50 protein-coding genes and 1 riboswitch (1 of these 51 running past the window's edge) are annotated in these 57,671 nt (G+C 30.9%); of the genes, 8 read left to right on the top strand and 42 right to left on the bottom strand.

Translation table 11 applies throughout. From position 1 onward, the window contains the following. Positions 1-174 precede the first annotated feature (174 nt). From ACJDT4_RS00770 to ftsH, 13 genes are all read right to left on the bottom strand, one after another. Positions 175-1,854 carry a peptide ABC transporter substrate-binding protein gene (locus ACJDT4_RS00770; protein WP_406785617.1) on the bottom strand — a complete coding sequence of 560 codons (1,680 nt, stop codon included), beginning with the start codon at positions 1,852-1,854 and terminating at the stop codon, positions 175-177. A 26-nt stretch (positions 1,855-1,880) separates the two neighbouring features. After that, positions 1,881-2,858 (bottom strand): ABC transporter ATP-binding protein, encoded by a 978-nt coding sequence (locus ACJDT4_RS00775; RefSeq protein WP_406785618.1) that lies wholly within the window; start codon positions 2,856-2,858, stop codon positions 1,881-1,883. Next, the gene (locus tag ACJDT4_RS00780; RefSeq protein WP_406785619.1) at positions 2,858-3,868 is read right to left on the bottom strand and encodes an ABC transporter ATP-binding protein; all 1,011 of its coding nucleotides are present in this window, start codon (positions 3,866-3,868) and stop codon (positions 2,858-2,860) included. Before ACJDT4_RS00780 ends, ACJDT4_RS00775 begins: the two co-directional genes overlap by 1 nt. A gap of 11 nt (positions 3,869-3,879) precedes the next feature. Then, positions 3,880-4,794 carry an ABC transporter permease gene (locus ACJDT4_RS00785; protein ID WP_406785620.1) on the bottom strand — a complete coding sequence of 305 codons (915 nt, stop codon included), beginning with the start codon at positions 4,792-4,794 and terminating at the stop codon, positions 3,880-3,882. 11 nt (positions 4,795-4,805) lie between these two features. Next, complete coding sequence (locus tag ACJDT4_RS00790; protein ID WP_406785621.1) at positions 4,806-5,726, bottom strand: ABC transporter permease; 921 nt, start codon at positions 5,724-5,726, stop codon at positions 4,806-4,808. Positions 5,727-6,486: 760 nt separating this feature from the next. Continuing rightward, positions 6,487-7,275 (bottom strand): multinuclear nonheme iron-dependent oxidase, encoded by a 789-nt coding sequence (locus tag ACJDT4_RS00795; RefSeq protein WP_406785622.1) that lies wholly within the window; start codon positions 7,273-7,275, stop codon positions 6,487-6,489. A 153-nt stretch (positions 7,276-7,428) separates the two neighbouring features. Next, positions 7,429-7,920 (bottom strand): hypothetical protein, encoded by a 492-nt coding sequence (locus ACJDT4_RS00800; protein WP_406785623.1) that lies wholly within the window; start codon positions 7,918-7,920, stop codon positions 7,429-7,431. A 252-nt stretch (positions 7,921-8,172) separates the two neighbouring features. Continuing rightward, positions 8,173-9,030, bottom strand: coding sequence for an SDR family oxidoreductase (locus tag ACJDT4_RS00805; protein WP_406785624.1), 858 nt, complete (start codon positions 9,028-9,030; stop codon positions 8,173-8,175). Between the two features lie 173 nt (positions 9,031-9,203). Next, the gene (locus ACJDT4_RS00810) at positions 9,204-10,073 is read right to left on the bottom strand and encodes a PhzF family phenazine biosynthesis protein (RefSeq protein WP_406785625.1); all 870 of its coding nucleotides are present in this window, start codon (positions 10,071-10,073) and stop codon (positions 9,204-9,206) included. Positions 10,074-10,298: 225 nt separating this feature from the next. Further along, positions 10,299-11,243 carry an alpha/beta hydrolase gene (locus tag ACJDT4_RS00815; RefSeq protein WP_406785626.1) on the bottom strand — a complete coding sequence of 315 codons (945 nt, stop codon included), beginning with the start codon at positions 11,241-11,243 and terminating at the stop codon, positions 10,299-10,301. Between the two features lie 171 nt (positions 11,244-11,414). After that, complete coding sequence (locus tag ACJDT4_RS00820) at positions 11,415-12,062, bottom strand: GTP pyrophosphokinase (protein ID WP_406785627.1); 648 nt, start codon at positions 12,060-12,062, stop codon at positions 11,415-11,417. A gap of 18 nt (positions 12,063-12,080) precedes the next feature. Further along, positions 12,081-14,258 (bottom strand): HelD family protein, encoded by a 2,178-nt coding sequence (locus tag ACJDT4_RS00825; protein WP_406785628.1) that lies wholly within the window; start codon positions 14,256-14,258, stop codon positions 12,081-12,083. Further along, the gene (gene ftsH / locus ACJDT4_RS00830; protein WP_406785629.1) at positions 14,222-16,078 is read right to left on the bottom strand and encodes an ATP-dependent zinc metalloprotease FtsH; all 1,857 of its coding nucleotides are present in this window, start codon (positions 16,076-16,078) and stop codon (positions 14,222-14,224) included. The genes ACJDT4_RS00825 and ftsH overlap by 37 nt, the downstream gene beginning before the upstream one ends. Before the next feature lie 230 nt (positions 16,079-16,308). Here ftsH and ACJDT4_RS00835 point away from each other — a divergent pair, with 230 nt between their 5' ends. Both ACJDT4_RS00835 and ACJDT4_RS00840 read left to right on the top strand, forming a co-directional pair. Further along, complete coding sequence (locus ACJDT4_RS00835) at positions 16,309-17,583, top strand: 2-hydroxyacyl-CoA dehydratase subunit D (protein ID WP_406785630.1); 1,275 nt, start codon at positions 16,309-16,311, stop codon at positions 17,581-17,583. Next, entirely contained in the window at positions 17,580-19,256 is a 1,677-nt protein-coding gene (locus tag ACJDT4_RS00840) for an acyl-CoA dehydratase activase (RefSeq protein ID WP_406785631.1), read from the top strand. The genes ACJDT4_RS00835 and ACJDT4_RS00840 overlap by 4 nt, the downstream gene beginning before the upstream one ends. Positions 19,257-19,453: 197 nt before the next feature. Here ACJDT4_RS00840 and ACJDT4_RS00845 read toward each other — a convergent pair whose 3' ends face one another. The 3 genes from ACJDT4_RS00845 to ACJDT4_RS00855 form a co-directional block, all read right to left on the bottom strand. Continuing rightward, positions 19,454-21,007 (bottom strand): WG repeat-containing protein, encoded by a 1,554-nt coding sequence (locus ACJDT4_RS00845; protein ID WP_406785632.1) that lies wholly within the window; start codon positions 21,005-21,007, stop codon positions 19,454-19,456. Between the two features lie 650 nt (positions 21,008-21,657). Continuing rightward, on the bottom strand, positions 21,658-22,788 hold the full coding sequence (locus ACJDT4_RS00850) for a DUF1648 domain-containing protein (protein WP_406785633.1): 1,131 nt from the start codon (positions 22,786-22,788) through the stop codon (positions 21,658-21,660). A 36-nt stretch (positions 22,789-22,824) separates the two neighbouring features. After that, a complete protein-coding gene (locus tag ACJDT4_RS00855) occupies positions 22,825-23,202 on the bottom strand; it encodes a GntR family transcriptional regulator (RefSeq protein ID WP_406785634.1) in 378 nt (125 codons plus the stop codon). 135 nt (positions 23,203-23,337) lie between these two features. On the opposite strand from ACJDT4_RS00855, the gene ACJDT4_RS00860 reads away from it, so the two are divergent. Further along, on the top strand, positions 23,338-25,371 hold the full coding sequence (locus tag ACJDT4_RS00860; protein ID WP_406785635.1) for a methyl-accepting chemotaxis protein: 2,034 nt from the start codon (positions 23,338-23,340) through the stop codon (positions 25,369-25,371). 27 nt (positions 25,372-25,398) lie between these two features. Here the strand turns inward: ACJDT4_RS00860 and pdxT are convergent, their stop codons facing one another. From pdxT to ACJDT4_RS00905, 9 genes are all read right to left on the bottom strand, one after another. After that, positions 25,399-25,962 carry a pyridoxal 5'-phosphate synthase glutaminase subunit PdxT gene (gene pdxT, locus ACJDT4_RS00865; protein ID WP_406785636.1) on the bottom strand — a complete coding sequence of 188 codons (564 nt, stop codon included), beginning with the start codon at positions 25,960-25,962 and terminating at the stop codon, positions 25,399-25,401. 1 nt (position 25,963) lies between these two features. Beyond that, positions 25,964-26,833, bottom strand: coding sequence for a pyridoxal 5'-phosphate synthase lyase subunit PdxS (gene pdxS / locus ACJDT4_RS00870; RefSeq protein ID WP_406785637.1), 870 nt, complete (start codon positions 26,831-26,833; stop codon positions 25,964-25,966). 829 nt (positions 26,834-27,662) lie between these two features. Further along, entirely contained in the window at positions 27,663-28,130 is a 468-nt protein-coding gene (ribH, locus tag ACJDT4_RS00875; RefSeq protein ID WP_406785638.1) for a 6,7-dimethyl-8-ribityllumazine synthase, read from the bottom strand. 28 nt (positions 28,131-28,158) lie between these two features. Then, entirely contained in the window at positions 28,159-29,364 is a 1,206-nt protein-coding gene (locus tag ACJDT4_RS00880) for a bifunctional 3,4-dihydroxy-2-butanone-4-phosphate synthase/GTP cyclohydrolase II (protein ID WP_406785639.1), read from the bottom strand. 11 nt (positions 29,365-29,375) lie between these two features. Further along, a complete protein-coding gene (locus tag ACJDT4_RS00885) occupies positions 29,376-30,017 on the bottom strand; it encodes a riboflavin synthase (RefSeq protein ID WP_406785640.1) in 642 nt (213 codons plus the stop codon). Positions 30,018-30,021: 4 nt separating this feature from the next. Continuing rightward, the gene (ribD, locus tag ACJDT4_RS00890; RefSeq protein ID WP_406785913.1) at positions 30,022-31,104 is read right to left on the bottom strand and encodes a bifunctional diaminohydroxyphosphoribosylaminopyrimidine deaminase/5-amino-6-(5-phosphoribosylamino)uracil reductase RibD; all 1,083 of its coding nucleotides are present in this window, start codon (positions 31,102-31,104) and stop codon (positions 30,022-30,024) included. A 196-nt stretch (positions 31,105-31,300) separates the two neighbouring features. After that, positions 31,301-31,416, bottom strand: a riboswitch (FMN riboswitch). 55 nt (positions 31,417-31,471) lie between these two features. Beyond that, on the bottom strand, positions 31,472-32,899 hold the full coding sequence (locus ACJDT4_RS00895) for a hypothetical protein (RefSeq protein ID WP_406785641.1): 1,428 nt from the start codon (positions 32,897-32,899) through the stop codon (positions 31,472-31,474). A gap of 15 nt (positions 32,900-32,914) precedes the next feature. Continuing rightward, on the bottom strand, positions 32,915-34,306 hold the full coding sequence (locus ACJDT4_RS00900; protein WP_406785914.1) for a sensor histidine kinase: 1,392 nt from the start codon (positions 34,304-34,306) through the stop codon (positions 32,915-32,917). Continuing rightward, positions 34,303-34,995, bottom strand: coding sequence for a response regulator transcription factor (locus tag ACJDT4_RS00905; protein WP_406785642.1), 693 nt, complete (start codon positions 34,993-34,995; stop codon positions 34,303-34,305). Before ACJDT4_RS00905 ends, ACJDT4_RS00900 begins: the two co-directional genes overlap by 4 nt. Before the next feature lie 300 nt (positions 34,996-35,295). Between ACJDT4_RS00905 and ACJDT4_RS00910 the strand changes: the two genes are divergently transcribed. Continuing rightward, positions 35,296-35,670, top strand: a complete 375-nt coding sequence (locus ACJDT4_RS00910) for a hypothetical protein (protein WP_406785643.1) — start codon at positions 35,296-35,298, stop codon at positions 35,668-35,670. 19 nt (positions 35,671-35,689) lie between these two features. Here ACJDT4_RS00910 and ACJDT4_RS00915 read toward each other — a convergent pair whose 3' ends face one another. The 12 genes from ACJDT4_RS00915 to ACJDT4_RS00970 form a co-directional block, all read right to left on the bottom strand. Then, positions 35,690-36,646 (bottom strand): leucine-rich repeat domain-containing protein, encoded by a 957-nt coding sequence (locus ACJDT4_RS00915; protein WP_406785644.1) that lies wholly within the window; start codon positions 36,644-36,646, stop codon positions 35,690-35,692. Positions 36,647-36,735: 89 nt separating this feature from the next. Continuing rightward, entirely contained in the window at positions 36,736-37,419 is a 684-nt protein-coding gene (locus ACJDT4_RS00920) for a cysteine hydrolase family protein (RefSeq protein ID WP_406785645.1), read from the bottom strand. Between the two features lie 3 nt (positions 37,420-37,422). Beyond that, positions 37,423-38,217 (bottom strand): energy-coupling factor ABC transporter ATP-binding protein, encoded by a 795-nt coding sequence (locus ACJDT4_RS00925; protein WP_406785646.1) that lies wholly within the window; start codon positions 38,215-38,217, stop codon positions 37,423-37,425. Then, positions 38,210-39,055 (bottom strand): energy-coupling factor ABC transporter ATP-binding protein, encoded by an 846-nt coding sequence (locus ACJDT4_RS00930; protein WP_406785647.1) that lies wholly within the window; start codon positions 39,053-39,055, stop codon positions 38,210-38,212. The genes ACJDT4_RS00925 and ACJDT4_RS00930 overlap by 8 nt, the downstream gene beginning before the upstream one ends. Next, positions 39,043-39,819, bottom strand: a complete 777-nt coding sequence (locus ACJDT4_RS00935; RefSeq protein WP_406785648.1) for an energy-coupling factor transporter transmembrane component T family protein — start codon at positions 39,817-39,819, stop codon at positions 39,043-39,045. The genes ACJDT4_RS00930 and ACJDT4_RS00935 overlap by 13 nt, the downstream gene beginning before the upstream one ends. A 201-nt stretch (positions 39,820-40,020) precedes the next feature. Next, positions 40,021-40,623, bottom strand: coding sequence for an ECF transporter S component (locus ACJDT4_RS00940; RefSeq protein WP_406785649.1), 603 nt, complete (start codon positions 40,621-40,623; stop codon positions 40,021-40,023). A gap of 309 nt (positions 40,624-40,932) precedes the next feature. Beyond that, the gene (locus ACJDT4_RS00945; protein ID WP_406785650.1) at positions 40,933-41,571 is read right to left on the bottom strand and encodes a hypothetical protein; all 639 of its coding nucleotides are present in this window, start codon (positions 41,569-41,571) and stop codon (positions 40,933-40,935) included. After that, positions 41,568-42,254, bottom strand: a complete 687-nt coding sequence (locus ACJDT4_RS00950; RefSeq protein ID WP_406785651.1) for a hypothetical protein — start codon at positions 42,252-42,254, stop codon at positions 41,568-41,570. The genes ACJDT4_RS00945 and ACJDT4_RS00950 overlap by 4 nt, the downstream gene beginning before the upstream one ends. A 21-nt stretch (positions 42,255-42,275) precedes the next feature. Continuing rightward, the gene (locus ACJDT4_RS00955; RefSeq protein WP_406785652.1) at positions 42,276-43,142 is read right to left on the bottom strand and encodes an ABC transporter ATP-binding protein; all 867 of its coding nucleotides are present in this window, start codon (positions 43,140-43,142) and stop codon (positions 42,276-42,278) included. 2 nt (positions 43,143-43,144) lie between these two features. Beyond that, complete coding sequence (locus tag ACJDT4_RS00960; RefSeq protein WP_406785653.1) at positions 43,145-43,513, bottom strand: GntR family transcriptional regulator; 369 nt, start codon at positions 43,511-43,513, stop codon at positions 43,145-43,147. 168 nt (positions 43,514-43,681) lie between these two features. Then, a complete protein-coding gene (locus ACJDT4_RS00965; protein WP_406785654.1) occupies positions 43,682-44,545 on the bottom strand; it encodes an MBL fold metallo-hydrolase in 864 nt (287 codons plus the stop codon). Between the two features lie 12 nt (positions 44,546-44,557). After that, positions 44,558-45,391 carry a methyl-accepting chemotaxis protein gene (locus tag ACJDT4_RS00970; RefSeq protein WP_406785655.1) on the bottom strand — a complete coding sequence of 278 codons (834 nt, stop codon included), beginning with the start codon at positions 45,389-45,391 and terminating at the stop codon, positions 44,558-44,560. A gap of 237 nt (positions 45,392-45,628) precedes the next feature. Here ACJDT4_RS00970 and ACJDT4_RS00975 point away from each other — a divergent pair, with 237 nt between their 5' ends. From ACJDT4_RS00975 to ACJDT4_RS00990, 4 genes are all read left to right on the top strand, one after another. After that, positions 45,629-47,059 carry an anion permease gene (locus tag ACJDT4_RS00975; protein ID WP_406785656.1) on the top strand — a complete coding sequence of 477 codons (1,431 nt, stop codon included), beginning with the start codon at positions 45,629-45,631 and terminating at the stop codon, positions 47,057-47,059. A 21-nt stretch (positions 47,060-47,080) separates the two neighbouring features. Further along, positions 47,081-48,718: an NAD-dependent malic enzyme gene (locus ACJDT4_RS00980; RefSeq protein ID WP_406785657.1), complete on the top strand. Its 1,638-nt coding sequence runs from the start codon at positions 47,081-47,083 to the stop codon at positions 48,716-48,718. 501 nt (positions 48,719-49,219) lie between these two features. Next, positions 49,220-52,186 (top strand): diguanylate cyclase, encoded by a 2,967-nt coding sequence (locus ACJDT4_RS00985; RefSeq protein ID WP_406785658.1) that lies wholly within the window; start codon positions 49,220-49,222, stop codon positions 52,184-52,186. 67 nt (positions 52,187-52,253) lie between these two features. Beyond that, the gene (locus ACJDT4_RS00990) at positions 52,254-53,129 is read left to right on the top strand and encodes a LysR family transcriptional regulator (RefSeq protein ID WP_406785659.1); all 876 of its coding nucleotides are present in this window, start codon (positions 52,254-52,256) and stop codon (positions 53,127-53,129) included. A 329-nt stretch (positions 53,130-53,458) separates the two neighbouring features. Here the strand turns inward: ACJDT4_RS00990 and ACJDT4_RS00995 are convergent, their stop codons facing one another. The 5 genes from ACJDT4_RS00995 to ACJDT4_RS01015 all read right to left on the bottom strand — a co-directional run. Continuing rightward, entirely contained in the window at positions 53,459-54,337 is an 879-nt protein-coding gene (locus tag ACJDT4_RS00995; RefSeq protein WP_406785660.1) for a metallophosphoesterase, read from the bottom strand. 75 nt (positions 54,338-54,412) lie between these two features. Then, the gene (locus tag ACJDT4_RS01000; RefSeq protein ID WP_406785661.1) at positions 54,413-55,186 is read right to left on the bottom strand and encodes an alpha/beta hydrolase; all 774 of its coding nucleotides are present in this window, start codon (positions 55,184-55,186) and stop codon (positions 54,413-54,415) included. 274 nt (positions 55,187-55,460) lie between these two features. Continuing rightward, positions 55,461-56,567: a butyrate kinase gene (gene buk, locus ACJDT4_RS01005; protein ID WP_406785662.1), complete on the bottom strand. Its 1,107-nt coding sequence runs from the start codon at positions 56,565-56,567 to the stop codon at positions 55,461-55,463. Positions 56,568-56,808: 241 nt separating this feature from the next. Beyond that, positions 56,809-57,396 carry a rubrerythrin gene (gene rbr, locus ACJDT4_RS01010; RefSeq protein ID WP_406785663.1) on the bottom strand — a complete coding sequence of 196 codons (588 nt, stop codon included), beginning with the start codon at positions 57,394-57,396 and terminating at the stop codon, positions 56,809-56,811. 70 nt (positions 57,397-57,466) lie between these two features. Beyond that, positions 57,467-57,671, bottom strand: partial view of a radical SAM/SPASM domain-containing protein gene (locus ACJDT4_RS01015; RefSeq protein ID WP_406785664.1) — the 3' portion only. 1,178 nt of this gene lie beyond the right edge of the window; only the last 205 of its 1,383 coding nucleotides appear in the window; its start codon lies beyond the right edge, outside the window; it ends in the stop codon at positions 57,467-57,469.

Genomic DNA, 57,671 nt, shown 5'->3' on the forward strand with positions numbered 1-57,671 from the left:
TTTATTAGTTTTACTGCTATTTTTGAGAGGACTAATTTATTGTTCTCAAATCACATGGGCTGACGCCCAAACCCCCAGCCTAATTTGACTAATTTATTAGTTTTACTGCTATTTTTGAGAGGACTAATTTATTGTTCTCAAATCACATGGGCTGACGCCCAAACCCCCAGATGTTTACTTTTCTACATATGCTTTGGTGAAATATAGAACATCCATTGGTGTTCTGTAAGTGCCTTTAACATAACTCTTCATGCAGCAAACAACATTATATTCATACAAAGGTATAATAGGCATATCATTCATTAAAATATCTTCTGCTTGATGCATTTCATCAAATCTCTTTGCAGGATCAGCTTCAGATTTAGCTTCTTTAACAAGTTTATCATATGCTGGATTGCTATAGCCTGTAGTATTATTTCCTCCGTTAGTTACCCACATATCTATAAAGGTCATTGGATCAGCATAATCTGCAGACCAACCATTTCTCGATATACCAGCATATGTGTGTTTAGTTGTTTCATCAAGCTGAATTTTTCTTTCAACTGCTCTAAGATTTACATTTATATTTAAATTGGTTTTAAGCATTTGTTGTATAGCTTGTGCTATATCTGGATTATTTCCATCAGAATTATACATAAGCTCAATAGTTGGCAAGCCCTTTCCATCGGGATATCCTGCTTTAGCTAATAGCTGCTTTGCTTGAGCTACATCTCCCTTTGCTGGAAAGTATTTTTTACCCTTGAATTGCTTTCCGTCAGGTCCTAACATACCAGTAGGTACAAAACTTGTAGCTGGAACTTCACCGCCTTTTACTACATTTTTAACTAAAGCTTCTCTATCAATTGCCAAATTAACTGCTTTTCTAAAATCAGCATTATTCATTGCCTTAGCAACTACTGGATCAAGCTTAGCTTTTGGATCTAGATTAAAACCATAGTAATAGTTTCCTATATTAACATAAGTTTTTGCCTTCCCCTGTTTTAGAAGATTAGGAGTTTGTTCTGCTGGTGGTGAATCGATTATATCAACCTGTCCCGATTGAAAAGCTGACATATAGCTTGTTGCATCATTTAAAACTGTATAGTTTAATTTATCAAGTTTAACAGATGACTTATTCCAGTAATAATCATTTTTAACAAATTCTAATTTGCTGTTTTGTTTCCAGGTTTGCAATTTAAATGCTCCATCAGAAACATAACTTGAAGGCTTTAGTGCCCAACCACTTGGATCCTTACTTACAATATCTTTTCTTTCAGGCATATAAGTTTGAAATGCCATAAGTGATAAGAAATATGGTGTTGGATTTTCCAGTTCAACATCAAGAGTATAATCATCTGTGGCTTTTACTCCAACTTGATCAGCTGTAGCTGATGCAACTCCTGGTGTTTTTTTATCCGCTGGAAGAGTGCTTTCATTATAACCTTGAGCATTTTTCAAATAATACAATTGATATGCATACTCAGAAGCTGTATCTGGTGCCAAAGCTCTCTTCCAGCCATACTCAAAGTCATGAGCAGTTACAGGCTTTCCATCTGACCATTTTGCATTTTTTCTTAAATGAAAAACATAGTGTTTTCCACCATCAGTTATATCCCAGCTTTTTGCAATTCCAGGATGTGGCTGATTTTTTGCATCTACCTCTGTAAGACCTTCAAAAGCATTCGCTATTACTATTCCACCTTCTACAGAAGTATTTAATCCTGGGTCTATAGTTTTAGGATTAGCACCTAAATTATACGTTATAACCTGATTTGAATTTTTTCCCGCTGTACTTCCACAGCCACTTAATAATGATCCTACTAACAAAGTAGATAGAGTTAAAGCAACTATTCTACTTTTTCTGCTTTTTAACATTTAATTCCCCCCTAAATATATTTAATTTAATATAAATTACATGCAACCTTATGTCCTCCGCCTACATCTTTAAGTTCAAAATCGGCTTCTTCACAATTAGGTTTAGCATATTTACATCTTCCTTTAAACCTACAACCCTTTGGAGGATCTATTGGTGATGGTATTTCTCCCTCCAATATTATTCTTTTGTTTTTCTCCGCCATATCTGGATCTGGAATTGGTATTGCTGAAATAAGAGCTTTTGTATATGGATGAAGTGGATTTTTATAAAGCTCACTGCTATCTGCTAATTCAACCAATTTTCCCAAATACATTACGCCTATTTTATCTGATATATGTCTTACCATTGACAAATCATGGGCTATAAATAAATAAGTAAGACCTAAATCATCCTGTAAATCTTCAAGCATGTTTACTACCTGTGCTTGTATTGATACATCAAGAGCAGAAATAGGTTCATCACAAACAATAAATTCTGGCTGTACCGCAAGTGCCCTAGCGATTCCAATTCTCTGCCTTTGTCCTCCTGAAAACTCATGTGGGTATCTACTTGCATGATCTGGATTTAATCCAACTCTATTTAATAAATATTGGATTCTATCGTGCTTTTCTTTCTTACCCATTAACTTATGAATTTGTATTGGTTCACCTATGATATCTTCAACTGTCATTCTTGAATTTAAGGATGCATATGGATCTTGAAATATCATTTGAAGCTTTCTTCTATATGGAAGCATAGCCTTATTTTTTAACTTTGCTATATCCTTGCCGTCGTAAATAATTTGGCCACTTGTTGGCTCATAAAGCTTTAATATAGTTCTTCCAGTTGTTGTTTTCCCACAACCCGATTCTCCAACAAGCCCTAAAGTTTCACCCTTTTTTATCTCAAAAGAAACATCATCTACAGCCTTTATATAACTTTTTGTAGCTCTAAATATTCCTCTATTAATACTAAAAAACTTAGTTAAGTTTTTTACCTCTATAAGATTATCTTTTTTCTCCATTAGCCTACACTCCTTTTAATATCTTGCATAATTTCTAATGCATAAGGATGATTAAGCCAACAGCTAGAATAATGTCCTTCATTAATTTTGTAATTTTCAGCTCTCCCCTCAAAACATACCTTCATAGCATACTCGCATCTTTCAGCAAAAGGGCACCCCTTAGGAGGAGCTAGTAAATCTGGAGGTGTTCCTTCAATTGGTTTAAGCCTTTCCTTTACTTCTAATTTAGGATTTGGAATACTCCTTAAAAGTCCCCAGGTATATGGATGATTTGCATTATAAAAAATATCTCTTGAGGTTCCACTTTCAACCACAACCCCACCGTACATGACATTTATTCTTGAGCACACATCTGCCACAACTCCCAAATCATGTGTTATAAGTATAATTGACATATTTAATTTTTGTTTAAGCTCCTTCATAAGCTCTAGTATCTGAGCTTGAATTGTAACATCAAGTGCTGTAGTTGGTTCATCAGCAATTAAAAGCTTAGGCTCACAAATTAATGCCATTGCTATCATTACCCTCTGCCTCATTCCACCAGAGAACTCATACGGATATTGCTTTATTCTCTTCTCTGGACTAGGTATACCAACTAAGTTAAGCATTTCTATTACCTTTTTTCTAGCTTCACTTTTACTCATACTTTTATGCCTGATTAAAGGTTCACTTAATTGATCGCCTATTGTAATTACTGGATTTAAAGATGTCATAGGATCTTGAAATATCATACCTATTTCATTTCCTCTTATATTTTCCATTTCTTTTTCAGAAAGCTTGGTCAAATCTTTTCCATCAAACAAGACTTCGCCCTTTTTTATAACACCATTACTATCTAAAAGCCTCATAACCGTCATCATCGTTATACTTTTTCCACTTCCAGATTCACCTACAATTCCTATTGCCTCTCCTTTATATAAATCAATTGTAACTCCTCTTACAGCTTGAACCTCACCAACATGAGTATTAAATGAGGTGTATATATCATTAATTTCAAGCAACTTCTCCATAAATATTCCACCTACCTTCTCATTTTTGGATCTAATGCATAAGTTAGTCCATCTCCTAATAAGTTAAATGCCAACATAGTAAGACTTATTGCCAGTGCTGGAAATATTAATTGATATGGGTATAATTGATATCCACCTAATGCATCCGAAGCAAGGCTACCCCATGATGCAAGAGGTGCTGGTATTCCAAGACCAATGAAGCTTAAAAATGCTTCTTGAAATATTGCATCTGGTACTGAAAGAGTTAATGTAACAATTATTTGACCTAAACAATTTGGGATTAAATGCTTTAAAATTATTCTCATATTAGATGCACCTATAGTTTTTGCTGCAAGAACAAATTCCTGCTGCTTTAAAGACATGATTTGTCCTCTAACAATTCTTGCCATAGTAACCCAAAAGGAAATTGTGAGTGCTAGTATTATGCTGATTAAACCGGGTTTTAAAACAATCATTATTAGTATTACATATATTGTCATTGGTATAGCATATATGGCTTCAACAACTCTCATCATGATATTATCTACAATTCCACCAAAATACCCTGATATGCCTCCATATATTACTCCAATAAAAATACTAAGTATGCTTGCTACAAGACCTATTGTTAATGATATCCTAGCCCCCTCAAGAACTCTTACAAATAAATCTCTTCCAAATTTATCTGTACCAAACCAATGTGAAGCACTTGGCCCAATATTACCATTACTTAAATTTTGAGCTGTATAGCTATATCTTGATAGCATAGGTCCAAATATTGCAGCTAAAGCTATAAATATAACAAATCCTAAACCAAACATAGCTAATTTATCTTTTCTAAGCCTTCTAATTACATCTTGCCAATAACTTAAACTTTCCCTTTCTATTTTTTGAGAATTTTTTTTCTCTTTAGGTACAACTTTAAACATATCCTTAGAAACTTCCACTTATATTCCTCCTAACTATCTAGCTTAATTCTTGGATCAATTACAACATACAGTAAATCAACGATTAAATTACAAATTATTAACAAACTGCAAAAAAACACGGTTACTCCCATAATTACGGTATAATCTCTATTAGATATACTTTGTACAAATTGTCTTCCAAGTCCAGGAATTCCAAATACACTTTCTATTACAAAGCTTCCCGTAAGAACTCCTGCTGTAATTGGTCCTAAATATGTCACTACCGGAATCAATGAATTCTTAAGTATGTGCTTAAAAATAATTTTATATTTTGATAATCCCTTAGCTCTAGCAACTTTTATGTAATCTGTCCTTATAACTTCAACTATACTAGATCGAATGAGCCTTGCAATAAAAGCCATATAATATAATCCTAGTGCCACAGCAGGCATTATATAATTTAAAGGACTGTCAAGCCCAACTGCAGGTAGAATATTAAATTTCACCGCAAAAATATATATCATAACCGGAGCTAGTATCATGCTTGGAACTGCAACTCCAAAAGTAGATATAAGCATACATATGTTATCTAAAAGTTTCCCCTGCCGAAGCGCTGCAATTATTCCAAGAAGCATACCAAATACAACTGCAAAAATAATTGCACAAATGCCGACTTTTAATGATGCTGGAAATAAATTTTTTATAAATTGGTTTACTGTCATTCCTTGTGTGTACATAGAAAGTCCTAAATCTCCATGAACTAAATCTATTAAATAATTTTTATATTGAATTCCAAGTGATTTATTCAATCCAAACTTTTCATTTAAATTGTCCATAACCGCTGCTGGTAATTTTCTATCTCCAGTAAATGGCCCCCCTGGAATAGCATGCATTAAAAAAAATGTAATAGTGATTACAAACCAGAGTGTAATTATACTTGAAACTAACCTTTTTAAAATATATTTAAACATCTTCTCCCCCCAAATACTTATTAGTTTACATTTCACATATAAATTCCTGTCTTCAAATCCAGACCAGGCATTGTGGCATTTTAAAACTTTTATCGCCACATTGTTATTAATATATTAATATTACTTAATATTTATTAGTTATTTGTTAAGCATATTTATATATTACCATTATTTTTTTACTTTTTCAATATATTTGAATATTATTAATTATATTGTTTTTATATATTTATATTACAAAAGTGTTTTTTATGTCTAAATAGTAAAAAATAAGGATGTCATGAAATTTCATAACATCCTTATTCTATGAGTACAGAGGACAATAAAAGATAATTTTTTCCCGATACGCTTGGAAAAATCTTAAACTTAATGCTTGGGCATGATTTAAATATAGTATTCAGCACAGCTTACACTATTAAATTATAATATTTACCTTAGAGTAGTGAAAGGTAAATCTACCTTAGCTTTTTGTCATAGGTAAAAACCTTCACCTTTCGCATAGCGAAACCCTTAACTATAGTTTTCTGCAAATTAATTTTATAAATTTAAATATTATCTTGGCATTATAAAAAAATTTGCATATATAGATTATAGGAATTTAAAGATAAACAACTTGGAATATTAAAATTAGCTGAATTCTGTTTTGGAACATGTTGGTTATATGAACATATATCAGTTGACAATTGTCAACTGATTAAGGCATGGAAAATATTACTTGTCAAATTATAACATCAGCTATTTTAAGCTTTCAGCTTATTCATATTTACCTGCATATTTCGTTTATTTTGTTTAGCTGCTCTTCTAAATTTCTTATGATTAATTCTTCATTTTCGCCTTCTACTCCATTATATTCTAGCGTTACTATATCAGGCTTTGAGTAATTAAGCACCCAAGCTAATAATTCATATTCTTCATCTTGCATAGCTTGATGAGTATCTTTTGGAAAACCATTCTTGTCATATCCAGAACCATTTACATGTATTTCCTTAATGCGATCAAGTGGAAGTCTTTTGAGATAATCACGAATATCCCATTCATTATATTTGGCTGTAATTTTAGTATGAGAGATATCAAGTAAAAAACAAACATCATTATCTATATATATTTTACTTATCTTTGATGCATCAGTATACGGATATAAATCAAATAACGTCCTATCAGTAGGAGAATCAGGAGAATTTTCTAAAAGAAGTGGAACTTCCAACTTATCCTTAAAAATTCTAATGTGATTTGACATAAGCGAATATATTTCTTCATCTGTCATGCCTTCATGCATATCAGCATTTCTAATTGCAAGGTGAACTCCATAATGAGGTGAATTACATTTTTTAATTAGTTTATTTGCACGATTAAAGTCTATAACTTCTATATTTTTCATTCCTGTATTTTCAAAGTAACCTAAACCATGCAGTAAAACCGGACGCATGGAACGCATAGTTTCAAATTCCTTATCAAAGTTTCCAAATGCACCAGACTTAACATAATCAACCTTAACAGCATTATTTTCCAGAAGACTTTTTAAAGCTTTTGACCAATTACATCCTATATACATAACCTAGTTCTCCTATCTCTTTAAAATATCTATACTTTTTTAAACATATTTAATATATTTTTCCCAATCTTGTACAAGTATGAAAATACGCTATCATTATACTATTCTATATATAAAAAATACAAGGCATAAAGCATACCTTGCATTTAGAATCTACATTAAATTACCCGATAAAACGCTATTTATATTTTCATTTGCATTACTACTATCACTAGCTTGATTCTGATCTTGATTTTGGCTTAAAAGTTGAAATATAGAACTCATCATTTCATTACCATTACCACCACTATTACCTAATCCTAAGCTGCTGTCACTACTACTGCTATCGTCATCACTGTCATCAATACTTCCTAAGTTATCAGCTGTGCTATATGCACCTGACATACTCTGCAAACTTTGTAATTGAAGTAATTTCTCTAATTCATCCAGCTTACTCGTTTGTGATGATTTATCTGCACTGTCAACCTTTGTATTTCCATTCACTTTTGTAACATCTGTAGAATTTTTACTAGTTGAAGTTTGCATAACATCCCCAAGCAATGTTGAAAAATCAATATCATTACCTGAATTGCTACTGCTATTGGTACCATATAAACTTTGTAATGCATTTTGCTGCATAAGCTGAGATACTGCGTCTACTGACATATTTATTCACTCCTCCTTTGTATTTTATTAAAGATAAACCGCCTTGAAACTTGAAATTTATTTGTACCAAAATACCATCTTCTTGGCATTTTAGTGTACATGAATTTCAATAGTTCAAGCGGTTTATATATAATTAATTGTACCCTTTCAGTTTTCCGACTTCCATATTTTAATAGTTTTTTTATAAAAATTTTATTATTAGTTATTAATAAACTTGCATCTAGACTTTCCTCTTTTCACTAAAAACAAAATTTAAAATAAAAAATCCTTTATACAATTTCTAATTGCTTCTTCTGTACTACTAAAATATATACCGTGATTTTTGAGTTTATTATTTGATATTCTCAAATCTTTATTTTTTTCTTTATATCTTTCAACATCCTTTATTAAAATTTCTTCAATTCTATAACTTAATCCCATTGCAGCAATAACTGTTTTTGCCACCTCATATGTGCTTAAATTATTTTCACTTCCTGCATTATAGACTCCAACTGGTAAATCAATAATTTTATCAAAGTTCTTTACTAAATCATGCACATATGTAATTCCTCTATATTCATTTGCCGGAAATTTTACAGCTTTATTTTCCATTAACGCTTTTGCTATATTCCATACTATGTTAGAATTTGTTTTCTTTTGTCTTTCTGGAAGATCAAAAAGCCATGTAAGTCTCAAAATAACTACGTTTTGCATCACTCTAAGTATTTCTTTCTCCGCTTGAATTTTATGCTTTCCATATACGTTATTAGGCACATACTTCTCTTCATCATAAGGTCCAACCTCATCGTTTCCCCCGTATACTTGGTCAGAACTTAAGTATATTAACTTTGCTTTTGTCTTTACACATGCTTTTGCAACATTAATTGAGCCTTTAACATTTACTTCAAAAGATTTTTCTGGATTTCTTTCACATGCACCTGTATCTGATATAGCAGCTGCATGAACTAAATAGTCAGGCTTGTATTTTGATATTATCGAAACTGTTTGCTTCTCATTTGTTATGTCTAAATCATCATGACTGAATCCAATAATATTGTATTTTTCTTTATAATAATCAATAAATCTCGAGGCAAAAAAACCATCTTTTCCAGTAACAACTATCGTTTTCATAAAAATCCTCCTTTTAAGGATGATTTACCTTTTGCTACGCTCAGGTAAATCTTAGAATTTAATAGTGTCAGCTATGCTGAACACTATATTTTAAGTGCTTTGCGCGCATTAAATTTAAGAATTTTCGCAGCGCCAGCAGAGAAAAATCATCCTCAACTGTCAACTGTCCACTGTTATAACTCTACTTCTCTTTCTTCAATATTTAACGCCGTTCCTCCAACCATTACTTCAACAATTTCACCATTTTGAACCTTTAGGCTGCTTAAAATTTGTGAAGGTCTCCCCATAGAATACCCTTGCTCAAAAACTAAACTTTGTGAACTTTTTTCATTAACAATTCCATGCTTGTACAGGTAACAGCTTAGTGCCCCATTTGAAGTTCCCGTTGCTGCCTCTTCTGGTATGTCATATAATGGAGCAAGATTCCTGCAATGAGCAGTTCCATTATTTAGCGTTTCTAAAGTAAAAACATGATATCCAATGACCCCATATTTTTTACTAATACATGATACCTTATCAAAATCAGGTTTCATATCCTTAAGTACCTTAAGTGACTTTACTGGAACTAAAATATCCTTTAAACCTGTAGATACAATTTGAACAGGAAGTTCACTCATAATATCATTTTCATCTAAATTTAACGAAGCTGCTATTTCCTTTTTATCAAGTATTTCATAAAATTCAGGCCTTGTCTGTTCCATATAAATTACATTATCTTTATTGCACTCTATCTTTAAAATACCAGCCTTTGTTTCTTGAGAATATTGGCCCTTACCTATAATGCCTTTGTGAGCCATCAAAGTAAAAGTCCCAATAGTTGCATGTCCACATAAATCCACTTCAGCCTTCGGTGTATAAAATTCCACTTTAAAATCAGCTTTATTTGATTTCTTTACAAAAGCTGTTTCTGAAAAACCAACCTTTGCTGAAATTTTCTGCATTTCTTCTACCGATAAAGAATTTGCATTTAAAACAACTCCTGCTGGATTTCCTCCTCTTTCTGTTTTTGCAAAAGCATTTAATGTATAAACTTTTATATTCACTTACATCATATCCTTTCTCGATTTAAAAATTATACCTAATACAAACACTAAAAACAGAACTATCCATTTTATAGTATAATATTAAACTATTTAACATTGACTGTCGAGTTCATAATTATTAAATGGATTTTCAAATTACATATAGATAAACCGCTTCAACTATTGAAATTCATGTGCACCATAATGCCCAGAGAACGGCATTTTGGTACAAATAAATTTCAAGTTTCAGAGTGGCTTATCTTTAATAAACTCTAATGAGGAATCTATTATCTCAGGCAAATCCTCTGGAAACCAATGTCCCAAACCTTTTTTAATAATAAATCTATTTTTTAAACCAGCTTCAATAAATAAGTTTGATATTTTCTTTTGAACTTCAAATTTTTTATCATTTTCTCCTGCTATAATAACTGCTTTAATACCTTTTTTATGAGCATTTTCTATGGTATTAAGGTCAAGCTCTACTTCACTGGCATTCAAAGCTATAACTCCTTTAATTTGTAAAAGACTTGTTTTTAAAGCAATATCTATAGCAAGTTCTCCTCCTTGTGAAAAGCCTCCTATAATTATATTTTCCTGGTCTACAGAATATTTATCTATTACATTTTCATATGCATTTCTTATTTCTTTATAGGCTTTTTCTTTATCATCCCAACAATAACTAAAGGAATGAAATAATTGAGAGGACTGAGGTGTTAACACTATATACTCTTCTTCTAATTTTTGTGATTGCCAATGTGCTCTAAAATATTCTGCATGTCCATTAGAATTATGCAAAGCAATAAACAATGGATACTTTTTATCCTTATTATAATTCTTAGGCAAGCTTATCCTCATTTTAGGTTTTGAAGCTAATTTACCTTTTTCACTAACCTCCATCCAGCTTTCTACATAAGCTTTAAATTCTTCTTTATCCCAAATTTCTTTAAGGAACTTAGGTATAAACCACTTTCCTTCATCTAAATATCCATTTAATAGTTCAAGAGCTTTATCCATTTTTCCAAGTTCTATATAGTATAGAATCACATCAAAATCGATTAAATCATCCATGTATTCTCCAAATTTTCTATTGCTTTTTAAAAACACAATAAGTTCTTCTAAATTTCCCTTATCATATAATTCACTGCAGCTTTCATCAAATTCTTCAAAAGCCTTTACCTTCATTTCAAACATAATAAAAAATCCTTTCTTTCAAAAACAAAAATAGGCTGCAAGTGAAATAATATTTCGCTGCAGCCTTAATAAAACTTATGTTATTGCATAAAAAAACCATACATTAAGTATTGCATTTAAAACATAACAAATATAAAATTATAATCATTTTAATATTATAAATTTATTATTCTAATTTAGTTTCTCCACTTCTCTTTGTATATTTTGCATTCTCATATCAGTCTCAGTTATGATATCTGCACATTCCTTCAATTCATTTTTTATATGTACTGAATTACCATCGCCTGTTTTATAATACAGTTTATGTTCAAGGCTTGCCCAAAAATCCATTGCAATTGTACGTATTTGAACTTCAACCCTTACAGGCTCTACATGGTCTGAAAAAAATATAGGAATCTCCAAAACCATATGAAGGCTTCTATATCCATTAGGTTTTGGATTTCTAATATAATCTTTTTCTTTGATTAATTTGATATCATCTTGATTTTTTAGCATTTCTGCAATTTCATATATATCACTTACAAACGAACAAACTACTCTTATTCCTGCTATATCATTTAAATTTCTTCTTGCAGATTCAATGCTTTCTTCTAATCCCTTGCGCCTAAGCTTCCCCATTATGCTGTCCGGCAGCTTAACTCTTGACTTCATATATTCTATTGGGTTTCTTTGCCTTCTTATTTTGAATTCGTAATCAAGTATATCGAGCTTAGTACTAATTTCTTTTATGGCTGCTCTATAAACCATCAATGCTTCCTGCATTTCACGCATTTCCTCTTTAATGAAAGGCATTTTACTTACAGCATATGCTTTATCCATAATCATCCCATCCCCATATTAACTCATAATTTCATCCCAACTATAATTAATGTAAACATCACATAACTTATGAAGTGCTCTTGTAGCCATTACATATGATACTTTATCTTCCTCATCGTATTTTCCTGTATTAACCATAATTACTCCATCGAACTCTAACCCCTTAGCAAGGTATGATGGAATTACTACTTCTCCGCCGGAGTAAATTAAGTTTTCTCTATCTATTACCTTTACATATTGAACATTTTTAAGTACATTTCCAAAGTGCTTTGTTTCATCTATATTTCTGCATATTATACCTATGGTTTCAAGCCCGCTGTTCTTCATATTTATTATCTGTTCTTCTACAATTGAAGCAAACTTTTCATCGCTTTCTACTGCTATTTTCTCAACCTTTTCGCCTTTTCTTACAAGTGGTACTATACCTTCATTATTTAAGAATTTATTGGCATATTTCATTATTTCAGCTGTAGACCTGTAACTTTTATTAAGCTTAAATAATTCACCCTCCATTTCATTAAATACTTGAAGAAGTTCTTCCATAGGAACCTTATCCGAAGCTAATGGTATAAGTCTCTGATTAGAATCACCAACAACAGTCATGCCAAGGCACTTTGTAATTTCTTTTATAACTATAAATTGAAGCTTGCTGTAGTCCTGTGCCTCGTCAATTACAACATGTTTTATTTCTCTTTTCATTTTGATGCCTTCAAGCTTAATTCTCAAATAAAGAAGAGGTGCTAAATCATCCACAGTATACATCTTTTCACCATTAATGGTTTTATAAACTTCAAGTACATCTTCTTTATTAAGGAAGGTGAGCTCTTTTTTTATCTTCATAACCATTTCTACAGCTTCTCTTATTTTTAGTTTTCTTTTATACGCCATCTGATTTCTATTTAATTTAAGTTCTTCTTCCGTACTACTTTTGATAAGCTCTTTATACTCTTTTTCTATAGCTCTTACCCTTTCATCTCTGGCATCTTTAAGCTTTGCAAAAATTATTCTCTTTATTTTTTTATTCCTTCTATATAAAGGCATATCCTTGTAATACTTGTTAAAAAGTTCCTTTATTTCAGCTTCGGATATAACCTCTTTATCATAGTAGTTTACTGAACTCATGCCCTTTTCATACCTAGAATTTAAAGCTTTTAATATTTGATCCAATTCCTTTATATAGTCATCAGACAACTTATGCCTTGTTTGCTCTATAAATTCCTTATTGCCACTAAGTATAAATTCCATATAATTTTTAGTACTCATTATATCTCCAGTATCCAAATCAAGCATATCTAGAGCAAAATCAACAAAGGTTTCTTGACTTATCCCCTCTTCACCAAGAGTAGGTAAAACCTCTTTTATGTACTCCATAAAAATTTGATTTGGTCCTAAAATCAAAACCTTATCCTGAAGTACTTTTCTATAGTTATATAAAAGGTATGCCACTCTATGAAGTGCTATGGTTGTTTTACCACTTCCAGCTGTACCATTTACCACTACAATTTTATTTCTCGGCTGTCTTATTATTTTGTCCTGCTCAGCTTGTATTGTCATAACTATATCACGAAGCTTGCTTCCGGAATTCTCACTTAAAACCATTTGAAGTATGTCGTCCTTAACATCGACTTCTGAATCAAAAAGTCCTTTTAAGTCCCCTTTTTTTATAACATACTGTCTTTTCTTTAAGATATCAACAGCTACATCACCCTCTGGTGAAGCATATTTAGCTGAGCCAAGAGATGCAGTATAAAAAAGTGACGCAACAGGAGCCCTCCAGTCTACTATAAGCGGTGCAAAGCTTCCCTCAACAGTAATTCCAAACCTACCTATATATATTCTATCTTCTCCATATTCCTCGTCGTTAAAATCAACTCTTCCAAAATAAGGGGAAGATAAAAGCACCGTGAACTCCTTTAACCTTTTATCTATTATTCTAAAAGTTTCCTCTTTCACATACCTTTCATGATCAAAATACTCTATTATTTTATCCTCATCATCTTCGAACTGCTCTATGTTTTTCTTTCTTGCTTCAACTATATATTTTGATACATCTTTTCTTTTTTTAACATAATTTAGAATTTCCCTATTTATAATTTCTATTACACCTTTTAATTTATCAGCTTCTTCAAGGAATTCCTGCTCCTTCTCCTTGTCTTTAACTATTGTGTTAATATCTCTTCTTCCTTCTCTTTCCATGCGGAACTCTCCTTTACAACTTGCATAAATTCATCCCCCATAAGGGTTTCTTTTTCAAGCAATATTTCAGCAAGCTTATTTAATAGTTCTCTATTTTCTGTAAGAATTCTTTTAGAATTATTATGCGCATCTTTAATAATTCTAAGTACTTCTTCATCTGCTGCCGCTGCTGTAGCATCACTACAATTTTGCATTGGTCTCCCATCAAGATATCTATTGTTTTGGTCTTCAAGTGCCATCATATCAAATTTATCTGTCATTCCATACATAGTCACCATATTTCTGGCTGTCTTTGTAGCCCTTTCTATATCATTAGATGCTCCTGTAGAAATTGCATTAAAAACAATTTCCTCTGCTGACCTTCCACCAAGCATAACAGCTATTTGATCAAGCATTTCCTCTTTAGTAACAAGGTATTTCTCTTCTTCTGGAAGCTGCATGGTATATCCAAGTGCTCCCATAGTCCTTGGCACAATTGTAATTTTGTGAACAGGGTCTGTATGCTTTAAAAGTGCTGCTATAAGGGCATGCCCCACCTCATGATAAGACACAATCTTCTTTTCTTCGTCAGATAATATTCTATCTTTTTTCTCCTTACCTGCTATTATAACCTCAACTGCCTCTTCTAAATCATTTTGCTCTACTTCTTTTCTTCCTTGTTTAACTGCCAAAAGTGCTGCTTCATTTACTATATTTGCAAGGTCTGCTCCTACTGCTCCTGGAGTTGCCTTAGCTACAGACTCAAGTGATATTTCTTCTGACATTTTAACGTCCTTTGAGTGTACCTTAAGTATAGCTTCCCTACCCTTTAAATCTGGTCTATCAACAATTACACGCCTGTCAAATCTTCCTGGTCTTAAAAGAGCTTTGTCAAGTACCTCTGGTCTATTTGTAGCTGCTAAAATTACAACACCTTTAGAAGAATCAAAGCCATCCATCTCAGCAAGAAGTTGATTCAAGGTTTGTTCTCTTTCATCATTTGAACCACCAAGTCCAGTTTCTCTACTTTTTCCTATAGCATCAATTTCATCTATAAATATTATACAAGGAGCCTTCTCTTGAGCCTGCTGAAACAAATCTCTTACCCTTGCAGCTCCCATACCTACGAACATTTCAACAAAATCAGAGCCTGACATAGAAAAGAAGGGTACATGTGCTTCTCCAGCAACTGCCTTTGCAAGAAGAGTTTTTCCTGTTCCCGGAGGTCCTACTAAAAGTGCTCCCTTAGGAAGTTTTGCACCTATTTCTGTATATTTATCAGGATTGTGAAGAAAATCTACAATTTCAACAAGAGATTCCTTTGCCTCTTCCTGTCCTGCCACATCTGCAAATGTCTTTCCTGTCTCATTTTCTGCATAAAGCTTTGCATTGTTTTTTCCAAAGGACATTACACCATTTCCAAGCTTTTTATCAAGCATATCAAAAACAAACTTACCAACTATAAGTAAAAGTCCCATAGGAAACACATATGTAAATAAAAAGCTTTTAATAGGATCATTATTTTTTAGTATAGCCTTTATTTCTGCTCCAGACTTTTTAAGTTCATCCTTTAAATCCGGATCATATATCCTTCCAGTATATAAAATCTTTTTATTGAAACCAGTTCCAGCCTTAGGTATTATAACAATCTTATCATCTGATACTTCTACTTGACTAATTTTTTTGCTTCCTAGTAAATCTAGAAATTTATTATAAGTAATTTCTTGAGTCCTTATTGCAGCAGATGCATAATTAATGATTAAAACAAATACCATAACCCCTAAAGAATAAAATATTGCATACTTTAGTTTTTTATCTTTAAAATCTTTATTATCAAACACGATTTTTTACCTCCCATTGTATTATTTATAATACCATAAAATAGAGTAAAATTTATTAATAAACTTTAAAAATTAATTAAAATATCAACCCAATGAATCCTAGAGTTTTATTATAATGTATTCATACATATTTTACTACTATTCATAGGCAAACAATTTCAATTTTGACATTAGCAATTTATAATTGTAAAATTATTCTTGTAAATAAAACGATTGAAAGGGATATAAAAATGAATTTAGTTAAATCATATGGAAAATACATAAAACAAAATATTGATAACCCATCTAAAGCTTTAAACCTTTTAAAAACAGGATTTTCCTTAGAAAAATTTTTAGTATCTTATTTAAAGGACAAAAACTTACCCCCATCCCTTAACTACTTAAATAAACTTTGCCTAAATTTTATACTTAATCCTATTAAGCATCCAGATGATTCTGCCTTTGTAACAATATTTGCACCTACAGAAATACTTCATGCCTTTAATATAAATCCATTTTTAATGGAAGGTTTTTCATCCTTTCTTTCAGGTATCGAGTGTGAGGATGCTTTTATAGACTATGCAGAAAAATCTGGAATATCAGATACTCTCTGCAGCTATCACAAAGCCTTCGTGGGTGCTGTAGAAGCGGGTGTGGTTCCAAAAACAAAATTTGCTTTAACTTCTTCTATGATATGTGATGGAAATTTAAACACCGTTAGATTTATTTCTAATAAATATAAAATTCCTTATTACTATCTAGACATCCCATATGAGGATAATGAAGACACAGAAAGATACGTAGTAGAACAGCTTCATGAAATAGTTAAATTTATAGAAGATGCAACCTCTAAAAAGTTTGACGAGGAAAAATTCAGAGAAGTAATTAAAATTGAAAATGAAACCAAAATTTATATGCGAAAATTTTATGAAGGTCTTAAAAATAAATACTTTCCAAACACTCTTACTTTAGAAATGTACAGATTATTTGCTTCCCATTCAGGGCTTGGCAAAAAAGACGTTCTTGATTTTTATAAAATGCAGGCAAGCGACATAGAAAAATCCCCAGCTTACACAGGTAAAAGAATTTTGTGGAGCCATGTAATGCCATTTTACAGTCCAACTTTAAAGAATTATTTTAATCTTAACCCCGATTATCAAATCCTAGCCTGTGATTATAACTTTGATAATATGGATGACTTAGACTTTAATCATCCTTACGAAGCCGTTGCAAAAAAACTTCTTTTAAATAGGCTCAACGGTCCTTTCCAGAGAAAAATAGACAATGTCACAAAAATGGCAGAGGATTTTAACGCAAATGGAGTCATAAATCTATGTTCCTTTGGCTGCAAGGAATGCAGTGGCGGCACTATGCTGTTAAAAAAGGCTTTAAAAGAAAAAAATATACCTTATCTTTCAATTGACGGCGATGCAGTTGATAAAAGAAATGCTCATGAAGGTCAAATAAAAACAAGACTAGAAGCCTTCATGGAAATACTTGAAAGCAAATCGGAGGTAGCAAAATGATTGGTTACGTTTGTAAGTACACCCCTTTTCACATCATGGAAGCTTTTGGAGAAAAAGCCGTAAAAATCGATCCAAATGTACGCGGCTTTGATAAAGCTGAAACTTTGATGCATCCTAATATATGCACCTATGCCAAGGCTGTACTTGAAGAATGTATAAATTCAAATATCTATAATTTAGTCTTGGTAAATTGCTGTGACAGCATAAAAAGACTTTATGATGTTTTAAAAACTGATGAAAGATTTAAATTTGTTTACCTAATAGATGTTCCCAGAAAAAGAAATAAAGCCTCAGATTTAATGATGAAAAAACAAATTACAAACTTTATAGAGGCAATGGAGGAGTATACAGGAAGTAAATTTGATGATGATAAATTTATAAACCTTGTTAATTCATGTTCTGAACCTAAAATAGAGAACAATTCAAACATAAACCTTGCAATTATGGGTTCCAGAATAAAGGATTCAACCATAAAACAAATTACAGATGCAGGTGCTGGTGTAAATTTTAATTTTACCTGTACGGGTGATTTTTCAAGAACCACTAAACTTAATAAAAATGAAGATTACCTTTTAAGTTACTCAGCATTTTTATTAAACTCTTTTCCATGCATGAGAATGGTTGAAAATGACGATAGAATTAATGTACTAAATGAAAACTTAGGAAACATTGATGGTATAATTTATCACACTACAAAATTTTGTGATGCCTATTCCTTTGAATATGCAAAGCTAAAGGATTCTATCTCAATTCCAATGCTTAAAATAGAAACAGATTACACAGAGAAGGGTAATGGTCAAATGAAAACAAGAATAGAGGCTTTTGTAGAAACGTTAAAAACCAAAAACAACAACTCAGAAAAAATCAAAAAAAATAGTTCTAACTCAACCAATGCAGATATTTTAGTAGCTGGAATAGACAGCGGCTCAACCTCAACAAATGTAGTAATAATGAACAAAAACAGAGAAATTCTTTCCTCTTCTATAGCAAGAACTGGAGCTAAAAGCCAAAATGGTGCAGAGGCAGCAATGAAAGAAGCTCTTGAAAAATTAAATTTAACTAGAGATAAACTTACAAAAATAATTTCAACAGGTTATGGACGTGTAAGTATCCCCTTTGCTGATGAGGAAGTAACAGAAATCACCTGTCACGGAAAGGCTGCATACTTTTTAAACAATTCCGTAAGAACTATAATCGATATAGGTGGCCAGGATAGTAAAGCAATAAAACTCGATAATAAAGGAAATGTAATTGATTTTGCTATGAACGACAAGTGCGCTGCTGGAACCGGACGCTTTCTTGAAATGATGAGCCGCAGCCTTGAAGTTCCTTTAAACGAAATGGGTGAAAAATCTTTAGACTGGAAGGAAGATATAGATATTACAAGTATGTGCAGTGTATTTGCAGAATCTGAAGTAGTATCGCTAATTGCTCAAAACAAAGAAATACCAGACATAATTCATGGTCTCAACAAGGCAGTTTCAACTAAAACTGCTGCTCTTGTAAATAGAGTTGGAAAAGAAGAAGGTTACATGATGACTGGCGGAGTTGCGAAAAATGTAGGTGTTGTAAAGTGCCTTGAAGAAAAACTTCAAAGCAAAATATTTATACCAGAGGAACCCCAAATAGTTGGAGCAATAGGTGCAGCGCTTATTGCACTTGAAGAAGAGTAATTATTTAAAATTTTTTAGACTATTAAATAATTACTAAAAATATGTATACTTATATTAAAGAATATTATTATATGAATAAATCCCAGTCAGTAATACCAGGTGTTCTCACAGCTATTGGTGCATTAATATACTTTGCATATCCAATTACCAATGCACAGTTCATACATTGTGAACTGTGCATTAATTTAAGTTTCTTATTAATTATCAATTGATGTAGTTTCTCCCCTAAAATCAATAATTAGCTCTTTGCTTTCTCCAAATATTTTTTTCATTCTTACCTTTGCAATTCCATTATTAAAATCTCCTGCCTCATCATATATAGGTTTTATTATAATTTTTCCTTCTTTATTTATATATCCCCACTTTTTTATTCCAAATTTTTTAATCATAAAAGCGGCAACTCCCTCATGAAAGTCTCTAACAAGCTCAAATTTAGGTTCTATTATCATCTCACCATTTTGATTAATAAATCCCCAATTATCTCCTACATTTACCCTTGCAACTTCATCATTAAAAATTCCTATATAATCAAATTTAGGTTCTATTACAATCCTTCTTTCTACACTATCCATATATCCATACTTACCCTTTTCATTTATATATCGCATTAGGCTAAGCTTTTCGCATTTTTCATCACCTATAGCAGCCTCTATCATCTCCTGCATATTTACTTCTTCATCCTTAACCCTAAATTTAACCTCTATATCGTTATAAAAATTTACCATAATTATTTTTCCTATTGTAATGCTGCTTTCATCAACTTTAAAATTTATATAAATATTATACTCATTTCCACCCATAAATAGTTTTCTTGCTTCTTCTTTAGAAAGCTCTATAAAAAATGAACATAAATTTGATACAAAACTTGTTGTCCATTTTTTCCAAGCAACATCAAAATTTAATATACGCTTTTCACAATCATAATTAACTGGATTTAGCTTTGCGGTTCCAGCACTGGTGCAATTTAATTTAAGCAAATTTTCTTTAAAGCTATTTTCATCATAAAAATCATTTTTATTAATAGTAATTGCATATATCTTTATTTCACTGTCATTAATTTTAATATTCATACTTCCCATATCGATTTTTATTTTTTTATTTAAGCTCATTAACTTACCATACAAGGTGTATTCTATATTATCTTTATATAATTTTTTTATAAGCGAATTATCTATTACAGCAAAAATGCCATACACCGCAGGTACAGTTACTTCATCTATAATATTCCACATAACCTCTAAAATAATTGAATTTGTTTTTATATCATATTTATCCTTATTCAATTTAATCTTACCAATAGGAATCTCACCCATATTCCTTATTCTTTGTCCAAATTGGCTTTCATCTTCAAGTAAATTTTTACTTAAATTCATACAATATACCTTGCAATCATATCCATTGATACCTATTAGTACATTTTGCTCATTTATATATACTTTATCCCCCACTGCAATAAAAGACCCATACACATCATACCTATCACTAAAATCTATATGTCCGTTTACATTTTCCTTACTTATAATGCAAAAAAAATAGTTACTGCTGATTTTCTCAACACAGTTAATACCATACCATTGAATCTTTATGTAGCAAAACCCGGTTTCAGAATCAAAATCCTTCTCACTTAATATTGCCCTTCCGATTGGCATTGGCTTTATATCTAGTACTCTTTTACCATATTCATCATAATTCTCAAAAGGATCTCTTTTAAGCATGCTTTCGAGTTTATCGATTTCCAATCTAATAGCCATACTCTTCATCTCCTACAAAAAATTAACTCACAACTCGTTTTAAGAACATTATGCATAATTTTAAGTTTGATATATTTTTAAATACACCTTAATAATATTTATTAATGAATTTTTTAATTTATGAATATAAAAAAATAATATGGGCATTCTAATTATTGTTAAGGGGTTTAAAGTCGTTGAGCGAAGAGTGATTAGGATCTTATTTCAAAGGTTCGAAATTATTCGACTTGCGATATAAATAAGATCACAATCACATATATTAATACTTTTTTAGTAAAGTTATAATTAGGTGAGAGGTTTTATTTGTGTCAATGGACGATTATTATGTGTTTTCATAGGGCTTTATATTGAATTAAACTTTATAAGGTTTTAAAAGATATATGATAGTCAAGCGAAGATTTACTAGTGTTCCGCAGGCTTATAAATAGTTTTATACCATTTTAAGCTAAAGATTATATTAATTGAGATATTAATATAGTTTTTAAGGTATGTTATTAAATCGAATGAAAATTTATATATGTGGTGAGATGCTTATAATAAAAAAATCAAAAGGTTTATTTAAGTGTGTAATTATATATATAAGTCGTAATAAGATGGCTTTAAGTTCTAAACAAATATGGTAGAAAATTTTAAAATTTTCTACCATATTATTATTTCACAAAAAATAAAGGAACTACAGAACAAATCAAAATTAAAATCATAACTATATAAAATATCTTGCCTAAAGTACTTCCCGCATTTACAGTCCATCCTACACCAAATCTTTTTTCAACAAAAACCGATGGATCCTCTTTATTATAATATATTGTATTTCCAAACTTCCAGAATCTATCATCATCTCTAATATCAACATCTTGAGCTTTATTTTCTATATCAACCTTTAGCTTACTTCCACCTTGTCCAACTTTAATTGAAATAGTTACAGATACAACTGTGACTCCAACAACTATAGCAATTATTATAAACGGCAAAATTATTTTTGTATCTAACTTAATAATCTGCATAGTTTGTAAATCCTCAATTAGAAAAATAATCTGCATTATATAATTAATAAATATAATATATATACCCCATATCTTTCTAAACTTAATACTTCTTATTTTTGATTCCTCTGGGTTCCTAGGATTTATTTCTTTTTTACTCCATCCAATAGATTTATACGAGAAAATCATAATAACAGTCATAAGCAATTGCATTAATGGAAATATAAGCACATTGATATAAGATTTAGTGGAATACCCGTTAGGCTTGCCATCAAGTCCCCAATGTGTAGGGAATCTATATGGCAGCTTAGAATAATTAATGATATTTATAATTGCACAGGCAGCTACTATAAGAAATGATATTGAAAACCACCAAGCTGATGGCATAATTTTATTTTGATTTTCTTTACTAAAATTAGTATCTATAACAACAACTTGTCTCTTAGTTTTAAGCCATTTTTTTTCATTTTTAAGCTTAGAAACCATTCTATTGTATCTATAATAAACTAAAAAATCAACAAACATAAAAGCAAATATCAGTACCATAAATAGCCACAAATAAGCAATCTTATATATAAGCACCGAAAACACAACAATCACTGGAATACCAATAGTCAAATTTGCAGCTATGTACTTCTTCCCTATGCTTTTTAATTCGCTGCTATTTCTTTCACTTTCCGGTATCCTAATTCCTAAAAATATATCTTTTTTAGAAGCATTTAATGAAACTACCTGTACTGCAACAGAAATAATCATAGTCAATGCAGATATTAAACTTAACACTATTCTATCATTCATATAAATTCACCTCTACTTATGTAAAGTATAAAAAATTTAAGAATTATACGCATCATAAATTTTCTTACATAAATCTAAAAATTCACTTTTCCCTATTCCTCTACAACTGCAATCAGCTATAACGTACTCTAATTCCTCCTTAAGCTGTTCATTAAATTCTCCACTATTTTTAGGCATATCCTCACTTACTACTGCTCCTATTCTCCTGTCTATATTAAGATATCCCTCCTGCTTTAATATATTGTAGGTTTTATTTACAGTATGAAGATTTATACCTATGTCCTCTCCCATTTGCCTAACAGAAGGAAGGCTTTCCCCTTTTTTAAGTTCACCTTTGGCTATTCCTTTAACTATTTGACGCTTTAATTGTTCATATATTGGTGTTTCAGATTCAAAATCTATTTTTATCAGCAAAAAAACCACCTTCTTCCACTGTCTAAACTCTTGCATAAATATTTTTCAATTCTTAAATTATTATATCGTAATTATATAATTCCATCAAACTTATTTACGATATATATAATATAGAATAAAGTGGAGGTGTTTCCAATGAAACTTACTAAGAAAATCCCTACCGTAATAATACTACTCATAGTATCCTCAATGATGATAACTTCATTATTTACTTATTATGAAACAAATAATATAATGATAAATCAGATTAATTCTGAAATGTATTTAACAGAGAATAGTGGAAGTAATACAATTCAAGTCATGATAGAAAAAGAAAAAACCGAAATACAAAAACTTGCACAAAGTAAAGCTGTAATTGAGCTTGCATTAAAAAGGCAAAATGATGGAAAATCAGAAGATTTTAAAAACCTAGTAGCAGAAAGTAATAAAAATTTAAAGGCTTATATAGACAATTCTAATTATATTGAACATACTTTTATAGTAGATTTAAATTCAGTAATTTATTCTGACAGTTCAGTAAATACTCTAGGTAAAAATATTTCTGATAGAACCTATTGTAAGAATGCCCTTGCCGGGAACGATGCTGTAAGCGAAACTTTAATTTCAAAGGATTCGAAAGCCCAAGTAGTGGTATTTGCAAGTCCAATTAAATATAACGGACAAACACTTGGTTTTATAGCTTCTGGATTATATGCAAAAAGTTTTTCAAAATATTTAAAAAATATGAAACTACCAGATTTAAATACAAGCTATGCTTATTTAGTTGATGAAAAGGGAAATATGATCTATCACCCTACTCAATCGAAAATTGGTAAACCTGTTGAAAATGATGTTATTAAAAATGTTGTTGCTTCAATAAAAAAGGGTAATACCATAAAACCTGCTTCAATAGAATACAATTTTAATGGTACGAAAAAGCTCTCCTACTATGGTGAAATTCCAAGTACCCATTGGACAATAGTGATTTCCGTTGACAAAAACGATGTTACAAAATCTATATCTAAGCTAATTTTTATAATATTCGTCATTGCTTTAATAGTTACAATCCTTGCTGCAATTATTGGAGTCATTTTATCTAAAACTATTACTAATCCTATATCAAAATTAAAGGACTTAGTGAACAAAACCTCCAAGCTTGAACTCGATCATGATTCTAACTATGACCACTTAATGAAACTTAATAACGAAGTTGGCGATATAGCAAATTCAATATGGAATATGAGAAAGGTATTGAAGGATGTGGTAATGCTTTTAAAAAACACATCAGCAGCTTTAAATTCAAATGCAGAATTAGTAAACAAGCTATCCTTTGAATTAAAAGGCTTTGCTGAGGAAACTGGAGCAGAAACTGAAACTCTTTCAGCTGGTATGGAGGAAACCGCTGCATCTTCTGAAGAAGTATCTGCTTCTTCCACTGAAATTAAGGATGCTATTAATTCAATGGCTGTTAAGGCAAATGATGGTTCACTTGAGGCAGCAAATATATCAAAACGTGCAAACAATTTAATGAACGTATCCATTAGTTCCAATACAAATACTAAAAACCTTTATGAAAATGTAAGAAAAAATCTTGAGCAAGCAATAAATGATTCTTCTTCTGTTTACAAGATTAATGAATTAACAAAATCTATTTTAGAAATTACTGAGCAAACTAATTTACTTTCATTGAATGCTGCCATAGAAGCTGCTAGGGCTGGCGAAGCTGGAAAAGGATTTGCGGTAGTAGCAGATGAAGTAAGAAAGCTTGCAGAAGAGTCTTCTGAAACTACGAAAAAAATAGAGAGCATTGTAACTTTAGTTGTTAACTCTGTAAATAATCTCAGTGAACACTCTCAAAAGCTCCTTAATTTTATTGATAAGGATGTACTTAAAAATTATGAAGATTTTATACAAACCGCAAAGCAATATGATAATGATGCAGACACTGTTAACAGCCTTATGCTAGATTTTAGTGCGATTTCTGAAGAGCTGAATGCTTCAATTACTGGAATATCTTCAGCTATAAACAATGTAGCCAAAACTGCTAGTGATGGTGCTTATGGCTTATCAAATATTTCAGAAAAGAATACTTCAATAACTCAAAGGCTTAAAGATATTTCAAAATCTGCCGAAGAGAACAAGGAAAATGCCAACAAGTTAAATGAAATAATAGAAAAATTTAAACTATAAAAAAATGCGAAGTAACAATACTTCGCATTATAACATAGATAAAAAATATTTATGAAAATCGAGATTATCTGTAAGTTCAGGATGGAAAGAAGTCACAAGAATATTCTTGTATTCAGCAGCTACTACATTATTTTTTATCTCGCATAAATTCTTAACCTCTTTACCTAAACGTGTAACAAAAGGAGCTCTTATAAACACTAGTGGAAGCTTTTTATTTGAAACCTTTGGAATTATAACTTCCTCTCTAAAGCTATCAATTTGACTGCCGTAGGCATTTCTTCTGACTGTTATATCAATGGCATTTAAATAACTTTTTTCCAAACCTTCTATATCCTTTGCAAGAAGTATCATTCCTGCACATGTTCCCCATACTGGCATTCCTTCTGATATTTTAGTCTTTAGTGGCTCAAGTAGCTTCGAAAAATCTAAGAATTTACCCATAGTAGTACTTTCTCCCCCGGGAATTATAAGACCATCTATTTCAGATAAATCTAAAACCTTTTTCACCCTAATTGCTGAACAATTTAAGGCTTCTATATGGTGAATATGCTCCTCTATCCCACCTTGAAACGCTAGTACACCAATTTTCATTTTACCAGCCTCTTTCTGCATATCTGTCTTTTATATCACTTATATCAATTCCAGACATTGGCTCACCTAAATTCTCCGAGACTTCTTCCAGTACTTTAGGATCATTATAGTAAGTGGTAGCTAAAACTATAGCTTTCGCTCTCTTCTCTGGATTCTGTGATTTAAATATTCCAGAGCCAACAAAAACTCCTTCGGAACCTAACTGCATCATTAAAGCTGCATCGGCTGGAGTTGCTATTCCGCCAGCCGCAAAATTTACAACTGGAAGCTTGCCATTCTTCCATACATACTGCACTAAATCATATGGTGCTTCAAGTTCCTTTGAAAATGTCATGAGTTCTTGCTCTGAGGAATTCTTTATTTTTCTCATTTGCTCCATAACCGTTCTCATATGTTTTACTGCTTCAACTACATTTCCAGTTCCAGCCTCACCTTTCGTCCTTATCATGGCTGCACCTTCACCAATTCTTCTAAGTGCTTCCCCTAAATTTCTAGCTCCACATACAAATGGAACTTTAAAATCATGTTTATTGATGTGATATGCATCATCAGCAGGAGTAAGTACTTCACTCTCATCTATAAAATCTATTCCTAATTCCTGCAGTATTTGAGCTTCAACAAAATGACCAATTCTAACCTTTGCCATAACTGGTATAGTTACTGCTTCTTTTATTTCCTTTATCATTTTAGGATCTGACATTCTAGCAACTCCACCATTTTTTCTAATGTCAGATGGAACTCTTTCTAATGCCATAACAGCACAGGCACCAGCTTTTTCTGCAATTATAGCTTGTTCCTTATTAACTACATCCATTATTACTCCGCCCTTTAACATCTGAGCTAAATTTTTGTTTAATTCAAGTCTCTCCATAAAAACAAATCACTCTCCATCTTAATATAGATAAACAAGCTGAAAGTTTAAAATAGCTGATGTTAAAACTTTACAAGTAATATTTTGGACGCTAATCAGTTGACAATGGACAGAGGACAATTGACAGTTAATGATGGTTTATCTTTCGCTTCTCTCAGATAAATCTTTAATTATAACTAATGATGCTTAGCTTTGCTAAGCGAGAAAAATAGGCAATTTTTAAAAATTGGCGTCAGCATTAAGTTTAAGACTTTCTATAGTAAAACGAAAGAAAGTCAACCTTAACTGTCACCTGTCAATTGTCCATTGTCAACTGATATATGTTCATATAACCAACATGTTCCAAAATAGAATTCAGCTAATTTTAATATTCCAAGTTGTCTATCTATATATAAATTTTATATTAAGATACCTCAATAAAAAATAAGCGCTATAATGCAATTATACATATAGCGCTTACTTTTTAAAAATGTATGGGTACAATTATAGCTAGACAATATGAACGAGATTTTACAACATAAATAATGAACTAATGAAAATTAATAATACTTTTGAATAATCAATTATAAAAATTCTTACTACATAAAATTTCCCACCCAAAATTCCGTAGGCACGGAGGAATTTTTTCCTTGCACCACCGTGGGAGGCGAAGTAACAATGCTGAAGGAACGATTTAAAAAAATCCTAATAAATCTTGGTTCAAAAATGATAAAATACTTAGATATTTCAATTGTCTGAGCATCCTTTCAGCGAGTTATTGAAATATCTTAGGATTTTATCATTTTTGAACCTTGGATTTACAGGATTTTTTTAACGCGACGAAGCATTGTTACTTCGCCATCTCTTTTAGTAAATTTGCCATTTCAATTGCTGTAACAGCAGCATCAAAGCCTTTATTACCTGATTTTGTGCCTGCTCTCTCAACTGCTTGCTCTATACTATCAGTTGTAAGCACGCCAAATATAACAGGACATTCTGTTTTAAGAGAGGCCTGAGCCACACCTTTTGATGCTTCAGCTGCTACAAAATCAAAATGTGGAGTTGCTCCTCTTATAACAGCACCTAGGCATATTACAGCATCATATTTTTTAGAAGCAGCCATTTTTTGAGCCACTAATGGAATTTCAAAAGCTCCTGGAACCCATGCCATTTCAATATTTTCCTCTTTGCAACCATGCCTTTTTAATGCATCCAAAGCACCTGATATAAGCTTTGACACTATAAATTCATTGAATCTACCAGCCACTATACCAAATTTTAAATCTTCACTTATAAGTTTTCCTTCATATATTTTCATAATTCTTAATCTCCTTTAATATTTATTTTTAGATTTCTAATAAATGTCCCATTTTCTCTTTTTTAGTTTTAAGATAGAATTTATTTTCCTTGAAATGTTCCGTATTGATAGGCACCCTTTCTACAACGTCAATTCCATATTTGGCCAATCCCTCTATTTTTTTAGGATTGTTTGTAATTAATTTGACTTTTCTTATACCAAGATCTCTAAGCATTTCAGCGGCACTTCCATAATCCCTCATATCTGCTGGAAAACCGAGGGCCAAATTTGCTTCCACAGTATCCATTCCTTTTTCTTGAAGCGAATAGGCTTTAAGCTTGTTTAATAAACCTATATCTCTTCCTTCTTGATCCATGTACAGCACTACTCCTCTACCAGCTTGTTCAATTGTTTTAAGTGCTTTAGCTAATTGATTTCCACAATCACATTTTAAAGACCCCAGTACATCTCCAGTTAGACATTTTGAATGTATTCTAACCAAAACGTCATCTCCGTCAGAAACCTCTCCCTTTATTATTGCTAAATTTTCTTTTCCATTTACAGTATTTTTATAGCCTACAACCTTAAATTCACCATACTTAGTTGGAAGCTTAGCTTCTGCTTCCCTTTTTACAAAGCATTCTGTCCTTTTTCTATATTCAATAAGCTTTTCTACAGTTATAATTTTAATATTATGTTCTCTGGAAAATTCAATGAGCTGTGGAAGTCTCGCCATATGACCATCTTCATTCATGATTTCACAGCATACTCCAACCCCTGTTTTAAAACCAGCAAGCTTAACAATATCTACTGTAGCTTCAGTATGCCCATTCCTATCTAACACGCCATTTTTTCTTGCGCGTAGTGGAAATGTATGTCCAGGTCTTAAAAAATCTTCTGGCTTTGAATTTTCATCTGCAAGCTTGTTAACCGTATATGCCCTTTCAAAAGCAGAAATTCCTGTTGTCGTTCCAACTGCATCTACAGTTACTCCAAATGCTGTTCCAAAATATTCGGTGTTTTTCTCAACCATTTGACCTATACTCAGTCTATCAATTGACGCTTTATCCATAGGTGTGCATATTAAACCTCTTGCATATTTTGCAATAAAATTTAGTGCTTCTCCAGTAACCTTTTCTCCCGCCATTACAAGGTCACCTTCATTTTCTCTATCCTCATCATCAACAACTATAATCATTTTTCCTGATCTTATATCCTCAATTGCTTCTTCTATAGAATTAAATTTAAAATCCATTTTTATACCTCCTACATAAACCCATTTTGTTTTAAAAAGTTTTCCGTAATCACACTTTTTTTACCAATACTCTGTATATTCATAAAATTTTGAACATACTTGCCTATAATATCGCACTCTATATTTAGAAGCTCTCCTTCTTTTTTTTCTGTTAAAGTAGTTTTTTCTTGAGTATGTGGTATTAAATAAAATTTAAAGTAATCCGCTCCAATCTCTCCACAGGTCAAGCTTACACCATCCACAGCTACAGATCCCTTATAAATTAGTTCACTTGCAAGTTCAGCATCTACCTTAACTATAAATTCAACTGCTATATCATCTCTTCTAATTTTATGAATAACACCTACGCCATCTACATGACCTGTTACTATATGCCCTCCAAATCTATTTCCTAGGGCCATTGCTCTTTCAAGATTAACTCTACTTCCTATTTTTAAATTCTTTAGGCTAGTAACTTTCTTTGTCTCTGGCATTACATCGAATTCACCGTTTTCTATAGATGTAATAGTAAGACATACTCCATTAACGCAAACGCTATCTCCAAGAGTTATACTTTTCATTATCTTAGAAGCCTTGATTCCTAGTTTTATTGAGCGAGCTCCTTCTCTAACCGCTTTAACTTCTCCAATTTCTTCTATTAAACCTGTAAACAAATGCTCACTCCTCCTTTATATAACCTTCTATTAAAATATCCTGCTCTATGTTTGTTAATTTTATATCAGATATTCTTACAGCTTGATCTAAGGATTTTATTCCCTCACCGCCGACGGTAGTTTTAGCCTTTTCACCGCCAAGCATTATAGGAGATATAAAACACATAACTTTATCTACAATCTTTTCTCTAATACAAGAAAAATTCAAAGTACTTCCACCCTCAAGTAAAATGCTATCTATATTGAGTTCTCCAAGCCTATTCATAAAATAACCTAAATCAACCTTTTCGTCCTTTAAAGGTGTTTTAATTATTAAAACTCCCATGCTCTCTAATTGCTTTATCTTATCCTTATTAGCCTTTTCTGTTACTCCAATAATAATTTTTCTATCCTTTAAGGTTTCTAATATTCTAGAATTTAAGGGCATTTTAAGCTTTGAATCTAGAATTATAGCTATTGGGCTTTTACACTCTTCCCCTTCTAATCTTGTTGTAAGCAGAGGGTCATCTGCAATAATAGTTCCTATTCCAACCATTATACCCATAACACTATTTCTTAAATAATGCACACATTTTCTAGATGCCTCTGAACTTATCCACTTTGATTCACCTGTAACTGTTGATATCTTACCATCCAGTGTTGCTGCTGTTTTCATAATTACATAAGGTCTTCTAGTTGTTATAAACTTAACAAATATTTCGTTTAATTTTAGAGCCTCTTTCTCCAAGACACCACTTATAACTTCTATTCCATTTTGCTTAAGTATTTCAATTCCTTTTCCACTAACTAATGGGTTAGGATCCTTCATAGCAATTATTACTCTCTTTACCCCTGCTTTAACTAATGCAAGAGCACAGGGAGGTGTCTTTCCAAAATGTGAACAAGGTTCCAAAGTAACATATATATCTGCACCAGCTGATTTCTCTCCTGCCATTTTTAATGCATTCACTTCTGCATGATTTCCTCCAAAATATTCATGGTATCCTTCTCCAACTATTTCACCATTCTTTAGTATAACTGCTCCAACCATTGGATTTGGATTTACATGACCTCTTCCATTTTCAGCAAGTTTAAGTGCTCTTTTCATAAAAAAATCGTTAATATAAATCACCTTCCTAAAGATAAGCAATCTTGGAACTTTAAAATAAAACCTTTCAGCTTGCTCATCTAAATACCTTAAATATGTTTTCACTTCAACCGGACTATGATTTGTGCGCACAAAAAAGTCCCTAAAATCATCTTTCAGGGACTTAAATCCAAAAAAATACGTGACAAAAACACATACTTTCCTTCTTTCATCCAGACTTTAACTGTCGGCCCCGGAATTTAACCGGATCTGCCAAAATGGCTTGCGGGCTTTACCGCCGATCGGGAATTTCACCCAACCCTGAAGGATAACCTCTATTTAATTTATTTTCAGTCTATCATTATAATGTAATTATGTCAATATATTGCTACTTTATATCTTGAAAATTTTTATTCCACTTGTCAACATATGTTCCCGTTGCCCATTGAGACATAACCACTTGAGCCTTTTCATCAATAGGTATAATTTTTTGAACTTTCCCTATTGTATCATTGTCAATACTTACTATTTTAATATCGTTGCTTTCTACTACAAGCATAAAATTATTATTTAAGGATGTATATGCATCCAAAGCACCTGGAAACTTATCCTGAATATTTTTAAATGGAATAAGTAGATTATCATAAGTAGTTAATATTTTAGGAGTTTCTACATTTACACTAAAATTTTCATTTGCAACTCTTCCTCTTAATATCCATTTTCCCTTGTACCTTATAATTCCCCAATTAGTTTCAAGTTCATCCTTATCAAGCTTATAATTGGGCTTACCAATCTTTCCTAGATATTCCTCTGCATTCTTGCTTAATAAGCCGTCACTATTAGGCCCTATTATCTTTGAAAAAGCAATACTATTGCCATAAATATTATCTAGTGGCAACACCGAAAGATAAGATTTTGCTACATATTTACCATCGCTGTTTGATTTTAAATCATTACTCTCCAATGATATATACTCATTCCCAACAAAATTTATTTTATAATCAATATCATTTTGTTGAGGTTTGTGTATTGTCCTTACTATATTATTTGTAGCAGTATTCAAAGTTCCGGTCCAAATTTGATCTCTAGCATAAACGCCATTTTCATTTATCTTATCAACCCCAATTACCATAAATCCATTTTTTCTTGGAACTATTAGATTATTTATTTCCTTTGATTGAAATTGATTTTGTCCTTTGCCGTATATCCAAAGCGTCTTATATTCATAGCCATTATCAGTTTGACATCTAAGTCCCATAAGAACACCATTCTGCATTTCTGTTTTTCTCTTATAGTCTTCCTTATTTTTACTATATTCAAATTCCTTTTGTTTATTTTGAACGACTCCATTTTTCTTTAAGAAGAAAAACACACCTTGATAATTTTTTAATATATAATTATCATTAATTTGTATATATTCATCATAAAATGAATTTCTAGAAGAAATAGTTATAACCTTTACATCTTTTTCATTTATTCCAACTTCAGATGCTTTAATTTTAAAATTAGATAAAAAATATTTTTCTGCATCCACTATTTTTATTTTATAATTAGGCCTTTTACAAATATCATTGTTAAATTTGGCTTCAACATTAGTAAAAGTAGCCTTTTCACCTATAAAAGCTTTAATTTTTTCATCTGTTAAATCTGTTTGCCCTGCTATCTGGAACTTAGAGACTGTCCACACACCATATAATGGTACCTTTGTATTCCTAGTAGGTGCAATTCTAACATTAAAGTATAAATTCATATTCTTGTAAAGAATAAAGGCTATAATAATTACAAAAATAAAAATTATAGAATTAATCTTTTTCAAAATCATCACCTTTTTCTATAATATGGGTATTGTTATGCGGACTTCCGTTCCATTTCCAGGTTCACTGAAAATTTCAATTTTACCATTATGAAGTTCTACTATTTCCTTACAAATTGACAGTCCTATACCATTACTTGATTTACTACTTTTTCCTTTAAAAAACTTTTCTGTGACCCTTGGCAAATCACTTTCTGGTATACCAATTCCAGAGTCTTTTACAGTCATAATCAAATTTCCATTTTCACTTTTAACTTTAAGTTCAACTGTACCATTTTCTTCAGTAAATTTAAAGGCATTATCAAGAACATTTATTAAAACCTGTTTTATTCTATTTTCATCAACAAGCACAATAGGTATATTGTCATCCATTGTAACCACAAACTTTATATTACTTCTTAAAGCTTTAAGTGACATCTGTTTTTGTATATATAAAATTGTATTAACAATATTAACATCATTTCTTTTTAGAACTATTTTTCCTGAAATAAATTTTGAAAAATCCAAAAGTTCTTCTACAAGCTTTGATAATCTATCACTTTCAGCTTCTATTATATTGAGTCCAGAAATTATTTCTTCCTTGTCATCTAAATTTCCTGTTCGTATTGTGGATGCCCAACCTTTTATAGATGTTAATGGTGTTCTAAGTTCATGAGATACAGATGCCATAAATTCATTCTTTAACTTGTCATTTTTTAATATTTCATCAGCCATAACATTTATAGTATCAGATAGCTCACCTATTTCATCATCTCTCTTTTTTACTATTCTCTCATTAAAGTTTCCAGATGAAATTTTCTTTGCCATTTCTGTAATCTCTCTTAAAGGTCTAACTATAGAGTTAGATAAAAACATACTTGACATTCCACCAATTGCAATTATAGAAATCCCTATTAATATAAGAACAAAACTTATTTTTATTATTGTCATATCCACATCTTCTACAGAGGTTATAAACCTCAATACACCTTCTATTTTTCCCTTTGATTTTAGTGGATAAGATATACAGAGTACTTTTTCCTTAGAGTTTTTATCCCATGCTATAACCTTCCCAGCTTCTCCATGAAGCGCCTTTTTTACATCTTTACTTTTTACTTTTGTTTCTACAAAGTTTCCAATTGAATCCATAAGCATATTGCCAGAATTATCTATTATCTGTACTTCAGCATGAGTATTATTCCAAAACACATCGGCATTATTTTGAACATTTTCTTTAAGTGTATTTGTAGATAAGTATGTATCATAGAAATTAGCTGAAACTCTTATCTGATTTAGAAGAAGGTTTTCAATATTATTATAATAATATTTATCAACTGCAATAATAAAGAAAAGTTCAAAGCTTACTACAGTAACAACTATTATAAAAAGGTAGCTTCCTAGTAGTCTAGCTCTTATTCCCTTCAAGCTTATTGCTCCTTTCTCCATCTATAGCCTATTCCCCAAACAGTTTCAATATACTTAGGATTAGATGAATCATCTTCTATCTTCTCTCTAAGCCTTCTTATATTAACGTCAACTATTTTTGTATCTCCAAGATAACTGTATCCCCAAACTTGATCCAAAAGCTCTGCACGACTCAAAGCTTTCCCGGAGTTTTCTATAAACATCTTAACAAGTGAGTATTCTTTTGGAGTCAAATCAAGCTCTTTATCACTCTTATATACTTTTCTTGCCAAATTATCAACCTTAAAAACACCCGAAACTAAAATATTATCATTATTCTTAGATTCATTATCCATACGCCTTAAAATAGCATTTACCCTTGCTATAAGTTCAAGGGGATTAAAAGGTTTTACCATATAATCGTCAGCACCAAATTCAAGTCCCATGATTTTATCCATATCTTGACTTCTGGCAGTAAGTATTATTATCCCGATGTCATGAAACTTTTTTCTAAGAATTTCACAAGTTTTAAAGCCATCAATTCCAGGTAGCATAACATCTAATATAACAATATCTGGCTTTTCAATAGATGCTTTTTCAATTCCTTCTTCTCCCGATTCTGCTTCAATAACAGTAAAATTATTTCTTTTAAAGTTTATCTTAATAAATCCTCTTATGGATGCTTCATCCTCAACTATCAATACTTTTTTTTCCATAATTCACCTCTAACTAGCAATAAAAAAATCATTTTCTTCAAAAAATTACACAAATTCAATGTAATTATACCACACTTTAATTTCAAACTTATTTAAGACTTAATTATTGTAATCTTTTTGTAACTTATATATAAATATTTATTAATACGTTAACAAAATATACATTGAATAATAAAAATGCATGTGATAACTTATAAATATACTACATACAATATTTAAATTAACTAGATTTTCATTTGTAGCTTTATCGGTTACTAACTCATGTAGTTTAGCTGAATAAATACAAGGGGTGATTTTACTTTGAATAAATTAAAAGATTATTTTAAAGGTTCTTATGGAATAGATAAATTCTCGAAATACTTATATGGTATAGGAGCTATTCTCCTGCTTACTAAATACACTGCTGTTATAGGCTTAGCATTAATAATTTTTAGTACAATAAGGAGTATTTCTAAAAACAGTTATAGTCGCCAAAAAGAGCTTCAAGGCTTTGAAAGATTTTTAAATACTTTGAAATATAAAATGCGTAATTTAAAACCAAGTATAGGGCACTCAAGTCAATATAAAGTATTCAAATGTCCAAATTGTTCACAAAAATTAAGAGTACCCAAACACCAAGGAAAAATAGTTATTACTTGCAAAAAATGCGGAACAGAATTTAAGAAAAGAACGTAGTAAAACAATAGTAATCAATTTATAGTCCTAAAATTCTACAGTTAGGCAGTGCATTTTCCAAAATTTTTTGTTCAGAATCGCTTAAACCATTTACAATTAATTCTTTCAAGTTTTTCAATTGTTTTAATGCACTTATGTCACTAATTTGAGTATTATCTAAATTAAGAGCTTCTAAATTATCTAGTTCCTTTAATACACTTAAATCTTTTATTGGTGAATTTACTAAATAGAGTTCCTCTAAGTTTTTTAATCCCTTTAATGCACTTATATCACTTACTTTAGTATTACTTAAATCAAGAACCTCTAAATTATATAAATTTTTTAATGGGGTTATATCACTTATGTTTGTATTTTCTAATGTAAGTTCCTCTAAACTTGTCAATTCTTTTAATGAACTTATATCCTTCACCTTAGTATTGCTAAGATTAAGGTCTTCTAAATTAACAAACTCATCTATTCCACTAATATCTTCTACATCAATCCCACCAGCATCAAATTCAGTTAATTTATCAACATCACTTTTTAATATTTCTTCATTAGGCTTCTTAAGATAATTCTTTACCGAATCCTGAAAAACTTTATCTTTAAAAATTACTGCATCCTTATTTTCAGGTTCAACACTAAAGTTTACAAAAGCTGCTTGTTTTATACTTTTATTATTTTTATCGTGTACTTTGTTATTTACAGTAAGCTGATACTTCTCACCTAACAAATATCCCCAAGTTGGATATTCTACAATTATACTTTTATTATCTTTTCCTAATTCTAATTGTACATCCACCTTATTGCCTTTACTATCCGTCACTACAATTCCTTGTTTTGATAAATCATCAAATGCAACTTCTCTATTAAAATGAATTGTCCAATTTTTATATTCATCTACCACAAAATTATTTGTAGTTTCAGCTGCTTTTACATTTTGCGGAATAAGTAATGCTAAACTAATACAAGTTACAGCTAATATTTTTCTAATCACTGTACACCCATCCCCTTCTTCTAATTATAAAATATATATAATGAGTATACATTAAATTACTTTTTTAGTAAATCAATCACATTTCTTGATTACCCTTCAATATCCTCAACAACTTCTATTCCATTCATTCTCATATTATAAAGTGCAAATAAATTCATTAACTGAGCATCATGATTAGTTATATCTAAGTCATAGGTTTCAACGCCTTTAATAGGTATTATTATTCTTGAATTTATATTGTTTTCATTGAAAAATGTTTTTTGAGTAAGACAATAATTTAAAACGCATATATCCGTAACATCTCCAAGAACTATTATATTTGTTTTATTCCTATTGATTTTAAGCCACTTTGAGTAATCCTCACATAAAAAACCATTTACACTATTCTTAAAACAAACTGTGCTGTTTCCATCTAGAAATGGCTTTAATTCATCTACTATTTCACTTTCACTGGTGTTTTCTATGCAGTGCTCCAAATAAGAATTAAATTCAGCTGAAGCTTTAGTATGCCTATCTACAAAAAATATTTTATGGTATTCTTTAAAGTACTCATTAATTTTAACTGCATAAGGTATTATTTTTCCAACTAAATCTGAACTTAAATTGCCTTCCTTACAAAAACCATTTATTATATCCACATTTACTACTACAGTATCCTCTTGTTTAAAATCACTTACCTTTAATGTTGGCAAATTTTCAAACGATTCTATTATGTTTAGTAAAAAGCCTTTTGACTTTTCTATAAACTTATCCTTATCAAATATTTTTTCCATATCTCATATCTCCTTTTCTAAAAATTCTTCTATAGATAAAAAAGTTTCCTTAAAACCCATCTTATTACATAGCTCAGTCACATGGGGCAGTTCGAGATATGCTTTTTCAAGTACCTCCTTATTTGAAAACACTTCACGTGTTGTTCCATCAAGGAGTACTTTACCCTCTGCAAAAACTACAGTTCTCTCAAAGTTTTCTGCCACAAAATCCATATCATGAATTATTGTAATTACTAATTTGCCTTTTTCTTTAAGGCTTTTAATTATATTTTTAATTTTTTGTTTTCCTTCATAGTCCTGTGCTATTGTAGGCTCATCAAATATTATAATATCTGTATCCATAGCTATTACAGAAGCAATACTTATTAATTTTCTTTCAGCTAAACTAAGATCATAAGGATTTTTATAAGTTTCATTAGATAATCCAACTTCCTCAAGAGCTAGCATTGAATTTTTTTCGGCATCAGTCCTACTTTTACCTATATTTAAAGGTCCAAACATAACTTCGTCTATAACCTTATTCTTAAATATTTGATCATCTGGATTTTGAAAAACCATTCCAATTGATTTAGAAAGCTTAGCTGGACTTACAGACTTTGTATTTACTCCATTTATAATTATATCACCGCTTTTAGGCTTTAGCAGTCCTTTAAGCAGCTTAACAAATGTTGTTTTTCCCGCACCATTTTGCCCAATTATTGCCGTTGATTTTTTATCAAAGGTTAAATTTAATCCCTTTAATATTTCTTCCTCTTTATCATAATAAAAATGTAATTCTTTAATTTCTATGCTATTCATTATAATTCACCACCAGTTTATATGCCTCCTCTAAGGTTACTGGATACAAGCCTGTTTCGTCATTTTTTAATTTTAGTCCTTTGCATATCTTAGTGTAAACAGGTGCTGTAACTCCATGCTTTTCCAGGTCATCTCTTGAGAAAACTTTTTCTGGAATATCAAAATCTATTATCTTCCCTTCACTTAGAAGCATTATTTTGGAAGCATACTGTGCAATTTTTTCCATTTTGTGGTCAACCATTATTACGGTTTTTCCTTCTTCACTCAATTTTTGAATTGCCTTATAAACTTCTTCTGAACCCTGAGGATCAAGCTGTGAGGTTGGTTCATCTAATATTATTATTTCTGGATTCATAGAAATAACACTAGCTATTGCTACTCTCTGCATTTGACCACCAGATAATTCAAAAGGACTTCTATCCTTATATTTATATATATCAAGTAATTTAAGTGAATAATCTATTCTCTCTATCATTTCACCTCTAGGAACGCCTAGATTTTCAAGTCCAAAAGAAATTTCTTCATATACTGAGAGCTTAGAGCCTGTAATTTGCGTAAATGGATTCTGAAAAACTAAGCCAACCTTTTTAACAACATCACTTATCTTACTATTGAAAATTTCCATGTTACAGACCGTCACCTTGCCGCCATAAGCTCCTTTATAAAAATGTGGAACCAAACCTATTAATGCTTGACATAGTGTAGACTTTCCTGATGAGTTTCTTCCTATTATTCCAATAAACTCTCCCTTTTTAACCTTAAAGCTTATATCATTTAATGCTAATGTATCCGTCAAAGGGTACTTGTACTTTAAATTTTCCACAACTATCTCTTCCATATAAATATCCTCCAAATAATAGCTGCTGCAAATATAATTACTATCGCTAATCTTACAAATTTGCTGCCATAAGAAAATTCTTCTTCATTTAAAAAAGTTTTCTTTACCTTTGAATCAAAAGCTCTAACCTCTAATGCCATAGATCTTTCTCTAGTACTTGTTAAAGAATTCATAGTAGCAGGAGCTATGAGCGGCAAAAATGCTTTAAGCCTAACTATAATATTTCCCTCTGTCTCCATCCCTCTTGATCTTTGGGCATCTGTAATTTTGCTCATAGTTGAGGTCATTTGTGGTATTAATTGAAGTACAGAACTTAAAACATATCCTATTTTAGGTGATAATCCCCTTCGTACAAATGCTTCAATCAAATCAGAGGGCTTTGTAGTAAGTATAAGTATAGAAACAGAACTTAATATATTTAAAACACGAAGGCAAATTTCAAAAGCATAGCTTAGTCCTTCTTTATAAAAAACTAAGCTACCAAGCTTAAATAATTCAGTTTTATTTCCTGCCCTAAATAATCCCTGAATTACAATAACTGAAACTAAAACAATAAAGCTAAAACCTATAATAGGTACAACCCTTTTTAAAACCTTGCCCATGCATAAAATCATTAAAGTTAAGAAAAGAAAAACTATTGAAATGATTTTGCTCGGAAGAATGATAGGCACTGCAATTACTAAAATTATATATAACACCTTAGTGATTGGATCAATTTTGTGTATTGCAGTGTCTTTTTTTTCGTATAAACTTAATGTTTTCAAAACAATCACCCCTTTAGGCAGAGTAGAGAGTAAAGAGCAGAGAGTAGAGTGAAGGATGATTTTTCTCCGCTACGCTTTAAAAAATCTTAATCACCAACACATGGTGCTCAGTGAAGCTGATAATTTATAATTTCTAAGATTTACCTAAGTGAAACGAAAGGTAAATCAACCTTCACTCTACTCTCTACTCCCTACTCTGTTTTAAAGTTTTTCTATTCTTTCGTCTCCCCTAAACAATATAATCAGCTTTTCAGGAAGTCCTTTAAATATTAAGTACGCAATAACTACTGTTGATATTTTATCTGGAAAGTCCACAACAAATTCATCAATAAATGAAGCTATCCACATTGGAAAGTGCTTTGCTATTAAAGAAGCATAAACTGCATCTCCCCATACGTTGCCTGTTTGTCCACCCCAAAATCCAATATTTATAGGCGTAGACACTACAGTTGATACTACTGAAGCAATAATTCCAAGCAGCACTGCCCTTCCAACATTCTTAACCCAGCCTTTATATGCTAGTATACCTACGACAAGACCGATTGCAACACTTGTAAGTCCATATATAAAACTTACCGGTGATATTGTCAGCCCATAAATTATATTGTTAATTGCACCGCATATAGCGCCAACAATTGGACCAGAAAGCATACCTGCAAGTATTGTACCTATTGAATCAAGCCAAAGTGGAAGCTTTAAAAATTCTGCAAAAGCCTTTCCTACATAATTAATGCCAACACCTGCTGGTATTAATACCAATGCTGCTGTTGATAGTTTTAAACTCCACATATTCTTTTTACTCATATTGTCTCCTCCAAATTTTTATATGTATATACACCTGTTTACTATAATAGCAAATTTTTTTACTGTTGTATATACAATGATTAATAAAATGTGGATTAACAGAAATGAATATATAGCTTCTTCATAGGACATGGTAAATTTATTAAATTAAATAAAAACATCATTAACGGCTGGAGACAAAAAACTTCCTCCCTAAGATTATCTTATTAGACATGGTAATTTAATTAGCAAATCTGCAATTAAAAGTATATTGTTCACCTTTGAAACTTTAGAATAAACTCGTGCAGTAAGCTTTATATCGATCTCGTTTTAATCATCCAAAGCCGCACATGAGTATGCTATTAAATTAAGTAATACGCTAATTACTGCGCCACATAAGATTATGTAGCTAGAATTATTATGAAATGTATTTTTTACAAATTCTAAAAATATAAAATGATACTTTGAAATAGCACATAAGGTTAAAATAAATACTGAAGCAAAAAAAGCTAGTATAATATGCAGCCTTAATATCAAAACTTTAATAAAACTAATAAATCCAACCGTAACTAATAATACAAATAATGTATCAGCAAAATTTTGCATGTCACTGTTTTTATCTTTCATTACTGCATATTTAATTACGGCTATTAGTAATATATATACAATTCCTAAAACATTATTAATTATAATTGGTACTAAGCTATTAATTTGCTTTGAAATAACTGTAGTTTTTATGAACCTTCTATTTAACCCCACTTCCAAATCATTTCCAAAGAAACAAGCTAATAACAATATCAAAGCAAAATCTAAAAACAGTATTGGCATCATATAAAGTTTCGACGATAATTTTTCAACAAAAAATATTCCAGGATACGATAATAAGGCAGCTACTATAATATTAAACATGCAGTATAAAATTTTTTTGTAGCTTAGATATACCTTTGTAGAGCGTATTATAGTATTCATTGCACCATCCACCTCTTTTTTATAATCCTAAATACAATTGCATATATTACGCTCAAATAAATAGCTGTTAATATAAAAGTAATTATAATTATACTAGATGAACTAATGACAGTTGATAAATTCTTACCTTGAAAACAATTAGAAGTAGCTCCGAAGCCAATCATACCACAGGTAATCATTGAGGTAACAACATCTACCTTTGTCCCGTTCTTAAAACAATATGCTAATATTTGATGCACACCTAACAAAAAAAGTCCTATCACAATTCCATAAAAAATTTGATATTCATTATAGAAAGTTTTTATTTTTAAAATCATAAAAATTGCCTTTAAAAATACAAAATAAATTAAGTAATAAGCTAAGCCTTCTAAAATGCTAATTATCATCATCATTTTTAACTTTCCGTATGAATTTTTTATACTCCTAATAAATTTTCCGTATCCACTATTATTCCTTACCCAAAGCTCATAACTACCAGATGTAATATTTGAAACCATAACTATAGCAATTACATATATCCCTCGTATAGCAATGTTAGTATATCCCGCAATGTTAGTATATCCCGCAATTTTCATTATTCCTATAAAAATAAATGTGATAAAAATGCCCATAACAAATAAAATAAGTCTTAATTTAAACCCAATATTATAACATTTATATGCCTTAACAATTTCTTCAATCATATTAGTCCTCCTCACATGAATTTAAACATCAAATTCTTTTGACTTTAGAAGCATTACAATTATTTGCTGAAGAGATGGCATCTCTACTGCTGCATCAAATTTTTCTGCTATTTTATTTGCATCACTTGACAATACTATCCCATCAAAGCCTAATGAAGTAAGTCTAATTTCCTTAAAATATTGTTTTATTTCATCAACATTTTTACTATTTCCAGAAACAACTGAATATTTTTCTTTTAAGTCATCAACAAATCCCTTCTCTATTATCCTTCCATTTTTCATAACTATTACATAGTCAGTGGCATACTCCATATCTGCAATGTTATGTGTTGAAAAAAATATAGTTTTATTTCCATCCATAACATATTCTCTAAACAAATCACAAAGCTCATCTCTCATCAATGGATCAAGCGGCGAGGCTGGTTCATCTAGCACTAAAAGTTCTGTACTTCTTGCAAGTTGAGCTGCAAGCATAAGACGCATTTGAGTTCCCTTTGACATTTGAGCAATTTCCTTTTTTAAATTAATTTCAAACTTATTTACCAACTCATAAAATTTATCTCTATTAAAATTATCAAAACCAGCTTCCATAGCAGTTACAACATTTTTTATTTTCCAGTGAGGATAAAAGTAATTACTATCTGAAACGTAACCTATTTTGTCTTTAACCTCATTTTCTTCTGAAGAATCATATTTGTTAAAATACTCGATGCTTCCACCATTCCTTTTTTGAAGCCCCACAATTAAATCAATAAGTGTCGTTTTACCAGCGCCATTTGCTCCAACTAATCCTACAGTACAACCTTTAGGCAATTCAAAAGAAATATCATTAAGTTTAAATTCTTTAAAGTTTTTATCTAAATTTTTCACCTTTAATATGGTCTCCATATCTATTCCACCTCCATTAATTTCTTTAAAATATTAACTAGTTCACCTTCAGATATACCTGCTATTTTGCTGCACTCTATTGCATTTAACAGATGCTGCTCTATAAGTCTTAAGTGCTGCTCTTTTATCATCTCATCATTTTGTGCATTAATTAAATACCCTTTTCCCTGCTGAGAAGTTATAAGCCCTTCTTCCTCTAAAATTTGATAAGCTTTCATTGTTGTTATAACGCTTATCCTAAGATCCGCTGCCAGCTGTCTTATGGATGGAAGATATTCTCCTCCTTTAAGTTCTCCTTTGAGTATTTGATCTCTAAGCTGGCTACTTATTTGCTTATATAAGGGTTCCTTTGAATTCTGATATAATTTCATTTTTCCCTCCACTGTTTATGTGTTATATAAACAGTTTATACACTCTTATTATTAATGTCAAGATAAAATTTATAGCGGGGCTGTCACACTAAATCATTAGTGTAACAGCCCCGCTATTTTGCTATATTCACTTGATGCTGCGCCATATGGTGAAAGTGCCTCGATTTCCTAAATTATTTCTTTTACTGTACCAGTTTTATTATAGAAAAAGCCACTGCAGTTTTTACTAATTTCATTAACTGCCTTTTCTCCCGTACAATGTGATAATCCAATTACTTCTATATTAAGGTTGTTTAAACACTCAATGGATTTTTTTATTCTTGAGGAATCTGCTTCAACAAGATGTGATCCTCCTATTATTGCATAAATCTTTTCATTAAAGGCTTCTCCAATAGTACTAATCATATTTAAAAATCCCGGATGGCTGCATCCAAGCAGTATAACTATTCCCTTTGAAGTTTTAACTGCAAGAGCTATTTCATCCTCAAATTGGTCTACAATATATTTATCTCCCACTTTAACTCTCATATTTTCATTGATTTTTTCAATATTATATTTTTTATTAAAATTTGAAAATACAAAAACCTCGTCACTTATTTTTAAAGCATTATTTTTCACAAAATCAATTGTAATTCCTTTATTGCGTATGTAAGCTTCATCAAAATTTATGCCTATATCGTTATAGCCAATACATTTTGAAAAATCACTTTTAAGTGTTCCATCTGAGTAATAATATCTATTACTTTTCTCAAAAAAATATTTACTTACAATAAGCTTAGGTTTTATATCATAATCCTCAAGCAATCTCTTCACTCCACCACAATGATCATAGTGTGCATGACTAAGAACTAAAACATCAATATTTTTCAAATCAACCTTGAGTTTATGTGCATTATCAATAAAATCACCTGTTTTACCTGTATCAAATAAAATATTGCACTCTTTTGTTTCAATAAACATAGCTAACCCATGTTCAGACTTTAATTTTTTGTCATCGTCCTGAACATTTTCAATTAATGTAGTCATTCTCATATAAGTTACCCCCTACATTTTTGAAGCATATTCTTTTAAAATCGATGCTGTTGAATTAAGCTCTTGAATAGTTGCAGTAATCTCTTCAATTTCAGCAGTTTGACTATCAAATATCTCATTTGAATCCGCAAATTTATTGCTTATTTCTCCAATTGAGTTTTGTATGTCATTTAAAATTTCGCTTATTTCTTTTACAGAATCACTACTTGACTTAGATAACTTTCTTATCTCATTTGAAACAACACCAAATCCCTTTCCAAATTCCCCAGCTCTTGCTGATTCTATAGCAGCATTAAGTCCAAGTAAATTTGTTTGTTTGGCTATACTCTCAATAAACTTTAGTACATCATCAGTTTTTGTAGAATTCTCCTTTGTCTTTTGTACAAATTTTTGAATATTAGAATTTGTTTCATATAATTTTTGAAAACCAGAAGACATATCAGTTAAGCTTTTACTTATTTGATCAAGTGAACTTGATAATGTGGATGACATTTCTGAAACTTTCTTTTTCTTTTCTACACTCATCCCTATTACTATTGTTCCAGCTATCTCATCGTTTTCAAAAATAGGTATTCCAATTGTTTTTAACTCTACTCCAAACACTTCTTTGGGAACCATTACAGAAACTTGCTCTTTTCTCTTAAGGCATACATCCGCTGCACATCCTTTTAGAATCTTATCTCCAGTTTTAGCTGCCATCTTTAAATTTTCACTATCTTTTACTAATAAAAATCTCTCTGTATTAGAAATTGTAAAAATCAATTCACTATCAATATAATACTTAAAATACGGTATCATATTATAGAAAGATTGCACAGTTTCATTGTCACTTATTTTATTAATCAATGTAAACACTTCCCCTAAAGTACATATTATTATAATTTTTCCGTTTATAATATATTTCGAATATATTACACTTTCCTTTAAATATGTTTTACACAAAGCCTCTATTTTTTATCTCACTTCAAAATTTATTTATCAAGTTATAAGCAATATTTATGACATGATAAATAAACAATATTTCTCCCACAGAGAACATGGAAGTATAATAAACTTAAACAAAAAAGAAAGGAAGCCTTAAATATGGAAAACGATTGTAAAAAAAGCTTATTTTCTAATATGTACTTGAAACTTTTTATTGCATTTGCTGTTGGCGCTGTAATATGGTTTTTGCCTTGTCCATCTGGTGTTAAACCCTCCGCCTGGCATATGCTCGCAATTTTCATAGGAACAATAGTCGGCTGCATACTAAAGCCTTTACCCATAGGTGCTGTAGCTGTAATTGGATTAACACTATCAACATTTACAAACACCACAAAAATAGATACTGCTCTTTCTGGTTTTAGTGAAAGTAGTATCTGGCTTATAGTTATCGCCTTCTTCATATCAAGAGGTTTTATAAAAACTGGGCTTGGTTCAAGAATAGCCTATCAATTTGTAAAAGCCTTTGGCAAAAAAACTCTAGGTCTTTGCTATTCAATTATATTTTGTGATCTCGTAATAGCTCCTGCAACTCCAAGTAATACAGCAAGGGCTGGTGGAATAATATATCCTATAATAAAATCACTATCAGAAGCATTTGGTTCAAGGCCTGAAGACGGAACAGAAAGAAAAATAGGATCTTTTCTCATATTTTCTGAATTTCATGGAGATGCTATAACTGCTGCCATGTTTTTAACAGCAATGGCTGGAAATCCACTAGCACAAACTCTTGCAAAAGGACTCAATGTTAACATCACCTGGTTTGGGTGGTTTTTAGCTGCTCTGGTTCCTGGAGTTGTATCGCTTATTCTTATACCTTTTATAATATACAAGCTGTACCCACCAGAGGTTAAAGATACACCCAATGCACCAGAAATTGCAAAAACTGCCCTTTCAGAAATGGGTCCACTAAAAAAGCAAGAAAAATTTATGATTTTAGTATTTATTGTAATACTTATCTTATGGGTAACAGGAAGCTTTACTCACATAAATGCTACACTTACAGCTTTAATTGGTCTTTCTCTTTTACTTATTTTTAAAGTAATTGATTGGAACGATGTAAAAAGCGAAAAAGGCGCCTGGGATACTCTTGTATGGTTTTCTGTACTAGTTATGATGGCAAATGAACTAAATAAACTCGGATTAATCAAATGGTTTAGTAGCTTAGTTGCAAATGGTGTTCATGGTTTCAGTTGGCCAATAATATTATTTATTTTACTCCTAGCTTATTTTTATATACATTATATATTTGCAAGTGCAACAGCCCATGTAAGTGCAATGTACTCTGCATTTCTAGGAGTTGCTATAGCTGGAGGTGTTCCTCCTATGCTTGCTGCTTTAACTTTAGGCTTCTTCGGGAACTTATTTTCTTCCACCACACATTATAGCAATGGACCTGCACCTCTTCTTTTTGGTTCAGGTTATGTAAATCAAAATAAATGGTGGAGTTTAAACTTTATTCTTGGTATAGTATACTTTGTAATATGGCTTGGTTTAGGCTCCATATGGTGGAAAATTATTGGATTATATTAAAATTTAAAGGAGTGTTATTGAATGATAAACTTAAAAGGACAAGATTTATTAAGAAATCCGTTTTTAAACAAAGGAACTGCTTTTACAGAAGAAGAAAGAGAAAGATATGGTCTTACAGGTCTTCTTCCAAGTACAGTAAGGACAATTGAAGAGCAGGAACAAGTTGTATATGAAAGAACAAAAGCCTTTGAAGACAATCTTGAAAAACACAATTATCTTATGAATTTATTTGATATAAATAGAACTCTTTTTTACTATGTAGTTGGAAAACATGTTACAGAATTTCTTCCAATAATTTATACTCCAACCATAGGAGATGCAGTTATAAATTATTCTAAAAATTATGAAACTCCAAAGGATGCTGTATTTTTATCCATTGACCACCCTGAAAACATAAAAAAATCCATTGAAGCAGGATTAAAAGATCTTGATGAAATTAAACTTATTGTTGTTACAGATGGTGAAGGCGTTCTTGGAATTGGAGACTGGGGAGTTCAAGGTGTTGACATTTCAATAGGAAAACTTGCAGTGTACACTGTTGCAGCAGGGGTTAATCCAAGAAATGTTCTTCCTGTAGTAATAGATGCTGGAACAAACAATGAAAAACTTTTAAATGATCCATTATACCTTGGAAATAAACATAAAAGGGTCACAGGTGAAAAATATGATAACTTTATAGATGAATTCGTAAAAATATCCACAGAGCTTTTCCCTGAAGTTCTAATGCACTGGGAGGATTTCGGACGTGGAAATGCCAGCAGAATATTAGAAAAATACAGATCAAAGATTTGTACTTTCAATGATGATATTCAAGGTACAGGTGTAATGATGGTATCTGCTATGAACGCCATTGCAGAGGTTACAAAAATCCCTGTAAAAGACCACAAAATATTAGTATTTGGCGGTGGTACTGCTGGAATTGGAATCTCAGATCAAATACTTCTTGAAAAAGTTAGAACTGGTAAAGCTGAAGAAGAAGCAATAAAAGATTTTTATATCATAGATAGATTCGGACTTGTTACCGAGGATATGAAAGACTTAACAGAAGGTCAAAAGAAATATGCTAGAAAAAAGGGTGAATTTGAAAAGCCATTAACTGATATTGCTGACATCGTAGCAGCAGTAAAGCCTACAGTTCTTATTGGCTGCTCTGGTGTTCATGGTGCATTTTCAGAAGCCGCAGTAAGAAAAATGGCTGAATTAAATGAAAGACCTGCTATTATGCCTATTTCAAATCCTACAAGACTTGCAGAAGCGACTGCAAAGGATCTTATAGAATGGACTGACGGAAAAGCCTTAGTAGTAACTGGAAGCCCTTCTGCCCCTGTTGAATATAAAGGTGTCACTTATAAAATAGGTCAAGCAAACAATGCTTTACTTTACCCTGGTCTTGGTCTTGGAATAATAGTTGCAAAAGCAAAAACAGTTTCAGATGCAATGCTTTCTGCTGCTGCACATGGAATTGCGACACTTCAAGATCTTTCAAAACCTGGTGCCTCAATACTTCCACCTGTTGCAAGACTTAAAGAAGCTTCAAAGTTAGTTGCAACAGCAGTTGTAGAAGCAGCTGTTAAAGATGGATTAAATAGAGCTGATATTAAGGACGCTAAGAAAGCTGTTGAAAAAGAAATCTGGGAAGCTAAATATACTGCGAAGTAACACTGCTTCGTCACATACACATAAGCGGGGTTTGGGCGTAAGCCCAAGCCCCGTGTATGTTTACTCGCTATCGCTCAAACAAATTGAAATATCTAAGCATTTTACAATTTTTGAGCCAAGATTTATTAGAATTTTTTTAAATCGTTGCTTCAGCATTGTTACTTCACAACTTCCATTTTATCAGTATACATTCCATATATAATCCTTCCTCCTATTGAAAATTCTAAATCAAGCTTTTCAAGAATTCTCTCTTGTTTATTAAATAAATATTCCCCTCTTTATTCCAGTAATTTTTTCATATCATAAATGCTAAGCAATACTTGATTACAGTCTCCAAATTTTAATGGCAACATAAAATTAAATTTTTTTAACAAAATCATATCCTACAAACAGTATTGACCTTTCATTATTTTTATGCGACAATTTTTTCATGTAAATATTAGTAAAAGCTAGATTAGAACCGGATTAATTTTCACCACAAAAATTTTAAAGGAGAAAATAATGAATACATACATAAAAAATTTCAAGAAAATTTTATGTTTTGCTGCAATTATGTTTATAATTCTCCCATTATGCAGCTGCAGTAAAAAAGCTGCTCATAAAAGCTTAACTGCAAATAATGGTATAATGAATTTAAAAGATTGGAATTTTGACGTTGATGGAAGTATTAATCTTGATGGTAAATGGCAATTTTACTGGAATAAACTTTTATCACCACAAGATTTAAAAAATGCTTCTATTAAAGCTACTGGTTATTATCCAGTGCCCATGTATTGGACTAAATATGAAGGACTAAATTTACCTGCAAAAGGTTTTGCAACTTATAGATTAAAAATAAAAACTAATGGCAAACTGGAAAGTTTAGGTATAAAGGCTCCCGAAATATATACAGAATTTAAGATCTGGATAAACGGCAAGCTTATTGATGAGCATGGAAGTTTTACCGATGGAAAAGTTAAATTTCTTAATCCTAAAACCTATTCCTTTGCCAGTAATACAGATTCTATTGATATTGTAATTCAAATAAAAAATTATTCTCATGGAAATGGTGGAATCGGACAAAGTTTTATACTAGGTAGCAGTGACCAAATATATAAGCAAAGATATTATGCAATAATAAAAGAAATGGTTCTAATAGGTATATGCTGCTTTGCGGGTCTCTATCATTTAATATTATTTTTATTTAGAAAAAAAGAAAAAAATCTCTTATTTTTTGGATTCTTCTGCTTAGCTATAGCCCTAAGGACAATTCTTACAGGCGAAACTGCTATTATGGAATTTTTCCCAAACTTACAATTTTCATTAACCTCAAGAATATCAACAATTTCTGTGACTATTTGTATGTTAACCTTTATAACTTTTACTTATTATCAATTTAAAGAAGAGTCTCCAAAACTTTTAACGAAAATAGTTTTAATTTTAAACGTCACATATTCCGTAATTATAGTATTTTCCCCAACTTTCGTGTATTCATATATGTTTCAATACTACTTTTTTATAATACTTGCAAGTGCTATTTTAATTGTATATATAGCATTTAAATGTGCTCTAAAGGGAAGCCTTACTGCAATTATATTCTCTATTGGTGTAAGTTTTCTAATCATTGCAGGTATAAATGATATGCTATATTATCTTCAAATAATAGAAACTGGATATTATGTTGCTTTTGGTTTTGTATTATTTATATTAGCACAATCTATGCTGCTTTCAATAGGCTTTGCTAATGACTATAACGTTATAAAAAATCTTTCTCAGAGATTGCAAATACTAGATAAATTAAAAGATGATTTTCTTGCAAATACCTCACATGAGCTTCGTACTCCACTAAATGGAATAATAGGTATAAGTGAATCATTAATCGATGGGGTAACTGGAACACTTCCATCTAAAACAATAGAAAACTTAAAGTTAGTTGTGTCAAGTGGTAAAAGATTATCATCCTTAATTAACGATATATTGGATTATTCAAAATTAAAAAACAACGATATAATAATAAAAAACCAAGAGGTTGATTTCAAACAGCTTGTTTCCGTTGTAACTACAATAATAAAATCCACAAATTCAGCCAATAAACTTTTATTTATTGATGAAATACCAAATAATTTACCTTTGGTACAAGGTGATGAAGATAGGTTACAGCAAATTATGTACAATATTTTAGGCAATTCAGTAAAATTCACAAAAGAAGGATATATAAAAATAACTGCTGAAGAAAAAAGCGCCTTTATACAAATATGCGTAGAAGACACAGGCATTGGAATACCTAATGATAAGCTTGAAGATATTTTTAAACCTTTTGAGCAAGTTGAAGAATCCTCGCAAAGAGAATTTGGAGGTACAGGGCTAGGGCTCTCAATTACAAAGAAAATGATTGAACTTCACGGCGGAAACATATGGATAGAATCAGAAGTAGGTAAAGGTTCAAAGTTTTATTTTACATTAAAAAAAGCTTTAAATACTTCCAAAAATCATCCTCTTGATAGTAACCTATTTAATATCATGAATGCTTCTGAAAATGAATTAACTGCAATGAAAGGCAAGACTTCTCTTTCATCAGCTGATCTAGAAAATAACAGTTCTTTTAAACTTCTTGTAGTTGATGATGAAAAAATTAATTTGCAAGTTATCACTAATATATTAACTATCCAAAATTATACTATAAATATAGCAACAAATGGACTAACAGCACTTGAGTTAATAAAAAATAATTCTTATGACTTAATACTTTTAGATATAATGATGCCTAAAATGTCTGGATATGAAGTATGTAAGAGAATCAGAAAAAATAACACTATATATGAACTTCCAGTAATAATGTTGACAGCAAAAAATCAACCAGAAGATATAACTGCAGCCTTTAACCTTGGGGCAAATGATTATATTATAAAACCTTTTGATAAAAATGAACTTCTTTCTAGAATAAAGACACAGTTAACTTTAAAAAATGCTGTCAAAACTGCTATCAATAATGCATATTTCGCTAATATAGATGGATTAACTGGTTTAAATAACAGAAGATGTTTATATGAACTTGCAGAAAAAGAATTTATTGCTTCTAAAACTAATGCTTCTTCTCTTTCAGTTGTAATGTTGGATATAGACTTTTTCAAACAATTTAATGATACCTATGGACATGATATTGGAGACATAGTATTAAAAGATGTAGCTTCAGTTATAAAAAAATCACTTAAAGATTACTATATTGCTGGAAGATATGGTGGAGAAGAATTTATAATTATACTTACAAATACTAAACTTGGGCAAGCTGTAATTTATGCTGAAAATCTAAGAATTGCAATTGAAAATATGAAAATTAATATAAAAAATCAAAAATATATTAACTGTACAATAAGCCTTGGAGTAGCTTCCATCAATTCAAATTGCAAAAATATTGATGATCTAATTAAGTCAGCCGATATAATGCTTTATAATGCAAAAGAAAGTGGTAGAAATATGGTGTGCAGCTAAACATTTAAGCTCATTATAAATCAGCTATTTAATTTATTGCAAACTTAATATACAAGGAGTTGTAACTATGAACCTAAGGGATTTAGAATACTTTAATTGCCTGTGCAAGACAAAAAACTTCACAGAAACAGCAAAACTTCTATATGTTTCACAGCCATCTGTAACCATGGCTTTACATAGACTTGAAAAGGAATTAAATACAAAACTTATTATAAGAGATCACTCATTAACTAAATTTTCACTAACTGAAGCTGGAAAAATTCTTGAAAAACATGCTGCAAATATATTAAGTGAACTAAATGAAACAAAATTTGAAATCTCTAAAGCAGCTGGACGCAAAATAAAATTAGGAGTTCCACCTATAATAGGTGCTTACTTTTTTCCTCCCTTAATGGAGCTTTTAGTAAAAAGTGGAGTTGCTGAAAATATAGAACTTGTAGAAACAGGATCGGCTGCTATGAAAAAACTTGTATTATCCGACGAAGTTGATATGGCTCTCATAGGATCTCTTGCCCCTATAAAATCTAGAGAAATAAACGCTGCTATTTTAAAAACAGATGAGTTTATGGTTTGCATGAGTAAAAATCACATAATTCCTAAAAAAGAAAAACTTGATTTTAAAGATATAGAAAATGAAAAATTTATTGTTTTAGGAGATTCTTATATACATAACGAGGTTCTTAAAAATCTTTTTTTAAAAAACGGAACTCCCCCAAATAATTTTTATTCTACAGATGAAATACAAACAGCTAAATCTCTTATAAGTTCTGGTCTTGGAATAGGAATAATGATAAATATGGCTGTAAAAAACCTTGACAGCATAAAAAGAGTTCCACTAAAGGAATCAATACTTTTTTACATATCACTTGTACTAAAGAAAAATCATTATATGACTTCAGATGAAACAAAAATCAAAAATATTCTTCTTCAAACCCATATTTAGCTATTAATTATGGGTTTTTATTTTTAGTTGTTGTGAATATCCGTATATTTGATTCATTTCAGCCTCAAGTATATTTTCTAGAACATCTTTGACTAATCTTGGGATCAGTCCACTTTTACCCATAACATCATTGATAATTTTAGATTTTTTTATTTCTGTTTTGTAATCAAAATCTTAATCAGTTAGTTTCATGATAAATATTCCTTCTATATTTTATAGTATATTATTATAAAACTACCAACCTATTATAAAAAAACAGTAACTAGTTTTGTATTTACATAAAACTAGCTACTGTCCCCCCTATTTTTAGGGATATTTTCTTACACTTATCACACTTCATATTTTCTTGTACTATATAGCGTTATTACAGAAAGCTCAGGCCTATTAAAAAGTCTTATGCCAAAATTTCCTCTTCCAAGTCCCCTGTTCACATTCATAAAATTATCATACTCTTTGTATATTCCCTCGTAATACTTAGGAAAGAGCGTATATTCTGGAGAAAAAATACCTCCTAAAAGAGGCAGTTTTACCATTCCACCATGCACATGACCTGTAAGCGTAAGGTCTGCTCCCCATTTAGAGTATGTACTAAAAAAAACAGGATTATGAGTAAGCAATAAGTTATAAGCATTTTTATCACATTTTCCAATTAATTCTTCCATATCCTTAACACTAAAATTTATACTTCTAGAGGCCTTATTTCTAAAATCTCTATAATACTTTAAATCAGTATACATTCCATATAAATTTATACTTTGTTTTCCCATGCTTATACTAATGTTTTTATTATTTATTATGCTTACATTTTTTTCTTTTATTTCCTTAAGCATGTTGTTAAACTCATCTGGATTTCTTGCTATTACATTTTGTTCATGATTTCCAATCACATAATATATTTTGTATTTAACTGTAAGCTTATTGACTATACTTATAAATGATGAATAATCAAAATCATTATTTACCATATCACCTGTAATTACTATAATATTAGGTTCAACTGCTTCAACCTTATTTATTAAGTCTATATTTTCTTTTCCAAAACTTTTGCTGTGAAGATCTGAAATTTGTAATATTTTAAATCCGTTAAATTCCTTTGGTATCTTAGATGAATGTATTTTATAATTTAATACCTCTATTAAGTTATTATCTATATATACTTTAAAAATAGCCATGCATATAAAAATCACAAATACAAGTTTTATTATCATTTTTCACCAAAACTATCTTTCTAAATTTGATATATTAAAAGATAGTATATCATTTTTAAACTTTCAATACAAATATTAGCGTTTTAGCTTTTCATCAAAATACCTAACTACCTCATCAATTATTTGTTTTTCCCATTTATTATTCTCAAATGTGTGATTTGCATCTTCTATAACCTTGAGTTCTGAATTATCCTTATAAATATCCATATATCTCTTTGAAGTACTAAAAGGCACTACTTCATCAGCCTTACTGTGTATTATCCTCGAACTCTTATTATATTTAGAAGCCCTTTTAAATATATCTATATCTTTTATATCCTCCATAAAATTCTTTCCAAGCAAGAAGCCTTGTATATCAAAGCAACCTTCTTTAATATATTCTTCATATCTATCTCCAATAAATACTTCCTTTACAATTTCCTCCATGTTACCTGCTGGTGCTAATAAACACAAGGTATTAATTTCATCCTTCCTATCTCCCGCTATTATACTGGCAATAGCTCCTCCCATACTATAGCCAAATATACCTATCTTATCTTTATCTATAAACTCAAGATTTTTTACATAATCTAAAATAACATTTGCATCATTAATTTCATTTGTAAGAGTCATATCACTAAATTCTCCATCGCTCTCACCACTACCTATAAAATCAAATCTAACACTTGCAATACCACACTTTTCTAGAATTCTAGATAATCTAACAAATGCAAAATGAGGCCCCATTTTATTTCCGCCAAATCCATGATAAATAACAACTATAGGTATGTTTCCTTCTACTTTTTCTGGTATATGAAGCATGCCCCTTAAAGTTAATTCTCCGCTTTTTACTTCAACCGATCTCTGCATTTTTAATGCCCCCTTTTATTTCAAAGTATTTCAATATATTTAGTATATATTAATACATTATTTTTTTCAATAAAAGAAAACATTATCACACCAAATAAAAAATTTATAATCAATTCTTTACTTTGCTGGCATGCTTTGTATTTGTGGCGTTGCTAAGAGAGTTGTTTTTTGGAGTTCTAGAAGGATAATGGGCTTTCGCCCAAACCCCGTGGCTTTACTTTGCTGGCATGCTTTGTATATGCGGCGTTGCTTAAGAGAGTTGTTTTTTGGAGTTCTAGAAGGATAATGGGCTTTCGCCCAAACCCCGTGTAGGATTGTATTCTTTTACTGATTCTTTGCCTTCTAGGACATCGAGGGCACCTTCGGCAAGGGCTAGCATTTCATCCTCTCCTGGATATACCACTACTGGAGCTATAAATGAAACTTTTTTTGATATGAAATTAATTATTGGTTTTCCATATGCCATACCACCAGTTAATATTATAGCATCTACCTTTCCATCAAGAACTACTGCGGCTGCTCCTATATCCTTTGCTACTTGATATCCCATTGCTTCTTCAACTTTTTGGGCTTTTTCATCGCCATTAATAGCAGCTTTCTCTACTTCAAGTGCATTATTGGTACCAAGGTATGCAACAAAACCTCCCTTGCCAGTTATTTTTTTTAGCATTTCATCTTTTGTATATTTTCCACTAAAACACATTCTAACTAAATCTCCAGCTGGCAGCCCTCCACTTCTTTCAGGTGAAAAAGCTCCTTCTCCATCAAGAGCATTATTAACATCAACTATTCGTCCATCTCTGTGAGCACCTACAGATATACCTCCACCCATATGGGCAACTATTATTCTTAAGCTTTCATAGTCCTTTCCAGTTTCTTTTGCATATCTCTTTCCAACTGCCTTTTGGTTTAATGCATGAAATATGCTTTTTCTTTGAATTTCGGGTATTCCTGAATATCTTGCAATATCATCCATTTCATCTACTACTACAGGATCTACTATGTACGCTGGAATATTTAACTTACTTACAATTCCATCCGCAATTATTCCTCCAAGATTAGATGCATGTTGCCCTTGAACTCCAATTCTTAAATCTTCAAGCATCCTTTCATTAATTTTATAAGTTCCACCTACTATAGGCTTTAGAAGTCCTCCTCTTGCTACAACAGCATCAAATTTATTTATATCAATATCTTTTTCCTTTAATACCTTTAGTATTACATTTTCTCTAAATTCAAATTGATCACATACATTTTTATATTTTTGTAATTCACCAGTAGAGTGTCTTAAAGTTTCAACCAAAATTTCTTCTCTATTATTAAATACCGCAATTTTAGTTGAAGTTGACCCCGGATTAATAACTAATACTCTAAAATTCAAAATGAATCCCTCCAATTTCGCTTCTGTAAACGTTTAATTATACAACAAAATATATGACTTAATTTCCATTTATTATTAATATATCCATATAAATTTTTATTATACGGATGTTGATTAAGCTAGAAATAAAAAAGATGACTCCTGTTCAATACAGAAATCATCTTCTTAATGTTAGTATAGACTTTTTTAAATTGTCCTTGACAAAGGGTACATTTTAAACCTTTCAGATCTTTCTATTTAATTAATACTTTTCAGTTAAAATTTCAAAATAGCTTTGAGGATGTAAACAAGCTGGACACACTTTCGGAGCTGATTCTCCCTCATATATATATCCACAATTACTACATATCCATAATTCCTTTTTATCTTTTTTAAAAACACTGTTATTTTCAATATTTTCAACTAATTTTTTATATCTTTCCTCATGATGTTTTTCGACTGTAGCTATAAGTTCAAATGCTGCTGCAACACTCTGAAAACCTTCTTCTTTTGCAGTTTTTGCAAATTTAGGATACAATTCAGTCCATTCTTCATTTTCACCACTAGCAGCTGCTATAAGATTTGCTTTTGTATCACCTAAAGCTACGGGATAACCACCATCATTTATTGTTACAGCTTCCCCATTTAAATCTTCAACTAAAAATTTAAAAAATCGTTTAGCATGCTCCTTTTCATTCTCAGCAGTTTCAATAAAAATATTAGCAATTTGAACATACCCTTCTTTTTTTGCAACAGATGCATAAAATGTATACCTATTTCTAGCCTGTGATTCCCCTGCAAATGCCTTCATTAAATTTTCACATGTTTTAGTGCCTTTTAATGTATTCATTACAAATCACTCCTTATAATTAAATCTTAAGTATACTTTCTACATTTTTTGTATTATTCCTTTAAAAATTTTACCCTTTTGCAAAATCGTCATTTCCTTTCTCATTAAAAACTTCCTTCCATGCTTTTTCGGCATAAGGTATGAACTCATTTGCGCTATTGGTTATCTTTTCATGAAACTCCTTATCATTTAGCATTTTCTCTGCACCATAATCATCAGGCTTAGCTCCTGTCTCCTTGCATACATTAAGTATTACATCGGTATTATCTATCATC

Source organism: Clostridium neuense, from assembly GCF_045310695.1.
Lineage (GTDB): Bacteria > Bacillota > Clostridia > Clostridiales > Clostridiaceae > Clostridium_S > Clostridium_S neuense.

Excerpts from the sequence above, each read along its gene's own strand:
- ACJDT4_RS00800 (WP_406785623.1), bottom strand. The coding sequence starts at position 7,920 with ATGTCAGTAGACGCAGTATCTCAGCTTATGCAGCAAAATGCATTACAA.
- ACJDT4_RS00995 (WP_406785660.1), bottom strand. The coding sequence starts at position 54,337 with ATGATAATAAAACTTGTATTTGTGATTTTTATATGCATGGCTATTTTT.
- ACJDT4_RS00920 (WP_406785645.1), bottom strand. The coding sequence starts at position 37,419 with ATGGAAAAAATATTTGATAAGGATAAGTTTATAGAAAAGTCAAAAGGC.
- ribD (WP_406785913.1), bottom strand. The coding sequence starts at position 31,104 with ATGAAAAGAGCACTTAAACTTGCTGAAAATGGAAGAGGTCATGTAAAT.
- ACJDT4_RS00905 (WP_406785642.1), bottom strand. The coding sequence starts at position 34,995 with ATGGAAAAAAAAGTATTGATAGTTGAGGATGAAGCATCCATAAGAGGA.
- ACJDT4_RS00805 (WP_406785624.1), bottom strand. The coding sequence starts at position 9,030 with ATGAAAACGATAGTTGTTACTGGAAAAGATGGTTTTTTTGCCTCGAGA.
- rbr (WP_406785663.1), bottom strand. The coding sequence starts at position 57,396 with ATGAATACATTAAAAGGCACTAAAACATGTGAAAATTTAATGAAGGCA.
- ACJDT4_RS00960 (WP_406785653.1), bottom strand. The coding sequence starts at position 43,513 with ATGAAATTATATCAGAATTCAAAGGAACCCTTATATAAGCAAATAAGT.
- ACJDT4_RS00985 (WP_406785658.1), top strand. The coding sequence starts at position 49,220 with ATGAATACATACATAAAAAATTTCAAGAAAATTTTATGTTTTGCTGCA.
- ACJDT4_RS00850 (WP_406785633.1), bottom strand. The coding sequence starts at position 22,788 with ATGAATGATAGAATAGTGTTAAGTTTAATATCTGCATTGACTATGATT.
- ACJDT4_RS00860 (WP_406785635.1), top strand. The coding sequence starts at position 23,338 with ATGAAACTTACTAAGAAAATCCCTACCGTAATAATACTACTCATAGTA.
- ACJDT4_RS00945 (WP_406785650.1), bottom strand. The coding sequence starts at position 41,571 with ATGAATACTATAATACGCTCTACAAAGGTATATCTAAGCTACAAAAAA.
- ACJDT4_RS00950 (WP_406785651.1), bottom strand. The coding sequence starts at position 42,254 with ATGATTGAAGAAATTGTTAAGGCATATAAATGTTATAATATTGGGTTT.
- ACJDT4_RS00990 (WP_406785659.1), top strand. The coding sequence starts at position 52,254 with ATGAACCTAAGGGATTTAGAATACTTTAATTGCCTGTGCAAGACAAAA.
- ACJDT4_RS00780 (WP_406785619.1), bottom strand. The coding sequence starts at position 3,868 with ATGGAGAAGTTGCTTGAAATTAATGATATATACACCTCATTTAATACT.
- ACJDT4_RS00790 (WP_406785621.1), bottom strand. The coding sequence starts at position 5,726 with ATGTTTAAATATATTTTAAAAAGGTTAGTTTCAAGTATAATTACACTC.
- ACJDT4_RS01000 (WP_406785661.1), bottom strand. The coding sequence starts at position 55,186 with ATGCAGAGATCGGTTGAAGTAAAAAGCGGAGAATTAACTTTAAGGGGC.
- ACJDT4_RS00965 (WP_406785654.1), bottom strand. The coding sequence starts at position 44,545 with ATGAGAATGACTACATTAATTGAAAATGTTCAGGACGATGACAAAAAA.
- ACJDT4_RS00815 (WP_406785626.1), bottom strand. The coding sequence starts at position 11,243 with ATGTTTGAAATGAAGGTAAAGGCTTTTGAAGAATTTGATGAAAGCTGC.
- ACJDT4_RS00955 (WP_406785652.1), bottom strand. The coding sequence starts at position 43,142 with ATGGAGACCATATTAAAGGTGAAAAATTTAGATAAAAACTTTAAAGAA.
- ACJDT4_RS00845 (WP_406785632.1), bottom strand. The coding sequence starts at position 21,007 with ATGGCTATTAGATTGGAAATCGATAAACTCGAAAGCATGCTTAAAAGA.
- ACJDT4_RS00770 (WP_406785617.1), bottom strand. The coding sequence starts at position 1,854 with ATGTTAAAAAGCAGAAAAAGTAGAATAGTTGCTTTAACTCTATCTACT.
- pdxS (WP_406785637.1), bottom strand. The coding sequence starts at position 26,833 with ATGGAGAGACTTGAATTAAACAAAAATTTAGCTCAGATGTTAAAGGGC.
- pdxT (WP_406785636.1), bottom strand. The coding sequence starts at position 25,962 with ATGAAAATTGGTGTACTAGCGTTTCAAGGTGGGATAGAGGAGCATATT.
- ACJDT4_RS00975 (WP_406785656.1), top strand. The coding sequence starts at position 45,629 with ATGGAAAACGATTGTAAAAAAAGCTTATTTTCTAATATGTACTTGAAA.
- ACJDT4_RS00825 (WP_406785628.1), bottom strand. The coding sequence starts at position 14,258 with ATGGAAAGAGAAGGAAGAAGAGATATTAACACAATAGTTAAAGACAAG.
- ACJDT4_RS00835 (WP_406785630.1), top strand. The coding sequence starts at position 16,309 with ATGAATTTAGTTAAATCATATGGAAAATACATAAAACAAAATATTGAT.
- ACJDT4_RS00940 (WP_406785649.1), bottom strand. The coding sequence starts at position 40,623 with ATGAGTAAAAAGAATATGTGGAGTTTAAAACTATCAACAGCAGCATTG.
- ACJDT4_RS00795 (WP_406785622.1), bottom strand. The coding sequence starts at position 7,275 with ATGTATATAGGATGTAATTGGTCAAAAGCTTTAAAAAGTCTTCTGGAA.
- ACJDT4_RS00925 (WP_406785646.1), bottom strand. The coding sequence starts at position 38,217 with ATGAATAGCATAGAAATTAAAGAATTACATTTTTATTATGATAAAGAG.
- ACJDT4_RS00820 (WP_406785627.1), bottom strand. The coding sequence starts at position 12,062 with ATGGATAAAGCATATGCTGTAAGTAAAATGCCTTTCATTAAAGAGGAA.
- ACJDT4_RS00840 (WP_406785631.1), top strand. The coding sequence starts at position 17,580 with ATGATTGGTTACGTTTGTAAGTACACCCCTTTTCACATCATGGAAGCT.
- ACJDT4_RS00980 (WP_406785657.1), top strand. The coding sequence starts at position 47,081 with ATGATAAACTTAAAAGGACAAGATTTATTAAGAAATCCGTTTTTAAAC.
- ACJDT4_RS00930 (WP_406785647.1), bottom strand. The coding sequence starts at position 39,055 with ATGGAAGAGATAGTTGTGGAAAATTTAAAGTACAAGTACCCTTTGACG.
- ribH (WP_406785638.1), bottom strand. The coding sequence starts at position 28,130 with ATGAAAATATATGAAGGAAAACTTATAAGTGAAGATTTAAAATTTGGT.
- ACJDT4_RS00880 (WP_406785639.1), bottom strand. The coding sequence starts at position 29,364 with ATGGATTTTAAATTTAATTCTATAGAAGAAGCAATTGAGGATATAAGA.
- ACJDT4_RS00775 (WP_406785618.1), bottom strand. The coding sequence starts at position 2,858 with ATGGAGAAAAAAGATAATCTTATAGAGGTAAAAAACTTAACTAAGTTT.